General features: G+C 49.8%; 47 protein-coding genes. 21 read left to right on the plus strand and 26 right to left on the minus strand.

Translation table 11 applies throughout. The annotated features are described in order from the left end of the window. Positions 1–394: 394 nt before the first annotated feature. Complete coding sequence (locus tag H6F88_RS16705; RefSeq protein WP_242050585.1) at positions 395–1,024, plus strand: transposase; 630 nt, start codon at positions 395–397, stop codon at positions 1,022–1,024. Positions 1,025–1,046: 22 nt separating this feature from the next. Here H6F88_RS16705 and H6F88_RS16710 read toward each other — a convergent pair whose 3' ends face one another. Then, positions 1,047–2,147 carry a tocopherol cyclase family protein gene (locus tag H6F88_RS16710; RefSeq protein ID WP_190643885.1) on the minus strand — a complete coding sequence of 367 codons (1,101 nt, stop codon included), beginning with the start codon at positions 2,145–2,147 and terminating at the stop codon, positions 1,047–1,049. A 30-nt stretch (positions 2,148–2,177) separates the two neighbouring features. On the opposite strand from H6F88_RS16710, the gene H6F88_RS16715 reads away from it, so the two are divergent. Next, a complete protein-coding gene (locus tag H6F88_RS16715) occupies positions 2,178–3,212 on the plus strand; it encodes a 4-Cys prefix domain-containing protein (RefSeq protein ID WP_190643886.1) in 1,035 nt (344 codons plus the stop codon). 139 nt (positions 3,213–3,351) lie between these two features. Next, on the plus strand, positions 3,352–5,241 hold the full coding sequence (locus tag H6F88_RS16720) for a serine/threonine-protein kinase (protein WP_190643887.1): 1,890 nt from the start codon (positions 3,352–3,354) through the stop codon (positions 5,239–5,241). 46 nt (positions 5,242–5,287) lie between these two features. On the opposite strand, the gene H6F88_RS16725 is transcribed toward H6F88_RS16720, so the two are convergent. Continuing rightward, the gene (locus H6F88_RS16725) at positions 5,288–5,896 is read right to left on the minus strand and encodes a hypothetical protein (protein WP_190643888.1); all 609 of its coding nucleotides are present in this window, start codon (positions 5,894–5,896) and stop codon (positions 5,288–5,290) included. Positions 5,897–5,915: 19 nt separating this feature from the next. Next, the gene (locus H6F88_RS16730; protein ID WP_190643889.1) at positions 5,916–7,571 is read right to left on the minus strand and encodes an ATP-binding protein; all 1,656 of its coding nucleotides are present in this window, start codon (positions 7,569–7,571) and stop codon (positions 5,916–5,918) included. 300 nt (positions 7,572–7,871) lie between these two features. On the opposite strand from H6F88_RS16730, the gene H6F88_RS16735 reads away from it, so the two are divergent. Beyond that, a complete protein-coding gene (locus H6F88_RS16735) occupies positions 7,872–8,123 on the plus strand; it encodes a hypothetical protein (RefSeq protein ID WP_190643890.1) in 252 nt (83 codons plus the stop codon). An 11-nt stretch (positions 8,124–8,134) separates the two neighbouring features. Here H6F88_RS16735 and H6F88_RS16740 read toward each other — a convergent pair whose 3' ends face one another. Continuing rightward, positions 8,135–8,932 (minus strand): EI24 domain-containing protein, encoded by a 798-nt coding sequence (locus H6F88_RS16740; protein WP_190643891.1) that lies wholly within the window; start codon positions 8,930–8,932, stop codon positions 8,135–8,137. Positions 8,933–9,391: 459 nt separating this feature from the next. Here H6F88_RS16740 and H6F88_RS16745 point away from each other — a divergent pair, with 459 nt between their 5' ends. Next, on the plus strand, positions 9,392–9,610 hold the full coding sequence (locus tag H6F88_RS16745; RefSeq protein ID WP_190643892.1) for a hypothetical protein: 219 nt from the start codon (positions 9,392–9,394) through the stop codon (positions 9,608–9,610). Positions 9,611–9,676: 66 nt separating this feature from the next. Here the strand turns inward: H6F88_RS16745 and polA are convergent, their stop codons facing one another. After that, on the minus strand, positions 9,677–12,607 hold the full coding sequence (gene polA / locus H6F88_RS16750; RefSeq protein ID WP_190643893.1) for a DNA polymerase I: 2,931 nt from the start codon (positions 12,605–12,607) through the stop codon (positions 9,677–9,679). Positions 12,608–12,696: 89 nt separating this feature from the next. Continuing rightward, complete coding sequence (locus tag H6F88_RS16755) at positions 12,697–13,656, minus strand: cation diffusion facilitator family transporter (RefSeq protein WP_190643894.1); 960 nt, start codon at positions 13,654–13,656, stop codon at positions 12,697–12,699. A 120-nt stretch (positions 13,657–13,776) separates the two neighbouring features. Between H6F88_RS16755 and H6F88_RS16760 the strand changes: the two genes are divergently transcribed. Next, positions 13,777–14,646, plus strand: coding sequence for a Cof-type HAD-IIB family hydrolase (locus H6F88_RS16760; protein WP_190644115.1), 870 nt, complete (start codon positions 13,777–13,779; stop codon positions 14,644–14,646). Positions 14,647–14,666: 20 nt separating this feature from the next. On the opposite strand, the gene H6F88_RS16765 is transcribed toward H6F88_RS16760, so the two are convergent. The 11 genes from H6F88_RS16765 to H6F88_RS16815 all read right to left on the minus strand — a co-directional run bounded on the left by H6F88_RS16765 (position 14,667) and on the right by H6F88_RS16815 (position 23,823). Next, positions 14,667–15,353: an urease accessory UreF family protein gene (locus H6F88_RS16765; RefSeq protein WP_190643895.1), complete on the minus strand. Its 687-nt coding sequence runs from the start codon at positions 15,351–15,353 to the stop codon at positions 14,667–14,669. 5 nt (positions 15,354–15,358) lie between these two features. Further along, a complete protein-coding gene (locus H6F88_RS16770) occupies positions 15,359–15,871 on the minus strand; it encodes an urease accessory protein UreE (RefSeq protein ID WP_190643896.1) in 513 nt (170 codons plus the stop codon). Next, positions 15,868–16,773, minus strand: a complete 906-nt coding sequence (locus H6F88_RS16775) for an urease accessory protein UreD (RefSeq protein ID WP_190643897.1) — start codon at positions 16,771–16,773, stop codon at positions 15,868–15,870. Before H6F88_RS16775 ends, H6F88_RS16770 begins: the two co-directional genes overlap by 4 nt. A 52-nt stretch (positions 16,774–16,825) precedes the next feature. After that, positions 16,826–17,455, minus strand: a complete 630-nt coding sequence (gene ureG, locus H6F88_RS16780) for an urease accessory protein UreG (protein WP_190643898.1) — start codon at positions 17,453–17,455, stop codon at positions 16,826–16,828. A 22-nt stretch (positions 17,456–17,477) separates the two neighbouring features. Continuing rightward, complete coding sequence (gene ureC, locus H6F88_RS16785) at positions 17,478–19,187, minus strand: urease subunit alpha (RefSeq protein ID WP_190644116.1); 1,710 nt, start codon at positions 19,185–19,187, stop codon at positions 17,478–17,480. Further along, positions 19,174–19,596, minus strand: a complete 423-nt coding sequence (locus H6F88_RS16790) for an urease subunit beta (RefSeq protein WP_190643899.1) — start codon at positions 19,594–19,596, stop codon at positions 19,174–19,176. The genes ureC and H6F88_RS16790 overlap by 14 nt, the downstream gene beginning before the upstream one ends. A 7-nt stretch (positions 19,597–19,603) precedes the next feature. Further along, positions 19,604–19,918, minus strand: a complete 315-nt coding sequence (locus H6F88_RS16795; RefSeq protein WP_190643900.1) for an urease subunit gamma — start codon at positions 19,916–19,918, stop codon at positions 19,604–19,606. A gap of 85 nt (positions 19,919–20,003) precedes the next feature. Beyond that, the gene (locus H6F88_RS16800) at positions 20,004–20,873 is read right to left on the minus strand and encodes an Rpn family recombination-promoting nuclease/putative transposase (protein WP_190643901.1); all 870 of its coding nucleotides are present in this window, start codon (positions 20,871–20,873) and stop codon (positions 20,004–20,006) included. 19 nt (positions 20,874–20,892) lie between these two features. Then, on the minus strand, positions 20,893–22,824 hold the full coding sequence (locus H6F88_RS16805; protein WP_190643902.1) for an alpha-amylase family glycosyl hydrolase: 1,932 nt from the start codon (positions 22,822–22,824) through the stop codon (positions 20,893–20,895). Between the two features lie 128 nt (positions 22,825–22,952). Next, positions 22,953–23,492: a transposase gene (locus tag H6F88_RS16810; protein ID WP_190643903.1), complete on the minus strand. Its 540-nt coding sequence runs from the start codon at positions 23,490–23,492 to the stop codon at positions 22,953–22,955. A gap of 85 nt (positions 23,493–23,577) precedes the next feature. Then, a complete protein-coding gene (locus tag H6F88_RS16815) occupies positions 23,578–23,823 on the minus strand; it encodes a helix-turn-helix transcriptional regulator (RefSeq protein WP_190643904.1) in 246 nt (81 codons plus the stop codon). A 115-nt stretch (positions 23,824–23,938) separates the two neighbouring features. Here H6F88_RS16815 and H6F88_RS16820 point away from each other — a divergent pair, with 115 nt between their 5' ends. Further along, entirely contained in the window at positions 23,939–24,184 is a 246-nt protein-coding gene (locus tag H6F88_RS16820; protein WP_190643905.1) for a hypothetical protein, read from the plus strand. A gap of 55 nt (positions 24,185–24,239) precedes the next feature. Here the strand turns inward: H6F88_RS16820 and H6F88_RS16825 are convergent, their stop codons facing one another. After that, entirely contained in the window at positions 24,240–26,705 is a 2,466-nt protein-coding gene (locus H6F88_RS16825) for an NACHT domain-containing protein (protein ID WP_190643906.1), read from the minus strand. A 177-nt stretch (positions 26,706–26,882) separates the two neighbouring features. Between H6F88_RS16825 and H6F88_RS16830 the strand changes: the two genes are divergently transcribed. Further along, a complete protein-coding gene (locus H6F88_RS16830; RefSeq protein ID WP_190643907.1) occupies positions 26,883–27,083 on the plus strand; it encodes a hypothetical protein in 201 nt (66 codons plus the stop codon). Positions 27,084–27,293: 210 nt separating this feature from the next. After that, the gene (locus H6F88_RS16835) at positions 27,294–28,496 is read left to right on the plus strand and encodes an argininosuccinate synthase (RefSeq protein ID WP_190643908.1); all 1,203 of its coding nucleotides are present in this window, start codon (positions 27,294–27,296) and stop codon (positions 28,494–28,496) included. Between the two features lie 73 nt (positions 28,497–28,569). Here the strand turns inward: H6F88_RS16835 and H6F88_RS16840 are convergent, their stop codons facing one another. After that, positions 28,570–30,603 (minus strand): adenylate/guanylate cyclase domain-containing protein, encoded by a 2,034-nt coding sequence (locus tag H6F88_RS16840; protein ID WP_190643909.1) that lies wholly within the window; start codon positions 30,601–30,603, stop codon positions 28,570–28,572. Positions 30,604–30,832: 229 nt separating this feature from the next. Continuing rightward, positions 30,833–31,558, minus strand: coding sequence for a GntR family transcriptional regulator (locus tag H6F88_RS16845; protein ID WP_347277708.1), 726 nt, complete (start codon positions 31,556–31,558; stop codon positions 30,833–30,835). 194 nt (positions 31,559–31,752) lie between these two features. On the opposite strand from H6F88_RS16845, the gene psaC reads away from it, so the two are divergent. From psaC to H6F88_RS16865, 4 genes are all read left to right on the plus strand, one after another. Continuing rightward, positions 31,753–31,998, plus strand: a complete 246-nt coding sequence (psaC, locus tag H6F88_RS16850; RefSeq protein WP_012411495.1) for a photosystem I iron-sulfur center protein PsaC — start codon at positions 31,753–31,755, stop codon at positions 31,996–31,998. A gap of 241 nt (positions 31,999–32,239) precedes the next feature. After that, positions 32,240–34,141: a glutamine--fructose-6-phosphate transaminase (isomerizing) gene (gene glmS, locus H6F88_RS16855; protein WP_190643910.1), complete on the plus strand. Its 1,902-nt coding sequence runs from the start codon at positions 32,240–32,242 to the stop codon at positions 34,139–34,141. Between the two features lie 147 nt (positions 34,142–34,288). Then, on the plus strand, positions 34,289–35,137 hold the full coding sequence (locus H6F88_RS16860) for a TnsA endonuclease C-terminal domain-containing protein (RefSeq protein ID WP_242050586.1): 849 nt from the start codon (positions 34,289–34,291) through the stop codon (positions 35,135–35,137). A 27-nt stretch (positions 35,138–35,164) separates the two neighbouring features. Then, on the plus strand, positions 35,165–37,135 hold the full coding sequence (locus H6F88_RS16865; protein WP_190643911.1) for a tetratricopeptide repeat protein: 1,971 nt from the start codon (positions 35,165–35,167) through the stop codon (positions 37,133–37,135). Positions 37,136–37,371: 236 nt separating this feature from the next. Here the strand turns inward: H6F88_RS16865 and H6F88_RS16870 are convergent, their stop codons facing one another. Then, positions 37,372–38,781 carry a Uma2 family endonuclease gene (locus H6F88_RS16870; RefSeq protein ID WP_190643912.1) on the minus strand — a complete coding sequence of 470 codons (1,410 nt, stop codon included), beginning with the start codon at positions 38,779–38,781 and terminating at the stop codon, positions 37,372–37,374. A 214-nt stretch (positions 38,782–38,995) separates the two neighbouring features. On the opposite strand from H6F88_RS16870, the gene H6F88_RS16875 reads away from it, so the two are divergent. Then, positions 38,996–40,078, plus strand: a complete 1,083-nt coding sequence (locus tag H6F88_RS16875; protein WP_206756451.1) for a DUF2779 domain-containing protein — start codon at positions 38,996–38,998, stop codon at positions 40,076–40,078. Positions 40,079–40,251: 173 nt separating this feature from the next. Here H6F88_RS16875 and H6F88_RS16880 read toward each other — a convergent pair whose 3' ends face one another. The 4 genes from H6F88_RS16880 to ftsH all read right to left on the minus strand — a co-directional run bounded on the left by H6F88_RS16880 (position 40,252) and on the right by ftsH (position 45,259). Next, a complete protein-coding gene (locus tag H6F88_RS16880; RefSeq protein ID WP_190643914.1) occupies positions 40,252–40,788 on the minus strand; it encodes an NUDIX hydrolase in 537 nt (178 codons plus the stop codon). A gap of 21 nt (positions 40,789–40,809) precedes the next feature. Beyond that, entirely contained in the window at positions 40,810–42,012 is a 1,203-nt protein-coding gene (locus H6F88_RS16885) for a class I SAM-dependent methyltransferase (RefSeq protein WP_190643915.1), read from the minus strand. 35 nt (positions 42,013–42,047) lie between these two features. Next, entirely contained in the window at positions 42,048–43,328 is a 1,281-nt protein-coding gene (locus tag H6F88_RS16890) for a tetratricopeptide repeat protein (RefSeq protein WP_190643916.1), read from the minus strand. A gap of 110 nt (positions 43,329–43,438) precedes the next feature. Beyond that, positions 43,439–45,259, minus strand: a complete 1,821-nt coding sequence (gene ftsH, locus H6F88_RS16895) for an ATP-dependent zinc metalloprotease FtsH (RefSeq protein WP_277882196.1) — start codon at positions 45,257–45,259, stop codon at positions 43,439–43,441. A 412-nt stretch (positions 45,260–45,671) separates the two neighbouring features. Between ftsH and H6F88_RS16900 the strand changes: the two genes are divergently transcribed. The 5 genes from H6F88_RS16900 (at position 45,672) to ftsH2 (ending at position 53,913) form a co-directional block, all read left to right on the plus strand. After that, positions 45,672–46,238 carry an NADPH-dependent FMN reductase gene (locus H6F88_RS16900; RefSeq protein ID WP_190643918.1) on the plus strand — a complete coding sequence of 189 codons (567 nt, stop codon included), beginning with the start codon at positions 45,672–45,674 and terminating at the stop codon, positions 46,236–46,238. A gap of 263 nt (positions 46,239–46,501) precedes the next feature. Further along, complete coding sequence (gene gltX / locus H6F88_RS16905; protein ID WP_190644118.1) at positions 46,502–47,950, plus strand: glutamate--tRNA ligase; 1,449 nt, start codon at positions 46,502–46,504, stop codon at positions 47,948–47,950. Positions 47,951–48,305: 355 nt separating this feature from the next. Continuing rightward, positions 48,306–48,740, plus strand: coding sequence for a hypothetical protein (locus H6F88_RS16910; RefSeq protein WP_199333653.1), 435 nt, complete (start codon positions 48,306–48,308; stop codon positions 48,738–48,740). Positions 48,741–49,004: 264 nt separating this feature from the next. Next, positions 49,005–51,824 carry a HAMP domain-containing sensor histidine kinase gene (locus tag H6F88_RS32685; protein ID WP_199333654.1) on the plus strand — a complete coding sequence of 940 codons (2,820 nt, stop codon included), beginning with the start codon at positions 49,005–49,007 and terminating at the stop codon, positions 51,822–51,824. Positions 51,825–52,026: 202 nt separating this feature from the next. Then, a complete protein-coding gene (gene ftsH2, locus H6F88_RS16925) occupies positions 52,027–53,913 on the plus strand; it encodes an ATP-dependent zinc metalloprotease FtsH2 (protein WP_190643919.1) in 1,887 nt (628 codons plus the stop codon). 74 nt (positions 53,914–53,987) lie between these two features. Here the strand turns inward: ftsH2 and nagA are convergent, their stop codons facing one another. Next, a complete protein-coding gene (gene nagA / locus H6F88_RS16930) occupies positions 53,988–55,184 on the minus strand; it encodes an N-acetylglucosamine-6-phosphate deacetylase (protein WP_190643920.1) in 1,197 nt (398 codons plus the stop codon). 90 nt (positions 55,185–55,274) lie between these two features. Between nagA and purE the strand changes: the two genes are divergently transcribed. Both purE and H6F88_RS16940 read left to right on the plus strand, forming a co-directional pair. Beyond that, positions 55,275–55,793 carry a 5-(carboxyamino)imidazole ribonucleotide mutase gene (gene purE / locus H6F88_RS16935; protein ID WP_190643921.1) on the plus strand — a complete coding sequence of 173 codons (519 nt, stop codon included), beginning with the start codon at positions 55,275–55,277 and terminating at the stop codon, positions 55,791–55,793. A 9-nt stretch (positions 55,794–55,802) separates the two neighbouring features. Then, positions 55,803–57,590 (plus strand): M61 family metallopeptidase, encoded by a 1,788-nt coding sequence (locus tag H6F88_RS16940; protein WP_190643922.1) that lies wholly within the window; start codon positions 55,803–55,805, stop codon positions 57,588–57,590. Positions 57,591–57,671: the final 81 nt, after the last annotated feature.

The following is a 57,671-nucleotide window of genomic DNA, read 5'->3' on the forward strand; positions in this document are numbered from 1 at the left end:
TCATCGACATGACAGAACAGGGATTCTAGACTAAGCATGGGGCGGTTAGATGAGTTAAAAATTAGGTACTTTCAACTCTATCTATTTCGCCCCTCCTTATCCCGAACTCACGTTATTTAGAAAGCTCTAGTAGGTTGGGTGAAGCAGAGCGGAACCCAACACATTAAGCTTGGTGTTCTGAAGTTCATCATCGATGTTTTGGGAATCAGGCTTGATGTTCTGAGGTTCATCAGCAATGTTCTGAGAATTAAGCTTGATGCTTTGAGGTTCATCAGTGATGCTCTAAAGTTCACCCGTGATGTTCTGAGATTCATGGACGATACTCTGAGGTTCAAGAGGTGATGTGTAGCGGTTCAGCGTTGAATCTTGCAGCATCAAACGAGATGGGTTGAGGTTGGCTGGTGAATGTCTGACTATCAAACGCGATCGCCCTTCTGCATTTAGGAATTCTGCTACCGATCAACTACAGGGGCAGAATTTTGTGAAATACGACTCAGACAAACATCATCGGCGCTCGATCCGATTGAAGGGGTATGACTATTCATTGACTGGTGCATATTTCATCACCCTTTGTACACACCAGCGAGAATGTTTGTTTGGCGAAATTGTTGATGGTGAAATGCGGTTGAATGAATTGGGGCAAGTTGTGGCAGATGTGTATCTTTGGTTAGCAACGCAATATTCTTACGTTCATCTAGATGCATGGATTGTCATGCCCAATCACCTTCACGGTATTTTGGTGTTAACCGGTGATCCCCGTAGGGGCGTTTCGCGAAACGCCCCTACCGAAGACGCTACAAAACGTAAATCTTTGGGGCGTTTGATTGGGGCATTTAAGACTGTTTTTACGAAACGGATTAACTTGATTCAGTCCACATCTGGTTCCCTGGTTTGGCAACGCAACTATTACGAACACATCGTCCGCAATGAGAAATCTTTGCAGGACATTCGCCAATACATTCACCACAACCCTATTTCCTGGCAGCAAGACCAGTTGTATCCTGACCATCCTTCTAAGTGGTAAGGCGATCGCCCTCCACTCCTCACTATTCCACTTGCGATCGCCATACCCCTTCCCAGGGTCCACCAACTTCTAATCCACACAGGTAACTGGTTGCTTCTAAAAGAAGTTGTTTGCCGCTCAGCCGATTCTCCCAGAGCCGCAGCGTGAGTTCGCCTTTCATGGTGTCTCGGCAGGCGAAGATTAAACCTTGCTCAGTGGGGGCGCGGAGGGGGGTGCCAGGGTGGGTAGTGGTGCCAACTAGCTCGACTTCAAACTGGGCGTTTTGCGCCTGCATCTGCCAGTAGCCCCAGGGATGAATTTCCCAGTGAACCTCAGAGTTCCAGGGGACAAATTCGTAAAACTTGCCCTGGTAGTGAATGCCAACCATCGCGACAGATTCCATCCACCAAAGGACACCCCGTCGTCCACCACCAGCGGTCAGCGCCAGGTCGGGCTGGTTGTCAAAGGCGTTGCAGTTGAGCCAAAACCAGCGCTGCGGAAAGGCTCCGCCCCAATTTTTTTCGCTGTAGGCGGGTGCTTGAGTGAAGGAGTAGCGATCGCCATTCCAGTCAATCCACCCCGTAGCTAGACCATGCGCCATAAGGATTTGCCAGCCCGGTTCAAAAATTTGAAACTGTGAGAGCCAGCCTGCGGTTGACTGCTGGGGACGATTAGTATTACCCCAACCATAGACGGGCTGAATTTCGTACTGCCACTGCGCCGTTTGACCGGAACCCGGATCGGACAGCTTACCCTGGTGCCAGGTGGCAGTTCCCTGGTAGCCTTGCTGAATGTGTTGATCAAACAGGTCAGGGTGAAGCTCGGTAGGAGATTGGGTTAAATCTGTGGTACCCCAGTGTCCTAGACCGAGGGCATCTTTCCACGCCCAAAATCGCTCAACATCTGGGAACGTGCGACAAAGATACTGGTCGTCTGGTCCTAAAATTTGGGCTGCGCCACCGCTGTGAGGCTTCCCACCCGTGGGGTCTTCGATGGAATACATGAAAGCGAAGGTTTGACCGCATTCGGGCAGGGTGACGCGGTAATACCATCCCTCAAAGAAGCGGCGATCGCTCCCATCCCAGTGGTAGCCGCTGTGAGGCGTTTGCAAAGCGTAGGGAAAACCGCGAAGAAGACTTACCATTGAATCCAAGCTAACGATACTGCCCCCAGTATGAAATATTGCTCTAATCCTGACTGCCCCAATCCAGCAAATCCTGATGAAAATAGGTTCTGCCAAAATTGTGGAACGCGGCTACTGGCTGAAGAAGGAATTGACGGCTTGGGCGTAAATCAGTTGTCCCAGTCCTCAAACTCACCACCCAGTTGGCAATGTGTGAAGACGATTATGGGTCACAAGTCTTGGGTGCGGTCGGTGGCGATCGCCCCTGATGCTCAGTTCATTGCCAGCGGCAGCGGCGACAAAACAGTGAAGCTCTGGCACTTGGAAAGCGGCAAGCTGCTACATACGTTAAGCGGACATATTGCCTGGTTGCGGGCGGTCGCCATCAGCCCAGACAGCCGCATTGTTGCCAGTGCCAGCAACGACAAGACGATTAAACTCTGGGATGCTGCCAAAGGCGAATTGATCGAAACGCTCACCGGACATTCTGACTGGATTCGGGCGGTGCAGTTTATCAGCGGTAAGGTGCTGGTCAGCGGCGGACATGATCAGACGATTCGGCTCTGGCGAATTGGGGGACAGGCAGACGTGCGATCGCTAGCAGGGCATGAACACTGGGTTACTTCAGTGGCTTACCACGGAGAACGGCAGGTGCTAGCCAGCGGCAGTCAGGATACTACGGTGAAACTGTGGAGTCTGCCCAAAGGAAACCTGGTTGCAACGCTAACGGGACATGCAGAATCAGTGGAGGCGATCGCCCTCAGCCCTGATGGTCAACTGTTAGCCAGCGGCAGCCAAGATCAGACGGTGAAACTGTGGCAGGTGTCTAACGGCAAACTGATTTATACCCTCAGCGGTCACACTGATGGCGTTGATGCGGTTGCCTTTCAACCTCAGAGCAATGTTCTGGCGAGCAGCAGCAAAGATAAAACTATCCGGTTGTGGGATACAAAATCGGGAGAATTGCTTCATACCCTATCAGGACACAAAGGCTGGGTGTTTTCCCTTGCCTTTAGTGCAGAGGGGCAAACCTTGGTTAGCGGCGGTTGGGATCAGGCAGTCAAGATCTGGCAGTTGTCCTCCTGATTTCATTAGATTGGGGGTAATTCTGATCCAAATTCCGTTCTTCTCCGTTCTTCAATGTCGCAATGTGTAACTTTCTCGAAGCGGGAGTTCCACATCGTGTAGATGATCATGATGCTCGATTAAGCTGGGTTGCATTCGTATGAGCTACTGCCTCAATCCGGTCTGTGAAAAGCCCCAAAACTTGAGACAGGCACGGTTTTGCCAAAATTGCGGCTTAGGATTGCTGTTGTGCGATCGCTATCGAGCACTGCGACCGATTGGGCGAGGCGGTTTCGGCAGAACGTTTCTGGCAGTCGATGAACACATTCCCTCCAAACCTACCTGCGTCATCAAGCAATTCTTTCCCAAGGACCTGGGAGTGCTGGAGCTAGAAAAGGCGACAGAGCTATTTCACCAGGAAGCCGTGCGAATGGAGCAGCTTGACCAGCATCCGCAAATTCCTAAACTGCTGGCTCACTTTGACCAGTCGCCTTACCAATACTTGATTCAAACCTATGTGGATGGGCCCAACCTGGAGCAAGAGCTGGACTTGTCAGGAGCCTTTAGCGAAGAGCAGATTCGGGGAGTGTTGAATGACCTGTTGCCCGTGCTGCAATTTATTCACGATCGCCATGTCATCCATCGCGACATCAAACCTGCCAACGTCATTCGACGACGAAACGATGAGCAGTTGGTGCTGGTAGACTTTGGCGCAGCAAAGGTGGCAACGGGAACGGCACTCAATCGCACGGGCACTTCGATTGGCAGTGCGGGCTATGCGGCACCCGAACAGATTGTAGGAAGGGCTGTGTTTGCCAGCGACCTCTACAGCCTGGGCGTAACCTGCATTCACCTACTGACTGACGTGCCGCCCTTTGACCTGTATTCCTTCAGTGATGGAGTCTGGATCTGGCGTGACTATTTGCTGAGCCCGGTGAGCGACTCATTAGGCTACGTGCTGGATAGAATGCTCGACCCAGCTATCAGTCGGCGCTATGCTTCAGCGGCGATCGCCCTTCATGCCCTCAGCCCTCAACCGATTTCTCTAGCTCGCTCGACCGTACCGCTCACCCTCAGCCCGTTTCAGACAACCCCACGCACCGCAACGGCACCTCCAGTACCCACCTGGAAATGCCTGCACACGCTGCACGGGCACGTCAACTCGGTTGCAACTGTTGCGGTCAGTCCTGACGAGCAACTGATTGCCACCGGCTCCTTCGACAAAACCCTAAAACTGTGGGACTGGAACGGTGAACTCAGGCAAAACTTAAAGGGACACATTGCCCCTGTTTTGTCGGTCGCCTTTAGCCCCGACGGAGAAACCCTGGTCAGCGGCAGTGTAGACGACACGATCAAGCTGTGGAATCTGGACGGAGAACTGCTGTCTACCCTGACCGAACATGCGGACTCGGTGCTGTCGCTCTCAGTCGCGGTCAGTCCCGATGGGCAAGCACTGGTCAGCGGCAGCGATGACTGCACGGTGAAAATCTGGCAGTTGACCACAGGTAGACTCTTTCGCACGCTGCCCCATCCCAGAGCGGTGACGAGTGTGGCGATCAGTCCCGATGGTCAGATTCTTGCTAGCAGCAGCAACGACAACACGATTCGTCTGTGGAATTTTGGCACGGGAGAACTGCTGCATACGCTGGTCGGGCATACGCGAGACGTGAATTCGATTGCGATCGCCCCCAACGGCAACATCCTGATTAGCGGCGGCTGCGACAACACAGTAAGGCTCTGGGAAATGCGAACGGGGCAACTGCTCAACACCCTTACCGGACACCTCGACTGGATTCGTGCAGTCGCCATTAGCCCTGACGGAGAGCTAATCGCCAGCGGCGGCGGCGATCACACCGTAAAGATTTGGGAAACGGAAACGGGTCGGCTAAAGCGCACCCTCGTCGGACATACGCGAGATGTGAACGCGATCGCCTTCAGCCCCGACAGCCATCTGTTGATTAGTGGAAGCAGCGATCGCACCCTCAAAATCTGGCAGCGCCAAAAACCGATCGACCAAAAGCCCCCTAATTCTAAAGTTGATGAAGGTTAATTTTTCGTGCGTTTAGCGCACGAAAAATTAACCTTTAAAGTAGCCTCTACCGCAACCGAAACAACGTCTTTCGGTCATCCCGCTGCAGCAATTCAATCAGGCAGACTCCAGTCACCGCAGCCATCACAACCCAGGTGACAGTCAGACCCAAAACTTCTCCCAAAAACAGCCCTGTCCTCATTCGCAAGATTGCCCCAACCGTCCAGCCAGCCCCCAGACCGACTGACCAGCCCAGCATACTGGCAACAATCCACCGCCACGCATTAGGAACTTGCCCTCGCAGCACTAGCCACTGCAAGCTCCCAATCACGATTCCGACCTTCATTCCCTCGATCAATCCCCAGACTGCTCTGAGGAAGATATCAACCATGTTTCTGGGCGCAACCCAACCTAAAGCGCCAATTCCCAAAGCACCAATCAGGCTCCAACCCAGCACACAGGCAATGCTCCAGCCCCAAAAATAGGAAATTCGCTGACGCAACACCAAACATTGCGCGACGCCGACGATCGCCCCACCGACTGCGCCTTCTAAAGCGCCTAGTTCCGGTCGAGTACCAATCTCAATCCAGTGCAAACTAACCATAAAACCAAGCATTGTCACCAGCACCCATTGAAACCAAAAGCCGTAACCCACTTTTTTCAGCTTGGTAGGCATATTTGCTCCAGCACCATGATTAAGCAATATTGTCCTTCGCTTGCTTGGAATTTTTCCTAGTTGAATTAGCTGAATTAGTTGATTCGCGAGTAGACGATTTGCGCGGCGACTTGCGCTTAGCAGGCTGACTCTGAGTTATTGGTTCATCCTGAATAACTGGCTCATCCTTCACCGGGTCGGCAATCCTTGAAACATTTTTGAGAACCTGTTTCGCGTTCTGTTGACGCTTCGTTGATTTAGGAGTGAGCGATTTGCCGGACTGCTCTAATGCTTGAATGAGATGACTCATGCTCAGCGTTGTATCGTCCGAGGCAGCAAAGTTGAGCGCTGCATCATAGGCGATCGCCTCAATCTCCCCACCGGTTAGCTTCAACTGTGCCAGATGTTCCCAGTCGATCTGACGATCCAGGGGAACTTGGGTGGAGAGGAACTGCTGCCAAAGTTTAAGGCGATCGCCCTGACTGGGTAGCGAAAATTCCAGCACCCGATCTAAACGTCGCTGCCAAGACAACCGCACAGATTGCTGGAAAGGTGCTGTCAATAAAGTGATTGCTGGAGTCTGTTGCCGCTGATCCAGGAAACGGTGAATTTCAGCCTGCGGTAAGGATGACGAACGCCCCAGCCAGAGGTGAGCCGAGTGAATCAGCAGCACCTCCGGAGTTTCCGCCTCAATTTCCTCAAATAGTTGGCGGGAGTTAGTTGGATCGATTCGCGACAGGTCTACCTCCCATAGCGGCAAGTCCAAGGAATGGGCGATCGCCTCTGCTGCTGTGGTTTTGCCTGTTCCCGTTGCTCCTACCAACAGTGCCAGAGTGCCAGTGCGATCGCGATCAGCAGGCTTAATCAGGTTTGAATTCCTGGCATATTGCACCTGCTGACCCAGAAGCTGAAGCGTGTTGTGTAGCGGCTCCGGCAAAATCAAGTCTGTCCAAGTCGTGTTGACCTCACGACTGGAGAGTAAGGCAGGCAGAGGAGGGGCAATGAATTGACTGAGCAAGCAATCCAGCGCTTGCGTCGTTGGCTGCTCTGCCAGCAAATAGTCCACCAGCGGATCAGCCAGCTTTACCGGATAGTTGAGTACCGTATCGTTAGGAGCAGCCAGTAGTTTCAGCAAATTGTGCTGCAATAGTGGCGAAGCAGTGGTGAGGTGAATCCGGGCAGCCCGCCATTCCACATCGTTGCGGCAAAGCAGTCGCAGCACCAAGTCAACCGTCGGCAAGTCAGTTTTTGAGGCGATATCGTCCCCTTGTAAGTAACGATAAATTTTGGCGTAGCGGCGATTGATTTCGGGAGCTAGCCCCAGCAAAACCAGGTTTTTCTCGAACAAGGTGAGATTGAGGCGATCGCGCAACGACGGCAAGCCTAGAAAAATTCCCTGCTCTCGACTAACCTGAATCCGGTGTTCGAGCTGCTGCTGATAGCCCAGGCTAGACGTTTTGCCTGTGGACTGGGCTGGTGGGCGATGTTCGTCATAGGCAATGTTCTCCTTGAAGGACATGATCCCCTTCCACCAGTGGCTTGTTGCCCGATCGGCACGAGACTGAGAAAAGCGATCGACCTCCTTTGTTTCTTGCCGTTGCCGTGCTACCGCTAGCATCAGCACTCGGTCGAGCCACTGGAGTTCGGTCTTAAGGTAAGCCCAATTGTCAACAAATCGTTCTGCCTGTATTGGCATGGAAATACCCGCAGTTCGCTCTTCTATTGTGACCAGTTCCCCGGAAGATGGCGATCACACGTCTAAGATCGAGTCTCTAAAAGGCGTTCGGCATCACTGATCATTGGGAACACGCTCTGCCCTTTATGCAATTCCCTCTTCAGACATCGTGAATAGTTTTGCCCTACGTCTTTGGTACAATGTCAAGCAAGGTAAATATTTCTTAACCTTGAGACAATACAGAACAAACAAGCGCGATCGCCTTCACCTCAACTCGAAGGGATTGAACTAAGCCTTCACTGTTATAGAGGATCTAAATGTATGGAAAACCACTCTTCAGAACCGACCCTTTTCCTGGGAACTCTCAGAAGTGGACTTTGGCTATTTGGCGTTTCATGCTGGCTGTTCGGGGTCGTTGACCGCAGCATCGCCTCTTTTGCAGATGGCTATTTGTCTCCTTTAGATTCGGTACAGCTATTTACTGCCATTGCATTATTCATTAGCTGGCTCTTCCTAAAACCCACCTCGCTCAAGTTTCGCTTTCATAGCAAGTCCCTAGCACCCAACTCATAATCCCTAATCCCTTATCTCTCCCCCAGACCAGGCAGAACGCGATCGCAAAAAAATAGCGTTCCAGCCGTGACACAAAGCGGGATTGCCAGCAGGTTAATGAGGGGAATGCTGACCAGCCCTAAGCAAATTAGCCCAAAGCTGGCACTGGCAGGAAAATTTCGGGCTACAATGCCCAACTTGGTACGAAACCGAAATCGTCGGCGTTCCAAAGCTGGGTCTAAAAAGTCGAGACAGACGATTGTGGCTGCTAAGGCAATGCCGCCAACGGTAGCGATTACAGTTCCCACTCCCGGCGCAAAATTGAGTAGCAGGAGTGGTAGAGCGATCGCTGCTGTCAGAGCTAGTTTTTTGAGTTCAAAGGCGATCGCCCGCCAAATCTCTACAAAAATTCCTCCAACGCCCCCCGGCGGAATTACCGTTTTCCCAGTGCGTAGCTGCTCTAGCTCTTCAGACAATTTGCCGTACCACGGCGACCCCAGCAGCACACCGAACTGAAGCAGCACAAATCCGGTGAGCAAAAACAGCAGAATCGTTAGCAACACCCGCAAAACGACATCCAGGAAAGCCGCCCAGGCAGGTAGATTCTGAATTGCAGCATCAATTCCCTGGAAGCCAGCAAACAGCAGTCCGGCGTAGAGAGTGCCGCCTACAATCAGGTTTACCAGAATTGGCACCAGCACATAGCCCCGCAGCTTTGGCGTTTTTCCCAGGAGTGAGAGGGCACGAAAAGGATAAGTTGCGCCTGCAAATAGCCCACCTGGGGCTCTGATAATTGACAGCTCTGATCCTGGCTTAGATTTTTCCGTCATTGTGTCATGGGTCGTGTGATACAAAATCCGTCTTGTAAAGAAGCATTGTTGGGTGTACGGGCGAAGCATTCGGCAAAAGAATTGTGCTTCAGTGGTAGATTGTGACCGAATGCTTCGCCCCTGCCGATACCGCTATACAAACGGATTGGGTATGAGAGGGGACTTGCGATCGCCATTTACCTTCAACTTCGATCAAACAACCTACTGGACAACGTTTCTGTCGGCAAGGATATTTGAAAAGTCTAACTGTAACCCAAGAACGGGCAGGGGCGTAGTATTCGGCAAGGATGCTTGCTTGATTGCAGGGTATATCTGCCGAATGTCACACCCTTACAGAGAACAATCGCTACTTTTCAAACCAATTATTCGTTGGCTAGAGAAATGAGGCAACAGTCAATTCCGGATGAGAATTTGAGCCGTTGTATAAGGGAGCGGAAGCTTATATAGGTAACTTCTTTTATGCGCGTTCTCACCTTCGCTATGCTGTCTGGGCTAATGCTCATGGGGCTAACGGTCAATCAGGGGGTTATCTCGCGCTCAGCTGAGCTAAGTCCTGCTAGCTCAGAGGACTATGTTTTAGGGCAGGGCACACATCGCCGGGAAAGAACCTATCGGGGGAGCGGTCGCCGGGAAATTTTGGCATTTCCTACCACTTTGCATTCGGTAGAACAGGGATAGATTTTCAGATTTTCTACATTCACATACAAAACAAGGGGCTGAAGCCCCTTGTTTTTTAAAGTCTCGCTATTTTGCATCCATCCAGTTTTTTCCACTCCGGATTTCAACCCGGAGTGGCACAGTTAGCTCAACCGCTGACTCCATCGCAGATTTCACTTTGGGTTGGAGTTCTTCCCATTCGTCGGGTGGTACTTCAAACACCAGTTCGTCATGCACTTGCAGCAACAGCTTTGACTGGTAGCCTTTGAGCAATTCGTGCAGTTTCACCATTGCAATTTTGATGATGTCGGCGCTGGAGCCTTGAATTGGGGCGTTTGCTGCCGCTCGCAGCAGTCCAGCATCATATTGTCCTGGTGATTTAATTTTGCTCAGGTCGATTTCGTCAGGATCTTTATCACGCAAGCGAATGAGTTTATCGGTGGTGAAGTTGAAGTAGCGGCGACGACCTTTGATGGTGGTGACATAGCCGTTGGCGATCGCCTCTCGCTGCATTCTCAGCAAATACTCAAACACCAGAGGATAGCGTTCGTTGAAGCGATCGATAAAGCCCTGTGCCTCAATTCGGCTGACTCCTGCCTCTCGCGCAAACCGAGAAGCACCCATGCCATAAATCACGCCAAAGTTAATTACCTTCGCCATGCGGCGTTCTTCTGAGGTGATCGTCTCTTTCTCAAACAGCAGTCTGGCGGTCAGCGTGTGAATGTCCTGGTTGTTCCGATAGGTTTCTACCAGAACAGGTTCCTGGCTGAGGTGCGCGAGGATTCGCAGCTCAATCTGAGAATAGTCTGCTGCTACCAATAACCAGCCGGGTTCTGGCACAAACCCTGCCCGAATTTGCCGACTAAACGCTGTGCGAATCGGAATATTCTGCAAGTTTGGATTGGAGGAGGAGAGCCGTCCCGTTGAGGTAATCGCCTGGTTAAAGTCGGTGTGAATCCGCTGTGTTTCTGGATCTGCCAATAAGGGCAAGGCATCTACATAGGTAGACTTCAGTTTGATCAGGGTACGATGCTCCAGAATTGCATCCACGACGGGATGATCACCCTGAAGTTTTTCTAGAGTAGCCGCATCGGTGGAGTAACCTGTTTTGATTTTGCGTGACTTGCGGCGATCGAGCTTCAGTTTCTCAAACAGTAAGTCGCTCAACTGTTTGGGCGATCCCAGGTTAAATTTTTCGCCTGCTGACTCATACGCCTGCTGCTCAATTGTGTCCAGGTCTTTCTCCAGCCGTTTGGAGAATTCCTTAAGATAGTCTTTGTCGATGCGAACGCCGCAGTATTCCATCTCTGCCAGGACGGGCTCTAGCGGCACTTCGACTTCTCGAAATAAGCGATACAGATCTGGCAGTGGCTCCAGTTCTGCCCGCAGTTTGGGCATCAGGTGAAACGTGGTGTAGACATCCATGCCGCAATAAATAGCGACAGGAGGAATGTCCATATCCACCATCGTTTTGCCCTTGGGCACCAGATCGGTGTAACTCTGAGTGGCAAGGTTGAGGTAGCGCAGGACTAAATCGGTCAGGTTGTGGCTGGTGTCGGGATTTAGCACGTAGCTAGCTAGCATCGTGTCAAACTCAACGCCTGCTAAATGAATTCCCTGATTTCGCAGCACCAGGCGATCGAACTTGGCGTTTTGCAGCACCTTGGGGTAGTCGGCACTTTCCAAAATTGGACGCAGCGCTTCTAAGGCAGTGGCTTTGTCCAAGTTTTTGCCTGACTTGTGACCGACAGGAATGTAAGCCATGTCTGACAGACCTTCACCCCAACAGCAGCCAATGCCGACCAGATTGGCGATTCGGGCATCCACCGCATCGGTTTCGGTGTCCCAGGCAACGGGAACAGTGGAATCTTTGCAGGTTTTAAGCCGCTTGACGAGCGCTTCGAGTTTCTCAGGCGTGTCGATGATTTGAGGCTGAATGTCTACTGCTGCAACCTGCTGGCTGGCTTCAGTATCTTCTGGGCTGAAGAACCAGAGGTCTTCACTGTTGGTGTTGAAGTTAAGCGGGTTAGTTGAGGGTGGTTCGTCCGCAGCATCGTCTGTATCGTCGGTTGCTTCGTCGATCGCCTCGCCTCCAAACGTCTTCTGTATTTTGGGAATCTGCCGAATAAACTGGCGGAATTCTAGCTTTTCTAGGAGGGGGAGGAGGCGATCGCCATCAAACCCTCTTAGTTTGCAGTCTTCGATGTCCACCTCCACTGGCGCGTCGAGGTGAATTTGCGCCATGTACTGCGAATGTAGCGCCGACTCTCTGCCCTCTTCTAGCTTCTTTTTGACTGCGCCTTTGATCTGGTCGAGAGACGCGTAGATTTGCTCTAGAGAGCCATATTCGTTCAGCAGTTGAACCGCAGTCTTTGCGCCAATTCCCTTCACACCCGGAATGTTGTCAGACGAGTCGCCACATAGCGCTTTGTAATCAACGACCTGACTGGGCAAAATTCCTAGCTTTTCCTTCACTTGCTCCGCGCCGAATTCGTTTGCGCCCGTGTTAGCACGAGCAGCAAAGGCATTGCTCAGGTACAGCACCGTCGTCTTTTGGTCGGAATCAATCAGTTGAAACAAGTCTTGATCGCCGCTGAGAATTTTTACCCGATAGTTTACTGCATTGGCACGACGAGCTAGCGTTCCTAAAATGTCGTCTGCTTCATAGCCCGCAATGGCTAGCACCGGCAGATTGAAGGCATCGAGCAATTCCTGGAGGTTTTCCAGGTCAGGCATGAAGTCTTCGGGGGCATCGGGGCGACCCGCCTTGTAGGTTTCGTCTGTCTGGTGGCGGAAGGTGGCTTCTCCCCGGTCAAAGGCGATCGCCACGTACTGCGGCTTCTGGCTTTCCATCATGTCAAGCATGGATTTGAGGAAGCCGTAACAGACGCTTGTGGGAATGCCCGTTGAGGTACGCAGTCCGCCATCTCGCCCTCTGGCATGGGCGAAATAAGAGCGAAAGGCAAGGGAGTGCCCATCGATCAGGACAAACAAGGGGGAGGAGGAAGATTGCTGCATAGCCTTGATTTTAACGCCCCATTCGCTCAGGTAGAACGCCTGCTGTAGGGGCGAACGACCGTTCGCCCCTACAGGGAATGTCGCCTGGTTTAGTTCAAGTCGGGATCGCTGCGTCGGCTGCTGATATTTCTGAATCGAAGGGATTCTGCGCCAGAGTCGGGTTTGGAGCGATCGCCCTCAATATAAATCACCACTTTCACTGCTCCGTAGCGCTCCCGAATCGCTGCCTCTACCCGTTCAGCGATTGAGCGAGCGACAGACATAAACTCTGGGTGTAGCGCCAGGGACATTTCAACTAACACCTGACGACCCACCAGCCCTTTCGAGCGAATTTTTTCGCAGTGGGTAACGCCTTCGACCTGCCGGGCAATTTGTGACAAAACTTCGGGGGCGATCGCCACCTGCCGCACCAGCCAGGGCAACTGCCAGTTGAGCATTCGCCAATAGCTGCGGATGCTCATGAGCACAAGGGCGATCGCCAGCAGCGGGTCAAGCCAGACATAGCCGCGCCAAACGCCAACCAGTCCGACGCAAACCAAAACCGTCAACCAGGCATCTTTTAGCACATGATTAGCATTGATTTGTAGTGCCTGATTTTCTAATAGCCGAGCTTCGTAGCGCTGAAACCACACCATACACAGGTTGATGGCCACCACCACGACCAAAAGCTGAATCAGCGGCATGCTGATCTCTACCGGAAACTGCGATTCTAATCCTTGAGTGACCACGTCAAGCTGCTGCACCGACAAAACCAGCAAGCTAAACCCAGAAAATCCTAAAAACGACGCAAGCAGCAGCACCCCCGCTGTTTCTCGCCTATCGTGAGTCCAAATTTCTCGCCCTGACGTGCGATAGGAGGAGGCGATCGCGGACAGACTCAGCACGATACTAAAGCTATCGATCAACGTATGCAGCGATTCTGCAAGCAGACTGAGCGATCGCGTCGCCCAGCCAGCCCAAAGTTTCACTGCCAAAACTAGCAGTGTCAGCCACAGTGTCGCGAACAATACTTGATAGCTCGCCCTGCGTCGATTTCGTGCCTCACTCATAGCCCAAAGGCTAGCACGGAAGGGGTTCCCTGAATTAGGGGTCAAACCCCCAAAGTAGACAGGCGATTCTTTGTGCCTCTAACCGTTAAAGTGAGAATTGCTGAGTTGAACCAAACCATGATGCAGCAAGATAGGTTGGCGATCGCTTCTGAAAGCGCTTCTAGCAGTGAGATTGGTCAGATTCAGCTTTTGGTCTTAGACATCGACGGTACGATTGCTGGGGAATCTAATCAAATTCGCCCAGCGGTAAAACAGGCAATCCGCGCAGCTCAGGCGAAAGGGGTGCAGGTGGCGATCGCCACTGGCAGAATGTATCAGTCTGCTTTGCGGTTTTACGAAGAAGTTGGCTCTAGTCTGCCGCTACTAGCTTATCAGGGCGCATTCATCAAAAGCCCAGTCGATCAGAAGGTATATCGCCACTACCCGGTGTCGCGACAGACGGCTCACCAAATGCTCGACTACTTTGAGCAAACCGAGTTAAAGCGGTTTCTCTCGATTCACTTTTACATCGACGATCAGCTTTATGTAAGAGAAATCACTTCAGAAACTGAGGCGTATGCAGAGCGGTCGGGCGTAGTACCGATTCCAGTTGGCGATCTGCGGCAGGTGCTAGACCGCGAACCGACTAAGATTTTGGCGCTGAGCGACGACATTGAACTGATCGACCAATTGCTCACTTCCTTACGTCAGCGCTATACCCCTGCCGAGCTTTACTTCACGAAATCAGTTGCCACCTTTTTTGAAGTGGCAAACCCGCTGGTCAATAAAGGGGTCGCCGTGCGCTATCTGGCAGAAGAAATGCTGGGACTGCAACCTGAAAACGTGATGACGGTTGGCGATAATTTCAACGATGTTGAGATGCTGGACTATGCCGGAATCGGTGTGGCAATGGGCAATGCCCCCGCTGAGGTGCAGACCTACGGCAACTGGGTTGCGCCGAGCGTTGAAGCAGACGGGGCGGCAGTGGCAATCGAGAAGTTTATTCTTTAGTTCGACTTGATCCAATTTGATTACGTCGAGAATTGCTTGCTGACTAATCGCTGATGAGACATTTGGGCAATGTCGATTGCGGGTGTGCATGACCACATGTCCTCTAGAGAAAGAGCTGAGGCTTGAGTGGCGATCGCCTCTATCTCCAATGCCATCTTATAAAGAATGGACTGTGCGCCCAAGTGCCCTAAAACGCCCAGGCGGATTGCTGCACCGACTAAACCAGTCACGAAACTGTGGAGAAACGCAAAACTGGTGTCTCTCTCACTTAAGTGAACGGCACGACCCACCATTGCAAACACAATTGGATGTAAACCGGGAGTGTCGTGAGTATCAATATCCTCCTGGAATGCTACCAGTTGGGCATCGTTCCAGGTTGATTGCGCCACTAACAACAATGCTTGTCCACTCCGGCATTGAGCTTCACGGGTTGCCTGAATTAAAGTCTGAGCATATAACTGTTGGTCGGCTCGTCGAATTTCGCTGAGATCATTGGCGGCACTAGCACGATAGGCATGAATCAAAGCAATTAAATCTGAGCAACCCACTTTGTTATGCAATAGCAACTGAAGAAATGCTTCTACATCTTGAGCAGAGCGAATTTGGTCAGTTTGCACCATCGCTTCTAAACCGTGGGAAAGCGTAAAAGAGCCTGATGGGAAAAAGGAATCAGACAATTGCATCAGGGCTAGACGGGAATCAACCATAACTATTAGTGATGCGTATGTGGCGAGAATTGCAGCGGGGCATCGGGCGATCGCACCTCATAGTCAATACACAAACCTGGAATATTGATGTTTTTCACCGTTGCTTCCATTACGGCTGGATCAGCCACCATTTCTAGATAAATGCGATCGCCCTGCACCAAAATTGGCCAATGGTGATTGCCAAGAACATGACCCAAATAAATTAGGTCAATGGCATGACCCATTACATCACCGTTAAAGCCCAGTACCATGACCGTTTGGGTATGGAGGTGAATTAACAACAGTTGTCCGAGCTTGGTGATAAACACATCTCCTGTACTGAGGAACTGTTCGCGACTTTTGATAATGCCAAGCTCAACACCCGTTGTCGAGTGGGCATGAATCCGACCTTTGGCCCGATCGTCGGTCTGCAAATAGACTTCTAATAAAGCTTCTGCTTGTCGAGCCTGCGCTACTTGCTGCTGTAAAGCTGAGTTCGTTGCTTGATTACCCAAATAGGTTTCTGCCAGGATTGTCATTTTGGAATCTCTGGTAAAGCAGGTTGACTACTCAAATGCCGAATCTGGGTTAGAGCATGGCTGATGTAAGCTTTCAAGACTGGCACGTTAGATGCCATTGCTCTGACCAGTAAGCCGTTACAGTTTGGCAAAGCAGAACTGGCAGCAGTGAACGCCTGTTTTTGGGCAAACTGCTCTAAATCCAGAGCCAGAGATTGCAAATCAACTCCGGGCATAACCAGAATCAAATTAGCGAGAATGGGTTGAGGCGCAAAGATAGAACCGTAGGCTCCACATCTATCCTGTCCCTTTAACTGCATAGCATCGGTGAAGACCAACGCTCCAGCAGGAGTATAGACCTGCAACCGATTAAAATAACGCTGAAACTGGAAACATTCTCCTCGCGCTAACCGACCGGGAACTATGATTTCGCTCAGAAACAGACTTCCGGTGGGTGCCAGCGTCACCCGCATCGTTTGCTCCAAACTGGCATCACGATACAAAATGATTGGCTCTGGGAGAAACTCTAAACTGGCATCAGTACCAACCTCGACGTCATAGTGCAGGCGGGCAAACTGGGCGACCGGCATCTGATGCACCTTGGTAGCCGACTGGTCGGTGAGATACAGACTGGTGCGATCGCCTAACCGAACGCTAATTTGAAACTGATCACCCGCTAACAATCCAGGTGACGAATTCATGATGTAAAGATAGGCACGATGAGTATCTGTAGGATCAAGCCGCAACGAACGGGAGAGCCTGAACGGATAGGTAGCATACTGCCGATACACAAAAGATTGATTGAATTGATCCAATCCAATCTGCAAACTAAGATGTTTCTGCGATGACTGATCGGGTGCAGCGATTGCCGGATTAACACTTGCCGGATTAACACTTGCCGGGTCAATAAGTTGAGCAACCATACTTGTTTTTTTAATTCTTAATACCTGTTTAATCCCTGTTTCCGCTGAGTGACTAAGCCATTACTCGGACGGGTTGAAACAGCAATTGGTTAAAGATAAACTGCACCACCTGGTCCAATCCTTCACCTGTTTTACAGTTGGTATAGGCGATCGGCTTGCCGCGTCGTCGTTCTGAGGCTTCACGCTGAATTAAAGCCAAGTCAGCACCCACATAAGGGGCAATGTCAATCTTGTTGATCACCACTAAGTCTGCCTGCATAAAACCGGGCCCATTTTTGCGGGGAATGTCATCGCCTGCACCCACATCCAGCACAAAAATGTAGGCATCAATTAAGTCGTAGCTAAAGGTTGATGCCAGATTATCACCCCCACTTTCGACAAAAACGAGATCGAGTTCTGGGAACGATCGCTCCAGGTTGCGAATAGCCAGCAGATTCATCGTCGGATCTTCGCGAATGGCGGTATGGGGGCAGCTACCCGTTTCCACACCAATAATACGATCGCTGGGCAAAAAGCCTTTACGTTTAAGGCGATCGGCATCTTCTTGAGTCAGCAAATCATTAGTGACGACTGCCACTTCAATTCCCTGCTGCATTAGCAAAGGCACCAACCGTTCCAGTAAAGCTGTTTTACCACTGCCAACCGGGCCACCCACTCCTAAACGAGCCACTGATTTTTGCATCACTTTCTCCTTCAAGCTGGGTTTACCGGAAAATGTAGAGCCGACCGAGGGGCACCCGCGAGACGGGTTCACAAGTGGCAATTTCACCATTCACCCGCACCTGAAATGTGTCTGGATCAACCTCTATGTCGGGGCAGGCATTGTTGTGCAACATATCCGCTTTACTTAGCGATCGCGTCCCTTTTACAGGTAATAGCTGTTTGCGGAGCTTCAGCTTATCCGGCAAGCCCTGATCCAATGCAGTTTGGGTAACAAAGCAAAAAGAAGTGGATTGCTTAGCACTGCCAAAACTGCCCCACTGCGGACGGTAGAGAATCGGTTCGCAGGTCATTAGCGAAGCATTAGACTCGCCCATTGGCGACCAGGCAATAAACCCACCTTTGATGATAAGTTCCGGTTTGATGCCGAAAAAGCCCGGTTGCCACAGCACGAGGTCAGCGATTTTGCCCGGTTCAATTGAACCCACATGAGCATCAATCCCACAAGTTTTAGCTGGATTAATTGTGTACTTTGCCAGGTATCGCAAAATCCGCTGATTGTCGTTGCGATCGCTATCTTCGGGGAGTGCGCCTCGCTGGTCTTTCATCTTTGATGCCAACTGCCAGGTACGACAGATCACTTCACCAATTCGCCCCATCCCCTGACTGTCAGACCCCATCATGCTGATTGCGCCCATGTCATGCAAGATATCTTCAGCAGCGATCGTTTCAGCCCGAATCCGCGATTCGGCAAAGGCGACATCCTCCGGCACCTTTGGATTGAGGTGATGGCAGACCATAACCATATCCAGGTGTTCATCAAATGTGTTGACCGTGTAAGGATTTGTGGGATTGGTTGAAGATGGCAGACAGTGCGAGTAGCCAGCCACCTTGATGATGTCAGGGGCATGTCCACCCCCTGCACCCTCAGTGTGATACATGTGAATGGTGCGTCCCCTGATCGCCGCCATTGTGTCTTCCACATAGCCCGACTCATTTAACGTATCGGTGTGGATTTGCACCTGAAAGTCGTACTCATCGGCAACCGAAAGACAGGTATCAATTACGGCAGGCATCGCCCCCCAGTCTTCATGGATTTTGAGCCCGATCGCGCCCCCTTCAACCTGTTCAATTAAACTGGCAGGAAGGCTAGAACTACCTTTACCTAAGAAACCAAAGTTCATAGCAAAGCCTTCGGAGGCTTGCAGCATCAAGCCCATATTGTAGGCTCCCCCCGAACAGATACCCACCGTTACCGGCCCCAGTCCCCCACCGATCATCGTCGTGAGTCCGCCAGAAAGGGCTTCGGCACAGAGTCCAGCACTGTCAAAGTGAACGTGACAGTCAATGCCGCCTGGTGTGGCAATCAAACCTTCTGCCGATCGCACATCCGTATTGGCACTAATCACCAGATTGGGCTGCACGCCCTCCATCACGCCAGGGTTACCCGCTTTACCAATGCCGACAATTCGCCCATCTTTGATGCCAATGTCTGTCTTGACAATGCCCTGTATCGGGTCCATCAGCACCACATTCGTGATCACCAGATCTAGTGCGCCTTCAGCGGCTGTAATACCGGGAGCCAACCCCAAACCATCACGCAGGGTTTTGCCGCCGCCAAACACACATTCATCGCCGTAAACCGTCGTATCTCGCTCGACTTCAGCGATTAAAGACGTATCTCCTAACCGAATGCGATCGCCCACTGTAGGGCCAAATAACTCGGCATAACGCTCCCGGCTAATTTCCATGATCTTCCTCTGATGACACCGTGCTGTAACCTAGCGATCGCACTCGCTCTAGCGCGGTTTCTTTAGCATTGGGCACCTCCAACGCCTGATTCACCAAGTTATTGAGTCCATGCACATAGCGCGTCCCCCCGATCGCAACTAGAGCTACCGCTTTGGTATCGCCCGGTTCAAACCGAATTGCCGTGCCTGCCGGAATATCTAGCCGAAACCCATAAGCTTCAGCCCGATCAAATTGCAAGGCGCGATTCACTTCAAAAAAGTGGTAGTGAGAGCCGACCTGGATGGGGCGATCGCCCAGATTTGCTACCGTCAGCGTTATGGTGTCCCGTCCAGCGTTGATTTGTAGAGTTCCAGGAACACACAGCACCTCACCTGGAAAAGGATTTGAAGCATTTGCTGTCACATCTGCCATAGTCGTTTCAAGTTCCAGCGCTACGAATCGGATTGTGAATACTGATCAGCTTAGTGCCATCAGCAAAATGGGCTTCCACTTGAATCAGCGGAATCAGCTCGGTGACACCGGGCAGCACATCCTCAGTAGTCAGCAAAGTTGCACCCTCAGACATGAGCTGAGCCACTGATTTGTCTTCGCGCGCGCCTTCAATTAGAGCATCGGTAATGTAGGCGATCGCTTCAGGGACATTCAGCTTTATCCCTTTTTCCCTACGGCGACGGGCAATTTCTGCCGCTGTAAAAATCGTTAGCCGCTCCATTTCTCTGGGAGTTAAGTACATGTCAACTCTCCACACCGTTCTAAGGACATCCGCATTACACTGCTTCTTTCCGAACGAATGAGTAGCAGAAGTTACAAAAGCGGCATTACTCAGAATCTCTCTGAGTTCCTCTCACAATTTGTTCAAATTCCTCTAGTGAAGTTACGGCGATCGCTTGTCTTAATCGCTCTTTTAGGACCGTGATCTCCGTGTTGCGTGTCAATTCCTGAGGTAGTTCACGCGCCCTCTCACCAAATCGAGCGGTTAATACTTCTGCGATCGCTTCTAAAACTCCTTCTTCACGCCCTTCTTCACGCCCTTCTTCAAGTGCTTCTTGATAAACTCGCGTTTGCTTTAATTCACCTAGTCCTAGCATGGTTTCAATCTCCTCTCGACTCAGATGGCTGAACTTATACACAATGATAGTTTCAACTAGCTCAACAAATTCTTCACGAGTCATTCCCGTTACTTCTTCTTGCTGTGCCCGTGCAATCAGCCGTCTGGCTTGAGCAGGCGCAGTTTCCTCCGGTTCAACTACCAGTTTGGTAGTTTCTAAACCTAGTGAGAGTTCATGCTGAGTATCTAGCTCGTCCAGGTAAACTCGTCTCACCTGGGAACTATCTAATAGCACTGTGTACAGTTTTGATTCATCTGGCTCCGTACTGCGACTGGGATAGATTAAAACTGCTTCCCAGTCGTCAGTGTCAGGGTTTTGAGCCAGGTAGAGGAAAATTTCGGCAAAAACTCGATGGTAAAGCTGCGGGTCTTTCTGAAATTGCACCTCAATAAAATAGACCGGACGGTTGGTGGACTGATTGATAGGCAACAACACTCCATCAATCCGAAAAGCGGTCTGTTTTAGCTCAACGGAGCGAAATTCGTAGCCAGTTGCCTCTGCGGGCGATCGCTCGATCAGTTCAAACACTAATCCGGGTGCCGTTTGAAACATGCGATAGAAAAGGCTATCTGTTTTCATAGCTTTCTACCACGTTCAACTACGATTCGCGTCCTGAAGCCCAAGTATCACGCCACTTGACGGTGCCTTCACTGGCAATCACCCAATGACGAGTCACCAGATTTTCGCGCAGCGGCGCTTGTCCCTGCCGCCACAACGCATACTTGTAGTTGATTAGCTTTCCGGCACTCTCGTTAAAGGGAATTTCGCCAAACCAGGTGTTGGTGTTGATATATTCCAGTGGATAGGCTTTAGCGATATCCCAGTTGCCCAACTCTGGACAGTTACCTGTGACCACCACAATCTCACCAGGTTGAGTCTCTACTCCGTTGAGCTGTGCTCGCACAATCGTTTGAGCTTTGATCCGTTCTCCTACATGACTAATGACGATGACACCGCGTGCCGCAAGCTCTAATCCATGTATCTTGCCGTCTTTTGCTTCATACTTGCAGCGGGTTAAGACGCAGGTATGTTCACCATCGGGCAACTCGGTGTCAACCTCATCAAGTGTCACCGCTTCACCGCGATTGAGCACTACAAAACAGAAGGAATCCCGATAACGTCGCACATAACAGTAGACATCAGGAGTGAGATATTTTTGCCAGTGACCGCCTAGCGATATGGCAGGATTGAGTCGCCGCAGTCCAGAGAGCAGACGAATCGAGCGATACAGGTCGGTGTCAGTATCCCAGAACTGCATCATTGGGCGGTTGTAGGGATCGTTGCCGCCGTCGGTGTCGTCGTGCAGATATTGTTCGGTGCCGTAATAGATGCAGGGAATGCCACGGGCGGTCATGACGAGGGCGATCGCCACTCTTAACATCTCTGGATCAGGGTTGAGTGACTGAAACCGGGGCATGTCGTGGTTATCGATGAACGTAATCAGTTCATTGGCACCGCTGTAGCGATGATCCTGGTCAAAGATATCCTGAATGACATGAAAACCATCTTCTGCACCCTGCGCTAGCGCTGCCCGAATTGCTACACACAGCCCAAAGTCCAACATGGTCATGCCGGAGTGGTTAGCAAATTCGACGGAGCGATCGTCCGCTGGATGGCTATAAATCCACTCACCAAAGGTAAACACATCTGGTTTGTGCGCCTGAATATCAGCGTTAAATTCTTGCCAAAACCAGATTGGCATGTGTTTTACTGTATCGACCCGCAGCGCATCTACCCCTCGATCAAGCCACTGTTTAATCGCCGACTTGATGTAATTGCGGTAATCGGTATTGTTTTCGTTGAATGTAGCTAAGCCGGAAAGCTCACAGTTTTGTACCTGCCAATCGTCTTCCCAGTCAACCACTTCGCCGTAGTGGTGATACCAGTTATTTTTGTCGTCGTAGAAGTCAGCAATTTTCACCCCGTCGTCGTATAGTTCACCTTTAACGCCGCTGATGTCTGGACTGCTGTGGTTACAAACAATATCTAGCACCAGTTTCATATCGCGCTGATGCATCTCATCAACCAGCTTGTCAAAGGTGGTGTTTCGCTCATCTTGAGTTTTATTTAGAGAAGGCTCCTCGTCCTTGCCGATGAAACGAGGGTTGATGCGCTTAAAGTCTTTTGTCCAATAGCCGTGAATCGCGGCACTCTCAATGAACAAATCTTCAATCTGCTCAAACAACGGGGTTAACCAGATTGCCGTCACGCCCATCTGTTTGAGGTAATCGAGCTTGTCAATCACACCCTGCAAATCTCCACCCCAATATTTGCCCCATTCTTGGCGGTTCGGGTCGTATAGCTCTGGGTTAGGCCCCTCACTGTTGGCCGGATCACCGTCATAAAAGCGGTCTACGACAAGGAAGTAAATAGTCTCCTGGCGAAACTCAATGTCGCGGGTGTAGAGAAATTCCAGGTCAATCTCGACATCGGTTGTGCGCTGTTCCTCTACAAGCGCCTCTACTTTTTCTCCGGCATCTGCAACTTCGTATTGATTAGATGAGCCTTTGGCAGGAGGGGTAGTAACCATAGGGTGTTGGGAAGGGGTGAGAGTGAAGCTGGATTTATTAAAGCAAATCTTTACCCAGTGTAAAGTCTAACCCTGCTCAGTTCTATCCCAGACATTCAAACTTGTATGCTAGATATGGCGATCGCCTACTATCTAGAAGGATTGTCAGGACGCAACTGGTCTTGCTGCCAAGAAATGGGGTTGTGGTGAACGTATCGGCGGATGTCATGCAAAGATTTTTCGTTGCGGATGATGTGTTCGTAATAGTTGCGTTGCCAAACTACAGAACCGGATGTATCCCGGATCAAATTAATCCGTTTTGTGGAAACAGTCTTAAATGCCCCAACTAAACGCCCCAAGGATTTACGTGTTGTAGCGTCTTCGGTAGGGGCGTTTCGCGAAACGCCCCTACGGGGATCATCGGTCAACACCAGGATGCCGTGAAGGTGGTTGGGCATGACAATCCATGCATTTAAATGAACATAGGAATATTGCGTTGCCAACCAAAGATACACACCTGCCACAACTTGCCCTAGCTCATTCAACTGCATCTCACCGTCGACGATTTCGCCAAACAAACATTCCCGTTGATACGTACAAATGGTGATGAAATACATTCCTGCGGAGGTGTAATCATACCCCTTCAATCTGATCGATCGCCGATGATGGTTGTCCGGGTCGTATTTCACAAAATTCTGCCCCTGTAATCAATTGGTAGCAGAATTTCCGAATGCAGAGGGGCGATCGCACCCCAACAGCTTCTCCTAAATCAAGTTACGAAGGCTCATCGTCTTGAGCAATGCGCCCTAGATAGAGGACAATGAATTCTTTTGCAGCGGCTTCATTGAGGGTTTCCAAGGCAGTCACAATATCAGGGATCGATTCTGCTAACGGATCTCTGGTTTCGTTGAACCATTGATTAACAGTTGCACGATTAACACCCATAACAACTGCCAACCGATTTTGGCTGATGCCATAGGTTGTAAGGACTTGTCTTAGTGCTTTTCCCGCTCTTCCCATGCCCCTAATCGTGTCAGAGAGGCATAACCAAGTAAATGTTCTCAATTGAAAACAGAATTGAATAATGAAATGTTCTCAGTTGAAAACAATTGGTACGCTTTAAGCGTGGAAGAAAATGCCAGAAGAATTTCCCCTGAATGCTGATGAAAACCCGCTCGATGCCGTGTTGGACAGTCACTCCCGTTCCCAAAAGCGATCGAACCAGATGATTTTGATTGGTGCGCCTGCCTGGGTCAAAAAGATTATTCACCTGATGCACGTTGCCAGAATTGCAGAGGTGAGAGATTGGTCAAGGTTAATGCCAACCCGCAATCCCAACGAGGTAATTAGCCTGATGCAGCGACCTAGAGTAGAGGAATAGGAGACGATTGCACTCCTGATTCTGGCTATTGCAGTTTCAAAAGTGATGCTTCGAGTTAATTTGATTGACGGCGTTGCAGTTCATTCCAAGGTAACAAGAGCGTATCTTCAATTTCAGCCCGGACAGAACCGCTAACGGCTCCCTCAATTTTCATCAGGTCAACAAGAAACTTGTTGGCATCGTAGTAGCGTTGCAGTTGTTGCCGTTGGACCTCTGTAAACTGCCAATCATGACCAAGATTGCGATATTCAATCATTACCTGACGCAGTTGCTCAACCCACTGCTCTCCATTGGTTTGCCACCATCGCCAGAACTTAATAGGGTCTTTGGGGAGGGAGCCTCTGAGTTGCTCAATCTGAGTTGTTAATTCTGAACTGAATTTGCGGTCGCGGGCAAGGGCGCTAATAAAGGTGCGGTCGCGGGCGAGAGGGCGGGCAAGGTCGAGGTCAACGTGGAGGGTGCGGGGGTGGATGCGGTCGCGGGTGAGGGCGCGGACGAGAGCAACGTCGAGGGCGATGGCGCGGTCAAAGGCGCAGGCAAGGTCGAGGACACGGGCAAGGGTGCGGTCAAAGGCGCGGGCAAGGTCGGGGATATAGGCAAAGGTGCGGTCAAAGGCGCGAGCGATGGCACAGTCAAGAGCAAAATAAAAGGCTCGAATGGCAGCAGATCTATAAGGTGCTTGGATAGATTCTGCTTTCTGAAACACCCATGTTAAAAATTGAGTTATTTTTGATTCATGAACAATTGATTGATCAATTGCCTGTTTAATCAGCCGTAGTAAACGATCCGCAGGTTGTTGAGATTTCACCAATTGCTTCACGACCTCCTGCCATTGCTGATTTGCAATCTTCTCAGCCAATTGTTTAGGAGGAAGTCGAATCAGCCATTGAAACGTAAAATATTCCTGAAAGGTTAGATGGGAGAATGACCACAACTCATCTGCCCGTTCAATCAACAACCCGTGCTGCGCTTCGATAGTTTTTAATGCAGCAACTCCCTCTTGGCGGTTGACGAGGTGCAGCAGTTGAGTGATTTGATCTGCAATTTCATCCTGCTTGAACAACACAAAATTCTTTGGATTTTCAAACTTGTGAGCCGCAATTGTCATCAACAAGTTTTCTTTCTGCTCAATACTCAGTCGGCGATAGGTTTCATTTCCCAATTCCCAGTCATCAATTGGCTTCTCCTCATTCCATCGGTTCAGCATCAGTTTGATGCCCTTCTGGTAAAGCCAGTTTCTATCTGATGGAATTTCCCCCTCGTCCTGTAATACCAAACATGTGAGACTCAACAACACTGGAGTTAACGTCAGTTCCTGCAATGCTGAGCTATTATCAACAGCATTTTTAATCGTTTCCCATTGCTGTGTAGCTATCGTCTCAGATTTGCCATTTGCCTTAAACCAATTTTGGACAAACTGTTGTACTTGCTCTGGACTAAACTCTGCTACTTCCACTGAGGTAAATCCAACTGGAATCGGAGTTATTACCTGAGTACGGCAGGTCAAAGTAAATCGGTTCTTAGGATAATCCTCTGCTATCTCACGAAGTTGATCCTGCACATTGCGTCGTAGATTGCTTGTAGGCACTTCATCCAAACCATCCATCAATATCAGAAGCTTGCCTTGAGTTAAAAGAACTTGCAGCGGCAACGCATTTAATTGCTGTTGTAATGCTTCAATCTGCTTTTTCTGTTGCTGCTTTTCTTCCAAAGATAAAATGCTTCGTTGTAACTGTTTAATTTGCTCCTTCAAGGTTCTAATTTGATAACCTTCATCCAGCCCTAATTCTTCACCAATTGCATTCAACAACTGCCACTGCTCAGCCCGAATTTGGCGAAACTCAATTAAGACCGCAATCAAGTCCGGTTGAAAACGATCGCTGCACCAATCTACTGCTAGGTGTTTTAGGAAAGTAGTTTTTCCCGATCCCGGTTTACCCAGGATTACTAATTTGGGATTTTTATCAGCAAACTCAAAGCCCTCGATACGTTGAATCCGATCGCCCATCCCCAGACGATCGTTCCGCAAATCGAAGGTCTCCAACAATTTCAACTGCGATACCTGATAGGTATGAGGTGGTCGCTTCAATATCCACACATCCACATAAAGCTGGTCAACGCTAATCTCCTCACCGCTCAGCAAGCGCATCCGGCTATGTTGGTTCAAGATTTTCTGTCGGCAATGCTCCCGAACCTGGTGGGTCAAGTTATCTAGAGGTTGTAGGAACGGTGAAGGGCGATCGCTGCTGTCAGTTGCCCGTTGCTTTTGCCAAATTTCTTCCCGCCTTCTCAGCTCATCCTTTAATCGGTTCTCCTTAACAGGTCCACTCCCGGAAATGCCAAACTTCCTGTATATCCCTGTCAAACACGTATTAACCGCCGATTCTTGTACATAAAGACTCTCAGCAATTTCTAAGCGCGTCTTCCCCTTCCCAAACAAAGCCAGAAAAACTTCAGTCTCACGATCGGTGAGTTGTTTTTCTTTTACCAATTCAGTCAAAAACGGCACCGAAAAAGCCATGCTGTCGTTGGTAAAGCAATTGGAGTTACAGCAATTCTATCTTCTGCCAATTAGATAAGTCAGGATAAGTCAGCCCATGTCAGGACAAGTCAGCGAATCCCTGACTTAACTCAGGGAAATAGGTCAGGCAAGAGTAATCCAGAGTAGTGACAGTTCAGCAAGCAACCCCAAATGTTTATGAAAAAGCCACTTCTTACCCTCGCTACTGTCATTACGGCTACCGCTGCAGGCATCAGCCTTTCCCTTGCCACCCTACCTAACCCCACAGATATTCAAAAGCAACTGAGCAATACAACAAACATGATTGCGATCGCCGGAACAACAGCAATTTTTGGGTTGCTTGACGATGAGGATAAAGACAACAGTACTAATCGTTGATCTTCTCGCTAGCTAAGTTTATTGATGAGGGAGGGCGATCGCTCTCCCTCCACCAACCTTGAACCACTCAATCCAAGAAGCAATTCCCTCAGCAAGCGGGTAGTAAGCTCTGTAACTGACAAGCAGTTCGCAAAAAATCTGTGCATCCCTAACAGGAATTGGGTTGAATTGGTTGCATAATATTGACTTTAGTTGTTAGGGCAAAAAGTCATGGGTCGCGCCAAAAAGGTTGTATTGGCTTATTCCGGTGGGGTAGACACCTCCGTCTGCATTCCCTACCTGAAGCAAGAATGGGGAGTTGAAGAGGTGATCACGCTGGCTGCTGATTTGGGGCAGGGAGACGAACTAGAGCCAATTCGCGAAAAGGCGCTAAAGTCGGGTGCCACGCAGTCTTTAATCGCAGATGCGACAGAGCGGTTTATTCAAGACTATGCGTTTCCGGCAATTCAGGCAAATGCGCTGTACGAAAACCGCTATCCCCTCTCAACCGCACTGGCGCGTCCGCTAATTGCCAAACTGCTGGTAGAAGCAGCGGCAGAGTATGGTGCCGATGCAGTAGCGCATGGCTGCACGGGCAAGGGCAATGACCAAGTGCGGTTTGATGTGTCGATCGCCGCTCTAAACCCAGACCTTAAAGTGCTGGCACCCGCCCGTGAATGGGGCATGAGCCGGGAGGAGACGATCGCCTACGGAGAGCAATTTGGCATTCCTTCTCCAGTGAAAAAGTCTTCGCCCTACAGCATCGATCGCAACTTGCTGGGACGCAGCATTGAAGCCGGACCGCTAGAAGATCCCTGGAATGAGCCGCTGGAAGAGGTGTTTTTGTTAACGAAGGCGATCGCTGACACTCCTGATGAGCCAGAGTATGCCGAAATCAGCTTTGAGAAAGGGCTTCCTGTTGCGCTCAACGGTCAAATGCTGTCTCCGGTAGACCTGATCAGCCAGTTGAATGACCTGGCAGGCAAGCACGGCGTCGGTCGCATCGACATGATCGAAAACCGTTTGGTCGGCATCAAATCACGAGAAATCTACGAAGCTCCGGCTTTGCTCGTGCTGATTCAAGCCCATCGGGATTTAGAAAGCTTGACCCTGACTGCTGATGTGAGTCACTACAAGCGCGGGATTGAGGAAACCTATTCTCAACTGGTCTATAACGGACTGTGGTATAGCCCGCTGAAAGCAGCCCTGGATGCCTTTGTGCAGCAAACCCAGGAACAGGTTTCGGGTACGGTGCGAGTCAAACTGTTTAAGGGAACGGCGAGTCCGGTTGGGCGCAAGTCTGCCAATTCGCTGTATACGCCTGACCTGGCAACCTATGGGTCTGACGACAAATTTGACCATAAGGCTGCTGAGGGATTCATCTACGTTTGGGGTCTGCCCACTCGCGTCTGGTCACAGAAGATTAGAGGCTAGAGATTATTCCTCTAAACGTTCAGTACACGGTAGGGGCGAACGGACGTTCGCCCTTACAGGTAACTCAAACTACCTACAGTTGACTCGTAATTTCATAGACAACCGTTGGCTCCTGCCGCCCTCGAAGCTGTAAGGTTTGCACCGGGCTACCCACAAAGCGGTGGTGGACGTAATCAAAGGTGGTACTGCTGACAAGTAGCGTATGAGGTTTAGTAGACTTTAGTTCTTTGTTTAAACGTTCCAGTCGGGCAGCAATGTTGACCGTATCACCAATTACGGAATAGTTGAGCCGTTGCGGACTGCCGACACTGCCCGCAACGACCATGCCCGTGTGAATGCCGATACCATGCTGAATGGTGGGCAAGCCGGACTGCTGTAGCCTTTGGTTGAGTCGGGTGAGCTGTTCTTGCATGGCGATCGCCGCTGTCACTGCATTTATTGCATCCTGCCGGATTTCTGCCACTGAGGTATGCGGCAGCGGAATGCCAAACACTGCCATGATTGCGTCACCGATGTATTTGTCTACCACACCGTCATATTTAAGGATGCAGTTAGTCATGGTGCCAAGGTAGAGGTTGAGCCAGTTCAGCACCTCACGCGGCGACATGCTTTCGGAAATGGTGGTGAAGTTGCGGATGTCCATAAACAGCACGGTTGCCATGAGTTCCTGGGCTTCAAGCTGACCGTGCTGAAAGATGCTAGCTCGATTGCGCCAAATCAGCGCAGCCGTTTGGGGAGAAACGTGGCGCACGAACAGGCTCATAATCTGCTGTTTCTCAAGCTGGTCACGAACCTGAATGCCCGCTCCCGCTAGCAAAAAGCAGCCGACCGGAGCCGCGATCGGAATCCACAAATTTTGGCTGGTGAATAGGATCGTGGCGATCGCCACCCAGCTAATCGGCACCAGCAGCGTCATTGCCGTTCGCCGCTTGAACCCTAGCGAAGCCAAAACCAAACTGGAACCAACGCCCACCGTAAGAATCAGCAGTCCCTCTACGGGTCGGGGCAATCGCTGCAAAAATCGCTGTTTTAGCAAGTTGTCAATCACCGCCGCGTGGAGCTGCAGGCTGGAGGCAGGCGGATTTTGGTCAAAGGGCGTTTGCAGTGAACTCAGCCCCGTTGCGGTTGGTCCAACCAGAACGATTTTGCCAGCTAGCGCCTCTGGAGGCACTCTTCCCGCAACAACATCCCGAAATGAGTAGGTTGCCGAACGTAGATCTTCCCGTGAACCGGGCCAATTGATCCAGGCGTTTTGCTGCTCTAGTTTGGGCAAGGATTGAATGAGTGGAATAGGGCGATCGCTCTTGCTGTTATAAGCCCGAACCACATCTACCCCAAACGCGGGGAACCCTTGTACGTAAAGTGATACCTGACGAGAGATGCCATCTGGCTCAATCGGATTGTAGATATGACCCACTCCCGCCACCTGATCAAAAGTTGGCACCAGCGGCACCAGTTCTGTAGATGCATCCCAGCCAACTGCCAGCACGACAGAGCCGTTTTCTACCATTGCTTGTGCCAGTGCTGCATCTTCGGGCGTTGGCTCGGCAAATAGGATGTTGAACCCGACTACCGCGGGCGGAGAGGCTTTTAGGGATTGCAAAAGTTGGGTGTAGCGATCGCGTGACCAGGGAAACGAACCATATTCCTGCAAGCTCTCATCATCGATCGCCACCAGAACAATCTCTGAAGCCCACCCCTCATGGGGCAATAGCTGCCGTACTTTGAACAGCGTATTGTAGCCGACCCGCTCTAGGGGTTGCCATACGCCAACTTGCCACAAAATTAGCGAAATTGCTGCTGCCCCTGCGCCCGGTAGCCAGGATGGATTGGTTGCCAGATGTTGGCGAAAAACCAAACTCTGGACTTTGAGATAGCCGCGCCAGTCCTCAGGAGTATTGGTCTTGAGATAGCCGACAACCTTAACTCGCTGATTTCTAAAGCGATGAACCCAGTCTTCAGAATCATCTGCCTTGATAGATCGCCAAACTTTGGCGCTTCTAACCTGCAAATGCTGCAACCGTTCCCTGTACGGATAAGCTTTTAAGCGCTGCCAGAAATCAGCCCCTTGTCGTCTGAGGTAGCGGCCCCACCGTTGTCTTGTCATGCTTTCCTACTGTAAATTGGGCGATCGCTATTGGTCTAAATCGCCCGCTGACCCAGTAGTGCAACCTGATCAATTAATGAACAAAAACCCTTCCACAGATTCATGCTGTTCCTATTCAATCCCGGAAGTTTGGCGATCGCTGTGATCCACGCCAGTGACAGTAGCAATAACAGAACGGGTAGGTTGGGTGAAGCAAAGCGAAACCCAACCCACTAGCTCACACATTCTCCTAACGCTTAGTCAAGACGACAGAGTAGCAGAGGCGATCGCCCCGTGAAATCGTCTCTCCACAAATAATCGGCTGATCCTGACTGGTGTAGGTGGTGTAACGGTTGACCAGCAGCGGCGCACCCAGGGGGATGTCCAGATGTTCACTAATTTCGTGGGTAGCGTGGGTGCATTCCAGCGTCGTTTCAACCCGCTCGATCGACACACCGCTTTGGTCTAGGGTGGGGTAAATCAGACTAGATTGCAGTTCCTTGGCAAAGGCTTTGGCAATCTCCAGCGGAATGTAAGTAACGTCTACCGCAACTGGAGTTTGGTCAGTCAAGATCACTTTCTTTTGACAAAAAATTTCTTGCACCGTCTCAGGCAGCTTCAGCTTTTGCCGCACCTCATCAGGAGCCTGCAACACTTCAAAAGACAGGCTGCGAATGGATGCAGTTACGCCCTGCCGCGCCATGTCTTCGTCAAAGAAGATGAGCGGATTAGCAAGCGATCGCGTCACCTTCTGCTGCGCCTTAACGAATACGCCCTTGCCCCGTTGCGAAATCACTAAGCCCTGATTGACCAAATTGGCGATCGCCCGCCTCACCGTAATCCGGCTCACCCCAAACTGCTCCATTAGCTGATGTTCACTCGGCAACTGCTCTCCCGGTGAATACTGCTTAGCGAAAATTTGCGATCGCAGCTTCTCTGAAATTGCTAAATGCAGCGGAATTTGGTCTTGAGTCACAGAGGTGGAGGGGTTAGCCCCAGATATTACATTCTTTGAAGTTTTGCACGTTTTCTCAGAGTTGGGCAAAAGCGCTGCTGTAAACTAGTCTCGTCCACGAAGCACTTATTCATCGGTCTGCTGTGCAGGTTCAACAGCAACATCGCCGATAACATCACGACCGTTAACATCATGTAGTTTGGAGCCTTTATTCAATGTCTCATACCGTCAAGATTTATGACACCTGCATTGGATGCACCCAGTGCGTCCGGGCTTGCCCTACAGACGTTCTGGAAATGGTTCCCTGGGATGGCTGTAAGGCTGCTCAAATCGCTTCATCACCCCGCACAGAAGACTGTGTAGGCTGCAAGCGATGTGAAACGGCTTGCCCTACTGACTTCCTCAGCATTCGGGTTTATCTGGGCGCTGAAACCACCCGTAGCATGGGCTTGGCTTACTAGGCACACTGACTAACTCTAATATTCCTGGGTTGACGGATATACCAGGATCTAACGCCTAAAGGGAGCGATTTGCTCCCTATTTTTTTACGAATTTTCCACTAGCAAGACCTGCCCCTTCCTAGGTTGCGATCGCCATTCAGCAAATTGTTAAGACACTAATATTGAACACAATGTACTAGGATCATTTGCGGCAGATCTGCCGCTCGTTGCTCAGGAAATCATTGCTCAGGAGTAGAGTCAAATGTGCGGAATCGTAGGATATGTCGGCACCCAGGCAGCCAGTGAAATTTTGCTGGAGGGGCTACGCAAATTAGAATATCGGGGCTACGATTCTGCTGGAATTGCCACCGTATGGGAAGGACAGGTTCACTGTGTACGGGCGAAAGGCAAACTGCAAAATTTGCAGGAAAAGCTAGAAGGACTAGAAAATCCAGCTCAGGTAGGCATCGGACACACCCGCTGGGCAACACACGGCAAGCCAGAGGAATATAACGCACATCCCCACACCGACGCAGCCGGAAAAATTGCCGTTGTTCAAAATGGCATCATCGAAAACTATCGGGAACTACGTGAAGAACTGAAGGCAAAGGGATACAAATTTCTCTCTGACACCGATACAGAGGTCATTCCTCACCTAATTGCCGAGTTCATGGCAAATCCGGCCGAAGCTGAGAAGTCGCTGAACTACCAGTCGCCGTTTCTGGAGGCAACTCGACAGGCTGTCAACCAGTTAAGGGGAGCTTTTGCGCTGGCGGTCGTGTGTGCCGACTACCCAGATGAACTGATTGCAGTACGGCAGCAGGCTCCCTTGGCATTGGGATTTGGGCAGGGTGAGTTTTTCTGCGCCTCAGACACGCCTGCTCTGGTAGCTCATACTCGCGCCGTGCTGACGATGGACAATGGCGAATTAGCCAAACTCACCCCGATGGGCGTTGAGGTCTATAGCTTTGCGGGCGATCGCCTGAGAAAACAACCCCGCACCCTCAACTGGAACCCAATCATTGTTGAAAAGCAAGGCTTCCGTCACTTCATGGTGAAGGAAATCTACGAACAGCCCGGTGTTGTGCGTTCTTGCTTAGAAGCTTACATTAAGAGCGATTGGCCTGCCGACCAGGACAAGAACCCAATCAACCTGGGCTTTCCTGAGTCGTTTTACAGCAACCTCGATCAAATCCAAATCGTTTCCTGCGGCACAAGCTGGCACGCTAGCCTGGTCGGAAAATATCTGCTAGAGCAACTGGCAGGCATTCCCACCGTAGTGCAGTACGCCTCAGAATTTCGCTATTCGCCGCCACCGCTGTTGCCCAATGTTCTAACCATTGGAGTTACTCAGTCCGGAGAAACGGCTGATACCCTATCAGCGCTGCACATGGAAAAGCAGCGTCGCCTGGAACGAGAGACACCGTATCACCCTCGCTTTTTGGGAATCACCAACCGCACCGACAGTTCTCTAGCGCACCTGGTGGACTACTTAATTGATACCCACGCCGGAATTGAGATTGGCGTTGCAGCGACTAAAACCTTTACCGCTCAACTGGTTGCTTTCTATTGCCTCGCGCTAGATCTGTCCTATCGCCGCAAAACGCTTTCTCCAGAGCGAATGGAGGAAATCCTCACCGGGCTACGACAACTCCCCTCTCAAGTTGAGGTAATTCTAGAAAGCCAGGAACGCTACATCGAAGAACTGGCACACGATTTTGCGGAAACCAAGGACTTTATCTTCCTGGGACGCGGTATCAATTTCCCGATCGCTCTCGAAGGTGCCCTGAAACTCAAGGAAATCAGCTACATCCACGCCGAAGGCTATCCCGCTGGCGAAATGAAGCACGGCCCGATCGCCCTCCTAGATGCGAAAGTGCCAGTGGTGGCGATCGCCGTCCCCGGTAGCGTCTACGAAAAAACCCTCTCTAACGCCCAAGAAGCGAAAGCCAGAGACGCGCGGCTAATTGGTGTAACTCCGATGAACGATCCTGAAGCCGCCGAGGTCTTTGACAACTTATTGCCCGTACCACCCGTGGATGAGTTATTATCCCCCATTCTCACGGTAATTCCGCTCCAGTTTCTCGCTTATCACATTGCTGCCCGTCGAGGCTTAGATGTTGACCAGCCACGCAACCTGGCTAAATCAGTGACCGTGGAATAGCAATGCACGAAGTCCCAAAAAGACTTGTAGACACATAAAAAAGTTAGACAGCAAGTAAAAAAGTCAAACACTAACTAAAAAAGTTAGACAGTGAAAGAAAAAGCTGTATAATCCTGGGCATACTTATGTACTACCCAGGATTTTCTTATGCCACGGAAAAGAGGGGAATGGAATCAGGAAAAGTTTGATCGGCTCCTTAAGGAAAAACGCGGAGAAGGGGTTCGTGACAAATACACTCCTTGGATTACGGTGCGAGATTTTCCTTCAAAAGGCAGGGTTTCCAGAGATAGAGGTTGGAAAACGAATCGCTTACATCATCTCTTCTCAGACCATGAAACTCGATTGTTTTACATTCTTGAGTGGTCAGACGTTGTAATTGACATTAGAGAACAGTTTCCCTTGCTGGATCTTGAACTGGCTCAGAGAATATCTGCCGATATCGGTGTGAAATATCCTATAGACACTACAAGTAAATTCCCTAGGATTTTAACAACCGATTTCATGGTGACTGTAAAACAAGATGGGAAAACATACGATATTGCATTAACGGTGAAACCTTCATCTGAACTCAAGAACAAAAGAGTTATTGAGAAGTTTGAGATAGAACGAAACTATTACATGGCAACGGGAATTGAATGGGGATTAGTAACAGAGAAGCATATTCCAAAGTTCTTTGCTAAAAATATTGAATGGGTTCACGGGGCTTATAGGCTTGAAGAAACCCCACAAAAGAAAATTCAGGATTTACAAGCAATAGCAGATATTCTAAAACAACGGCTTAAAAAGTCCAATTTAAGAATTAATCAAGTAACAAATGCCTTAGACATTGAATTAGATTTGGAAGAAGGGATTTCACTCTACCTTTTTAGACATCTTGTTGCACGCAAGGAAATCGTTATTGATATGAGTTTGCCGCAACAATGTCCAGATATGTTGACTACAGATATTAAAGAGATCAAAGTCTGTAATGGCTTAGAGGCATCGAAAATAGCATGAAAAATCTTATCTATGTTAATGATTTAATTGAGTGGTACTAAGATAAAAAGGCTTCCTGAAACTATAAAAGATAGTGATACGGCTCGTAGCAAAGGAGAAAAGGAAAAAGCTGCTATTGTTATTTGGGGTTGGTATAGCAAGTCAGCAGAGGCGAGGGTCAGTACCAATTTTGAGGTACTGAAGCCACCTAAAGGGTTTCCGGAGCTTGGTCAGGAAGCGAAAGGGCAAATTCGGACATTTGCTGTTGCAGAGCTAGATCATTTCATATTACAGAATCGGCTTTCAGCAGAAATGGCATATTTGACGCTGTTTACTGTGGGCATGATGCGATACACCGCAGGAGACTGGGATAGCGCAATTGTTCTGTTGAATGAGGCATTAAAGCAGGCAGAAAGACAACGCGAAAGTGTATTGGTGCTCGATCGAAGTATAGTTCTTAAGCACCTTGCAGATGCTTGCAACCATAAAAGATATTTTGAATGTGCAGTTACTCACTATACTCAAGCAATCGAAATTATTTCTGACAGTACTCTTACCTCTCTCGAAAAAGGTATATTTTCTCCGCAATATTTGTCTGCTGAAACTACAAATACTCATCCCCTCGTTTTACTCAGCTCTAGTTCTGTTAGAACTGCCCAGAACTGGAGAAGCTTGGAAGTTAATTCAAGCGGCGGTCGTTTCCATAACGCTGAAAGCTCAACATTCGATCTCAATTCCTATTTGGCGAAAGTTTATAACAATAGAGGAATTGCTTATGCACAACGGGATAATCTTGACCAAGCAGTTAGCGATTATGAGCAGGCACTTCAGCTTAACCGTAATTTATCAGAAGCTTATAACAACCTAGGAATTGCCTTTGCCAAACAGGACAACTATGAACGCACTATTGAAAACTACAATCAAGCAATTGAATTAGCACCGAATGATGCTCTTGCCTATAACAATCGGGGAAATGTCTATTTTAATCAGGCTGATTATGAACAAGCAATTCAAGATTACACACAAGCCATTTCACTCAATTCAAACTACGCTGAAGCGTATTACAACCGGGGCAATGCCTATCTGGCGGTAGGAGATTATAAACAGGCAATTGTTGACTACAACAAAGCAATTGAGCTTAACCCCAATTTAGCATTGGCTTACAATGAACGGGGAATTGCATATGCTGGGCAAGGCAATTATCAGCAAGCGATTGATGACCTTAACAAGTTGATTGAACTTAATCCGAACGACGCCTTGGCTTACTATAATCGAGGAACCTTGTATGCTCACATTAGCTACTATCAGCAGGCGATTGATAACTACAACAAAGCAATCGAACTCAATCCTAACAATGCTTTGGCTTACAGGACTCGTGGGCTTGCTTACTTCTCCTTAGGTAACCACCAGCAGGCGATTGACAACTACAACAAAGCAATTGAACTCAATCCTAACGATGCTTTGGCTTATTACCATCGAGGAATTGCTTACGCTAAACTAGATAACCATCAGCAGGCGATTGATAACTACAATAAAGCAATAGAACTCAGTCCTAACGATGCTTTGGCTTACAATAACCGGGGAGTGGCTTACTTATCTCAAAGCAATCATCAGCAGGCATTGGCTGACTTCAACAGAGCGATTGAACTCGATCCAGAGTATACTGAGACTTACAATAACCGGGGAGTGGCTTACTTATCTCAAGGCAATCATCAGCAGGCATTGGCTGATATCAACAAAGCGATTGAACTCGATTCAGAGTATGCTGAGGCTTACTATAACCGGGGGGCTATCTACACCGAGTTGGGCAGCTACCAGCAAGCCATCGTTGACTACAGTCAGGCAATAGACCTCAATCCGAATTATGCAGATGCCTACTACCGCCGAGGACGTGTTTATACTGAACTAGGCAATGAAAATGAAGCTATTAGTAACTTTAGGAAAGTATTACAATCAACTGAAGATCCAGCAATGCAACAATTGGCTGAACAGCAGCTTTGGGATCTTGGAAAGCGTTAGTCAGTAGGCAAAATTGGACATACATAATTTGTCTAGGAGATGCTTTTGTATCAGTAACAACAATCCAAGTACCTCGTTTGTAGCTAATTTGCGGCTTGCCATCAAAGAACTCAAACTTAGCCAGCAGACACCAGCTAATGTATCCGTCAAATTGGAGAAGGACCAGGAAGTGAGAACTCATTAGACAAAAGACCTTTGAAGCCAATCACTTCTAATCGTGTGTTAAGCGATTAAACTCAAATGGCGATCGCCCCTTCGATTTCCTCTTTCTCCTCTGCCGTCAAGTAGTCCTTCTCTACATTGATTAGTTGAATTTTTGGTTCTTCACTCACGGCTGAAAGTGCTTTGTAAATGTCTAAGTCCGATCGCCTATCCATTTCCCAAACTACCAACTTAATCTCCGACCAATAGTTCAACGGTTGAGGATGGACTAGATCTCCAATGACTCCCACTCGCTGGATACCAAACTGTTCTCGGAGAACGGATGCTGCTTGTCGTGCCAACTGCCACCACTCAGCTTTCCGCTGTTCATCTTGCTGCGCTAACAGCACTCGTTGTCGAAGTGCTTGCACCCAGGCTTGAGGTGGAAGTACCTTCACCGCGCTCGCCAGCCCAAACGTCATCAATAACAACCCAAGCACCCGCTTTGTGCCTCGTTTGTAGCTAATCTGCGGCTTGCCATCAAAGAACTCAAACTTTGCTGGCGGACACCAGCTAATGTATTCGTCAAATTGGATTGATGTAGGCTCCAACTGAAGATGGGGAGCAAAGGGAAGGCTGCCCCACTGGGCACTCTCGATCACCTTAATTCGCCGGAAGGGCTGCGGTTCTGTTTCGAGGACGAATAGCTTCGGCTGCGACCGTCCCCCATACCAGTTCTCTTCATTCCATAGAGGACTGGAGTGAAATGCTAAACCTGGAATACGGCTCGGTCGATACCAGCCATCCTCATCTGGCACCTGTAGCTCATACTGTCCCTCAAGCAGGCGCAAAAACTCAATCTGCTGTCGCTGAGGATCGATAATCCAATATTCAGGTACACCAGATGTTGCATAGTAATCTCGCTTAGCAATACGATCGCAATACTCATGCCCTGATAGTAGAACTTCAACCACTAATTCAGCAGGTCTATTAAGATACCAGGCGTGAAGCTGATTCGGGGTTTTCGACTTAAAGAACATCAGGTCAGGTGTAAATCCGTTCTCCCCCAATCGCATGACAAAGTCTCGACCGAACGCTCGCCCACCTAAGTCCTCGGCGACATCATGCAAGCAAATTGAGAGATATTGCCGCACACCATGATGGGGATGATAGGGGTAGTTGGCAACTCCCTCACCGGGAATTAAATTTTCTGGTTGGTACTTGATATCAGCACATGCTGTTTCCAAATCCTGAAGAACAGATAAGTGATCGCCTTCAGTAAAGAAAGGTAGATTGAATCCTACCTTCAGCGCCTCAATCCACAAATCTATGGGAGCGAGGGCGATCGCGGCATCTGCCCTCCAGCCTTGTAAAACTTGTCTTAGCAGCAAGCGGCTGCCGACGATCGTATTGCCCACAATTAGATGACCCTCGACTAGTTCCAGCTTGCCTTCGGGTCGGTGGTTAGAAAAGGATTCAAATAGCTCTTTAGCGGTGGGGTACAAGGAGCGATCGCCTCCTGAAACTAGGCTTGTTTTTTAGCTGCAAATTCAAAATTTTCTAAATTTGGCAGCTATGTCCTTTTGAAGGAGTATACCAAATCCCTTTATTGGCAAGGTCTTTGAAAATTGTTTAACTTTTTTATCTCAAAATTAGCTTCAATATAGTTCTTCCTTCAACAGAAAGAATGAAAATTGTTTAACTTTATTTTTTGGCAGGTTGAATAGCGAACGAAAAATAGAGGCTTTTAGGCTGCAAGATTGTTTAACTTTTTTATCCCTTTACATCAATACTCAGACCTGCTGCTTTCCCAACCTAATAGATCTCTTTGTAATCGAAGATATCACTGAAGAAGTCGATCGGCTTTTGCCTGAAGTTCCCAAACAACTTGAGCAATTCAGGGCGACCTTGACTGAAAACCTAGAACCAACATTGGCGATCGGCAAACATTGTACTAGCCCCAACCCTTGCCCTTTCACGCAAGCTTGCTGGCAGCACGTCCCTGAATTCTCTATCTTCACCATCCCTCGCTTGGACTGGAAGAAGAAAGATATGCTGCTTGCTCAAGGAGTGTTAGCGATCGCAGACCTTCCACTTAACTATGCCCTTTCAGACAACCAGCGCACCTACGTCGATAGTGTTCTCACCAACCAGCCCGTAATTGACAAAGCAGCGATCGCTACCAACCTTGCCGAACTTGAGTACCCTATCCACTTCTTCGACTTTGAAGCACAAAACCCAGCTATTCCGAGATTTGATGGATTAAAACCCTATGAGCAGTTTTCTTTCCAATACAGTTGTCATGTTCTCCAATCTGATGGCTCTATAGAGCATCATGAATACCTACACACTGATCAGTCTGATCCCAGACCATCCCTTGTTGCAGCCTTAACGACAGACATTGCTTCTATAGGCTCCATTGTTGTTTACCACAAATCCTTTGAAGCGAGTTTGCTTCGAAAACTCGGCGGAGACTTCCCTGAGCACACTTCGAAATTGGCAGCGATCGCTAATCGTCTTTGGGATCTAGAAGATATCTTCAAGTATCATTACAAGCATCCTAGTTTCCGAGGTTCTACCTCAATCAAAAACGTCCTTCCGATTCTCGTTTCTAATCTCAGCTACAAGTCGCAGACCATCCAACGAGGCGATCAAGCCCAAGCAGTGTGGGAAGAAATGCTGATCTGCTTGGATGAGGCAAAAAGGACTCAAATGATTAACGATTTGAAAGCCTACTGTCAACTGGACACATTAGCAATGGTCGAGATTTATAAGTTTCTACTTAAGATGTTAGAAAATTGAAAGCCAACGGGAGCATAACCGTTACCACTTTGTTTTCATAGACTCTGATTGGTGTACAACTTTATTTACTGAAGAAAAGCCCTCTTTATAAAGATAGTGTACAACTTTAATTATTATTGGTTTTTAACCTTGCTCAATACTAAGGAGTTTTTGAGCAATCTGAGTGTACAACTTTATTTTAATTGTACAACTGCAGCAACGGTGCCAGAGACACTGATCTCACCTTGACTCAACTTCTCTTGAACTGCATCAATTGGAATCAGCAAAACCTCGATCTCCTCGGTGTGGTCGAGGTTTTGAGCAGAAACCAGTTCAACGTTATCAGCCAGAAATAGGTGGATTTTGTTTGTTTCCTTCACTGGATTGTCGTAGAGTGTGGCTAATTTGGTTAAGTGAGTGGCACGATATCCTGTTTCCTCCTGAAGTTCGCGTAGGGCAGCAGATTCAGCGATCTCCTTTTGTGGATCGAAGGTGCCCGCCGGAAGCTCAATCAACACTTTTCCTGCACCGTGACGGTATTGACGAACAAAGACAATTTCTCGCTTTGCAGTCACCGGAAACACCAGTGCTACATCAGGTCTAACGCTGAGAAAGTAGTCATCGACGATCGCCCCATTAGACAACTCCACTACATCCTGCCGCACCTTATACCACCGATGATCAAACACCAGTTCAGAATGCAGTAATTTCCAGGGCATTAACTCTTTCATAGGTTGTTGACAAATAAAGAATTACATTGAGGGCATTCTCAAACCTCTGAGCGATCGCCCTCTCTCTTCCTCACTTAATCCTTTACTTTGAATCAACACCCCAAAGTTGCCTAAACCCATTGGGTTCATTAATGAATGCAGCGATTCTCGTCGCTGAAGGGTAGCTTGCAGGCTTAGGTCGGAAGTGGGGTTAGAGAGGGCAGAGAGGCGATCGCCTAACCCCAACGCCATCAAAAATAAACCCTGCTGGGTAAAGCCAGCGGTTTGTAATCCAGAAAGTTCACCTTGACGCTCTAGTGCTGTGAAGTCAACATGGGCAGTCAAATCTTGCCGTCCGATGTGAATGTAAGGATTGGAATGATGCGCGTGTTGGTAGTAACATTGCAAGGTTCCTTGAGCACGAGCAGGGCTGTAGTAGCGACTGGCAGGGTATCCATAGTCGATAGTGAGTAAATAGCCGCGATCAAGGTGAGTGGCGATCGCCCCTATCCAATCTAGTGCTGCCAAATTCACCTCGGTGCGGTAACCGTTAGGGTAAATCTCAGACGGCAACTTTACCCCTACCCAGTCAAAGTAGCTTTCCAGCTTTGGTGTTGAAAGCTCTCCAATGACTTCGGTAAAGTTACCATCTTGATCAAGCGTGACATACACTTCTCGAAGCTGACCTGCCTCAATCACCAGTTGGTGAACTGGAAAAGCATCGACCAATTCATTGGAAAAACAGCAGCCAACCACTGATTCAGAAGATAGTTCCTCTAACGTTTGCCAGGATAAATTGCCCCAAGATTGGCTGAGTTTAGCTAGTCGCTGCTGCTGTTCTGCAACTAAAGCAGATGATTTCTCTACAATCACATAGCGTAATGCTTCAAAGCACTCAAAATGATGTCGATGCAGATACCGCAATACATCCTGTACAATTAGTCCTTGCCCTGCACCCATTTCAACTAAAGTGAAAGGCTTGGGATGCTGCAAAATTTGCCACATCTCGGCAAATTGCTCAGCTAACAGTTCACTAAAGTCTGCGCCTAGATGTGGTGAAGTCACAAAGTCACCTTCTGCACCAATCTTTATCTGATCGGTGCTGTAGTAGCCGTACTGTGGATGGTACAGCACCCATTCCATGTACTCTACAAAGGTGATGCGTTGCTCAGAAGTTTCCGTAATCTTCTGGGCAATCAGGTCACGAAGCGCCAAATTACTGTCGTTTGTTTCTAGTGCCGTCATGTTTAATATTCGTGTCGGCTTTTATTGTGACACTTTCAAATAATCTGGCTCAACTGCCTAGCTCGAATCAGTTGCTTGAACTTCACCGCTTCTCGGATTGGGTTAAAGTCAGGTTCGGTAGCGATGTCGTTAAAATACTCAGGCTGCAGTTCAATTGATTTCTGCAAACAGTCGATCGCCAATTCCACTTTTCCCCATTGGGCATAGCATCTGGCTTTGTGGTTCCAGACGTTGGGATAGTCAGGGTTGATGGCGATCGCCTGATCGTAGGAAGCGATCGCCTCTTCATAGCGCCCCATTTCCTTTAGTGCGCTGCCGTGATTATCCCAAGTGCGAAAGGCATTAGGTTCGAGCTCCAGAGTGTGTTCATAGCAGGCAAGCGCTTCTTCATAGCGCTCAAAGGTTCTTAGCGTATAGCCTTTGCTATACCAGGCACGAGGAGAATTGGGGGCAAGCTCTAGCGCTTGGTTGTGGGAGGCGATCGCCTCTTCAAACCGCTCCAAACGCCTTAGCGTGATTGCCCGATTGATCCAAACTGTCGGATTGTTGGGCTGAAGCTGAATCGCTTTGTCGTAGGATTTCAGCGCATCCTCATAGCGACCTTCAAAGTAAAATGCTTCTCCTTCGGTGGCGTGATCATCTGCCGTCAGCAGCAACTCTGGAGCAGCAGATTTCAGCGTATTCAATTGTTCTGTCAATTCTTGAATACGGCGCTTCACCTCTGGCGCAACGGTATCTTGCTGCGCCGGAGACGGGGTTAAGTTATCGATCGCCTGAACAATTTGCTCTTTAAACAGGCTCTGCAAGTTTGAAATCTGCTCAATAAACCCAGTCTTCAATGTCTCAATTTCGTGATTGAATTGCTTAGCCTGTTCCGCCAATTCTGAGGTCACTTCTTCGGTCAGTTGTCGCTCTACTTCTTCGCGCAGTTGCTTACGCGTTTCCGACACGATCTGGTTGATCACGCTGCGACGCAACAGCAACAGTCCGATTGCCGCAAAAATGGGTAACAGCGTCAGCACGGTCAGCAGAATGTTGATTAAATCTGTGCTGCTATCAAAGGTACGATCGACTTCTGACTGAATGAGTCGCTGTATCTCGCCACTGTTTTCTAGATTCTCCTCGATCGCCTCTCGAATTCGCTCTGCTTCCCGAAGTTCCTCTAGCTCCTGTCGTTCTTGATCAGACAGAGATGCAGGTGGCGATTCAGTTTGCGCTACTGCTCTAGCAGTCAGTGGTGAATTTTGCCAGGTTGCAGCACCGTTTAGTGCCAAGCAGACACAAAAGACCCAGACAACTCCCCGATAGTGACTCATGCCGCTCAGTGAAGAAGGATGTGTCTAAGTTAGCAAGTAAAAAATGCGTAGGGGCGGTTCGCGAACCGCCCCTACACAGAATCGATTGTATAGCCAACCTTTTAGGATTCCTAAGACTGAGAGGCGATCGCTACAGGTTGGTCTACGTATTCGGAAACAATTTGCCTGAACTGGTCACCCTCAACCGTTTCCTGGTCTAGGAGCGTATCGACCAGGCGATCGATCAAGGCGCGATTTTCTCTGATGATTTGGCGGGCTTCTTCATAGCAGTTGAAGACAATTGATCGCACCTGACGGTCAATTTTGGTAGCCATTTCCTCGGAATATTCCGTGTTGCGAGTCATCAGATCTCGTCCCAGAAATACTTCGCTGCTGCCGCTTTCCAGCGCAACGGGGCCGAGGTCAGACATACCATAGAGCGTTACCATCGACCGGGCATAGTTTGCCACGGCACGGATATCGCTTGACGCGCCGGCCGTCACTTCATCGTGACCAAAAACTTCTTCTTCAACGGCTCGACCGCCGAGCGCAACCGTAATCCGATCAAGGAAATTAGCGCGGCTGTGCAGTCCGTCATCAATGCTTTCCTGATTGAGCAGCGGTTTGGCAAAGCCACCAATGCCGCCAGAACGAGGAATGATCGTCACCTTGTCGAGCGGGTCAGTGTTCTTTAACAAAGTCATGAGCAGGGCGTGACCCACCTCATGATAGGCAACCAGGCGTTTTTTCTTGCTGTCGAGCAAGGGCATCAGGCTCATGCCAATCGTGATTCGGTCGATCGCATCGTCGACTTCAAGATTGCCAATCGTCTCCTTCCGTCGCCGTGCGGTGAGAATGGCGGCTTCATTGAGCAGGTTTGCCAAGTCAGCGCCAGAAAAACCGGGAGTTTTACGGGCGATCGCCTCTAGAGAAATTTCCTCATTCAGCTTTTTATTCCGGGCATGAACTTGCAAAATGCCGAGTCGCCCTCTATAGGTGGGCAAGTCAACCGTCACCTGACGATCAAAGCGACCGGGACGCAGCAAGGCAGAGTCAAGGACATCAGGACGGTTGGTTGCGGCAATGATGATGATGCCGGTGTTTCCTTCAAACCCATCCATCTCGGTGAGCAACTGGTTGAGGGTTTGCTCCCGCTCATCGTTACCACCCCCGATTCCAGCACCCCGCTGCCGTCCAACTGCGTCAATCTCATCAATGAAGATGATGCAAGGGGCGTTTTCCTTTGCTTTCTTGAACAGGTCACGCACTCGTGAAGCACCAACCCCAACAAACATCTCGACGAATTCTGAACCTGAGATGCTGAAGAAGGGTACTCCTGCTTCCCCAGCGATCGCCTTTGCTAGGAGAGTTTTACCAGTTCCGGGAGGACCAATCAGCAGCACACCTTTAGGAATTTTTGCGCCGACAGCGGTAAAGCGTTCTGGCTTTTTCAAGAACGTGACGACTTCCTGAAGTTCTTCTTTGGCTTCTTCGATGCCTGCCACGTCGTCGAACATCACGCCGGTTTTGGCTTCCATTTGGAAGCGAGCTTTGGACTTACCAAAGTTCATCGCCTGACCGGAAGCGTTGCTAGAGCGCCGCAGGATCATTAGCAAACCCATAATCAGCAAGAACGCCAGCAAGGCATGGATCATCAGCGACGTAACAATGTTGCTACCGGCCGTGGGCTGGACATCAATTGCGACACCCTGATCTCGAGCAGCCTCGATCAGTTCGGTGTTGCGATCGCCCGCAAACAGAGCCACTTCTTGGGGTACGGCATCAGCAGATTCGCCTTCTAGCTCAACTCGGGCAACTCCCCTTGCAGAATCAATCTCTAACCGCTTGACCTGTCTGTTTTCGATGCGCTCAAGCAAATCACTATAGCTGAGGGATTCTTGTCTTGTCTGTGCCAACGCTGGAGTACTGGGCAACACGACCTGTAGCATCATCCAAACGGCAGTCATAGCGCCCGTTACTGCGGCACCTTTGGCAGGCGATCGCCCCCCATTCTTCTGAATTCGTACAGGGTTTCCTTTAGAACCTTCAGCAGAGGCTCGATTGCTCCCATCGAAAGATCGCTGCATTGACACCTTATTCCTAGAATGACTCATACTAAACTGCCTTTCCCGGCTACCTTAGCCTGACTTCTGACTACAACTGCCTAAGTTGAACGAGATCTCCTCAGTTCAAATATGCCTAACAGGGTTGAGTAGATGCTTCTACCCCTAGTCTAACCTCACAGCCCAACTCTACCCACCCGTATGTACATCAGTCCTAGCCCTAAAGCGTACTCGTAATGAATACGATTTAAGCTATACTTAAAATTAATTAAAAATTGCAAATTTAAGAGGGATCTAACTCATGGTTAAGATCGTTGGTATCGCTGGAAGTTTGAGATCCGACTCCTATAGTCAACAAGCCTTGAAAGTAGCAGCAGAGCGCGTTAGGGCACTGGGTGCTGAGGTTGAAGTTTTAGATTTGCGGCAGCTAAATCTACCCTTCTGTGACGGGGGCGGCGAGTACCCGGATTACCCTGACGTTGAGCGGCTCCGTAAAGCAGTGCTGGAAGCAGATGGGATTATCCTAGTCACGCCTGAATATCATGGCAGCCTCAGCGGTGTGCTAAAAAATGCACTCGACCTGATGGGCTTTGAGCATTTCTCTGGAAAGGTTACGGGATTAATGAGTGTTTTGGGTGGACAGTCTAACAGCAACGCCCTCAACGATATGCGAACCATTACTCGGTGGGTTCATGCCTGGACAATTCCTGAACAGGTCGCCATTGGGCAAGCCTGGAAAGCCTTTGATGAGGAGGGCAACCTGCAAGATGAAAACCTTTCCAAGCGATTGGATGCTTTTGCTCAAAGCCTGGTCGAAAACACTCAAAAGCTGAGGGGCGTCCCTCAACGAGAAATGTCCGTTGCTTGAGGCATTGCTGCTAACGTGATACCGATTTGATTAAAGATACGGCAGATTTTGGTATGGGCTTGGCAATGCCAAGCCCCTTCACAAGCCCCTTCATAATGCCAAGCTTCTCCTAAGACTTGAGGACGTTCACAGACTTCGTTTAAATTCGGTGTAACTTAGCCTGATGTAAATTGGTGGGTGGATGTAAGTCATCAATTACGGGTTGCTGTAAGTTGCAATTTAATTTGATCGCTTAATCGGGTTGTTTCAACTGAGAGAGTTTAATCGTGATTCGCGTTCGCCTTGCTCCTAGCCCAACGGGAAATCTGCACATTGGTACTGCAAGAACGGCTGTGTTTAATTGGCTGTTTGCGCGGCATCATGACGGTCAGTTTATTTTGCGAGTTGAAGACACTGACCTGGAGCGATCGCGCCCTGAATACACGCAAAATATTCTGGATGGCTTAACCTGGTTAGGCTTGACCTGGGATGAGGGACCATTCTTTCAAACTGAGCGGCTAGACCTATATCGTCAAGCGATTAAAACCTTGTTAGATAAAGGCTTAGCGTATCACTGCTACTGCAGCGAGGCAGAGCTAGAGTCTATGCGGGCAGAGCAGGAAGCCAGAAATGAAGCACCTCGATATGACAATCGCCATCGCAACCTGACTCCTGAGCAACAGGCAGCATTTCAGGCAGAGGGACGGTTGCCTGTGATCCGTTTCAAAATTGAAGACAGTCGGGAAATTAGCTGGACAGATTTGGTGCGTGGCAAAGTCACCTGGCGCGGCAACGACCTGGGTGGCGATATGGTGATTGCACGACGTGCACCTGTCGGTGAAATTGGTCAGCCGCTCTATAACTTTGTTGTCGTGGTAGACGACATCGATATGAAAATCACCCACATCATTCGGGGCGAAGATCATGTCGCAAACACCGCCAAGCAAATTTTGCTATATGAAGCACTAGATGCTGCAATGCCAGAGTTTGCCCACACGCCGCTGATTCTCAGTCCGGCGGGCAAAAAGCTGTCTAAGCGGGATGGCGTAACCTCGATTTCTGATTTCCAGAAAATGGGCTACCTGCCGGAAGCCTTGGCAAACTACATGACGCTGCTAGGCTGGTCGCCACCTGATGCTACCCAGGAGCGTTTCACCTTAACGGAAGCGGCAAAGCAGTTTGGCTTTGAGCGGGTCAACAAAGCAGGTGCAAAGTTTGATTGGGATAAGCTGAACTGGCTCAACAGTCAGTATTTGCACGAGATGCCTGCAGACAGGCTGACCGATTTGCTAATTCCTTACTGGCAAGAAGCAGGCTATAAGCTTGATGCAGAAGGCGATCGCCCCTGGCTAGAGCAGGTTTCTGCGCTGATTGGGGCAAGTCTAGCCCGATTAGATGAAGCGGTGCCCATGACCCGCTATTTGTTTGAACCAGACATGCAGTTTTCTGAGGCTGCCGTTACACAACTGCGGCAAGAGGGTACTGCAACCGCACTGCAGGCTGTTTTGACCGCTTTATCGGAGTCTATTGAGCTAGGAGAAGCCTCTGCTCAGGAGATCATCAAACAGGTGGTCAAGACAGAAAATTTGAAGAAAGGACTAGTGATGCGATCGCTCCGGGCCGCCTTGACGACCGACATGCAGGGTCCCGATCTGATTCAGTCCTGGCTACTGCTACATCAACACAATCTAGATCAGCTTCGGCTAAAGAGCGCTTTGGCTTTGACCGTCTAGAAATTTGACTGTTTAGAACTGTCTAGAAAAGTATTTGGCAGTAGCGACTGACTGCGGTAAGGGGGCAAACGTTCGTTTGCCCCCTACTTTCACTCCGTAAAAGTTCTGTGGTAAAAGTTGGCCAAGCAGTTCTATTTGGAACTTGCCTAACCTAGTTAACGTCCAGAGAGGTCTATGACAGTTCTGAGGCTCAAAGATTTGTCAAATCAGACTGATATTTGACCAATAGTGCCGTCATACAACACTTAATCCCTAACTTTTTATCATTACTAGAATGAAAATCTATGGGCTGAACCCAAGATCCAGGCTATCTACTACAGTTTTAACAACTGGCATTTTGGTCACTGGGCTATCAGTGGATGTTCCTGTTTACGCTCAGCAGATTCAGTCTCCCGTTATCTCAATTTTTGAAAACGTCACCCTAAGCCCTGACTTTTCTCCCGATCCCACTACGATTCGCGGAATTAGCGGGGGGCCGTTAACGGCCAGCAACATTGCAGGTAGAACTGAAACTGCGACTGGTCCTTGCGCTGGTTTTGTGGATGAGCAGCCCGATCACACGATTCAACTGACTGAGTTTTTCAGCTATCTCAGCATCCAGGTTGAAAGCCCTGAAGATACTACTCTAGTTGTGCGCGGACCAGGCGGAAGCTGGTGCAATGATGATTACCAGAGCAATAACCCTGGAATTGCTGGACAGTGGCTTTCAGGCGACTATGAGGTATGGGTTGGCTCCTACAATCGCGACAGCTATCACCCTTATGTCATTCGCATCAGCGACAGTCAGTAAAATCAACAGTCAACATAACTGACAGTCAGTAAAACCGACAGTCGGTAGATAAGAAGTGCGGCTGGGGACAGTCGGGGACAAAATACCCCTGTTTATCCCCCTAACGGGTGAATCAGCAGGGGGAGGTGATTGTTTTCTGTTGCCCAGTAGCATTAGATGTTGGAAGTAGCTCTTGTGTAAGCACCGACTTGGGTGCGGATCGCCTGCTTTGATTCATGTTTTCTATTCAAGTAAGCAGTTTTATGTTACGAGGAATTGCCTCCTATGGCATCCCAGTTGAGAAGTTGGGTATCGACGGGTAGAGCGGCGATCGCCTTGCTCGTTCAGGAGGGGTTGCCTCGGGTCAAGCAACCTAGACCTGCCTCTGAATTGACAGGCTACGAAGTATGGCGAAACCGCTTTATGTTGAGTCGGCTACGCCTGGGGCTATGGCTAGCAGTTCCTTGTCTGTTAACGTTCATTGCTCTAGATTTTTATAGTTTTGTAGTCAACCCAGAAGCATTTAAAGCAAGTCATCTCGTCCCTTACCGCTTGGTGCTGACGCTGGAAGGGGCAATGCTGCTGTCACTGTTGTCCTGCGTTGTCTTTTCCAACACTCAAGCAGGGCGTCGCCATCCAGGTGTTTTGTTTCTGTGCCTGTCCTGGTCGATCACACTGGTTGGACAAATTGTGGCCACGCTTAACGGCGTTGCTAACCCAGATCTGATCGCCTGGAACTTGGCATTTCTGATCCAGGCGACGTTAATTCCAGTGCGCTGGTTTTTGCATTTGGTTGCCCAGCTAGGGGTGCTGATTTATTTTTTTGGAGTCAATTCCGCACTGGGAATCACCATTGATGGCAAACCTGTTTACGCCTGCTTGGTGGTGTGGGTGTATGTGTTTTGGTTTTGCCTAATCTGCAATCTGGCAGTTTATTTATACGAGCAGCTTCAGAAAGCTGAATTCCATGCTCAACGAGAGCTACGTTTTTTCCTGCACGCGGTGTCGCATGACCTGCGAAATCCGGTAACCGGAATGTTGTTGCTGTTGCGATCGCTGCTCGATCAGTTGGGTGAGCAGGTTGCAGTCAGCCGTCAAACTTTAGAAAGAATGCTGGAGGGGAGCGATCGCCAGCTTAAGCTGATCAATTCCCTATTGGAAGCTCATACCCACCACAAACCCTGCATTTGCAAGAAAGAGCCTTTACAACTCAGTGACCTGGTAGAAGCTGTGCTAGCAGATTTTGAGCCGCTGTTAGCCCGAAGACAGGTCACTATTATGAATCGGCTGCCTCAAGATTTATCGCCTGTCAGCGCAGATGCAACTCAGCTTCGGCGAGTCTTCAACAACTTAATTGCCAATGCGATCGAACATAACCCACCTGGAGTAACCCTGACGCTCAATGCTAAACCAAAGAACAGTTTGGCGGGGTCAGACACAGTTTACTGTTGGGTTCATGATAACGGCATCGGAATGCTTCAGCGAGGCGATCGCCTGTTTGCCGACTTGCAGCTTAGAAGGCGCTCTGACTCATTGGGCTTAGGGCTACCGCTCTGCCGTCAAATTATCGAAGCACACGGCGGACACATTGGAATTCACAGTTCTCCTCAGCAAGGCACAACCGTCTGGTTCACCTTGCCTCTAGTCAAATCAGCCGCAATCGCTGACCCTGAATTGGATAATACTAGGTCAATGCGCTCGCCCTTCACCTTGGCTCAGCGAGTTAAGTCGATGGGTCAGGACGCGCAACAAAGAGTTGGGCAATCGCTAACGGCTCTATTGGGCAATATCCAGCCCTCCTCCGAGTCTGCGAATTATGAGTCCTGGCAAGAAAATTTGCTCCTTGGTCGCCTGCGACTGAGCCTTTGGCTAACGCTGACTTATATCCTGACGGTTGCTGCTGGCTATGGGCACATGGCGGTCTTCCTGCCCTCTGAATTTGCTGAGTTTCCTGCCGCCCATCGAGCGCTGATTTTTCCAGTTTTTGTGTTCATGGGGCTGAGCCTGTGTCTCTTGCTGGCACTCCACTCCACTAAGTTTGGGCAGCAATACCCCAATCTGATTTTTCTAGGATTTTCCTGGTCGGTGACGTTAGTTCCGCAAATCATTGGGACACTCTACGGCTCAGTTTACATAGACATTTTGAGCCTCTGTGTGATTTTGCTGGTGCAAGCGGCTCTAATCCCCGTGCGCTGGTGGTTGCATGTTGTTTCCCAGGTTGGAGCACTGGGATATTACATCGGCGTAAACCTGGCGCTAGGATCAACTACCGTAGGTGGGGAACCGATCTACCATGCCAGCATCTTTCTTTACCTGTTCTGGTTCTGCTTTATCTGCGATCTAGCAGTTTTTCTATACGAGCGACTGCAGCGCAACGAGTTTGAATCGCGCAGACAGCTACAGGCGTTTTTACATACCATCACCCATGACCTGCGAACTCCCGTAATGGGTGCTTCGATGCTATTGAAGAACTTACTCAACCAAGCAGGGGAAGAGATACCGGTCAACCGCTTGATTTTGGAACGAATGTGGCAGGGAAGCGATCGCCAGCTTAACTTGCTGAGTTCCCTGGTTGAAGCGCACGACACCGAAATGCGCTGCCTCGTCTTGCACTGTCGGCCGCTTCACCTAGAACCCTTCGTGCAGTCCGTCCTGGTGAATTTAGAGCCACTGCTCAACAAAAATCAGGTGACCCTCAAAAACTTAATTTCGCCTGATTTACCGCCCGTCAGCGCTGACTCCGACCAGCTTTGGCGCTTATTCACCAATCTGATTACCAACGCGGTTAAACACAATCCTCCTGGGATTGAGCTAGTTCTTAAGGCTGACGTAGAAGCCGGAATGCTGCGCTGCACGATTCAAGATAGTGGGCTAGGAATTCAATCTGAGCAGTGTCCCTTTGTGTTTGAACTGTATGCCCGGAGAGGGCGATCGCGTTATGTCCCCGGTCTAGGGTTAGGACTGTACGTTTGTCGGCAAATCATCACCGCTCACGGGGGCAAAATTGGGGTCAACAGCAGTCTTGGACAGGGCAGCGCCTTTTGGTTTACTCTACCAATCTCCAAACGGGCGAATCCCATTGGTTGCTCTAATTCCTCTAATTAGGTTAAATTTAGTTAAGATTCGCTCTCAGAAATATTCGATATGTTTAACTGCTGGCTTTCAAAGCTGCATTCCATCGCAAGCTGAGTTAGCGATTAGACTGAGGTTAGCGATATCGTATTTGTTCAAAAACTCTATCCAGGCAGCAATCCTCTGTCTGCAACGGATTTGACTACTTTATTTGTATATAGAGGCTAATCAAGTTATGAAACTTTCCTGGAGAGTCATTCTTCTCTGGACGCTACCAGCCCTCGTCATTGGATTTTTCTTTTGGCAAGGTGCTTTCTCCCCTGTTGCAGCGGATATGAGTCGAAACACCGCCAGCACCCGCATGACCTATGGTCGTTTCCTGGAGTATTTGGCAGCCGATCGCGTCACCAGTGTTGACCTGTATGAAGGCGGCCGGACAGCGATTGTGGAAGCAGTCGACCCCGAACTTGACAACCGAGTACAGCGGCTACGCGTTGATCTTCCTGGAAATGCGCCTGACCTCGTAGCTCGTTTGAGAAGTGAAGGCATCAGCTTTGACTCTCATCCACCCCGCAACGACGGTGCAATTTGGGGCTTGCTAGGCAATCTGATCTTCCCAGTATTGCTGATCGGTGGTCTATTTTTCTTATTCCGTCGTTCTAGCAACGTTCCGGGAGGCCCGGGTCAGGCAATGAACTTTGGTAAGTCCAAAGCTCGCTTCCAAATGGAAGCCAAAACCGGCGTGATGTTCGACGACGTGGCAGGCATCGAAGAAGCCAAAGAAGAACTTCAGGAAGTCGTCACGTTCTTGAAAAAGCCAGAACGCTTTACCGCTGTCGGCGCAAAAATTCCTAAAGGTGTGCTGCTGATTGGTCCTCCCGGAACTGGTAAAACTCTCCTAGCAAAGGCGATCGCTGGGGAAGCAGGAGTACCCTTCTTCAGCATCTCAGGTTCAGAATTCGTCGAGATGTTTGTTGGGGTTGGTGCTTCACGAGTGCGTGACCTGTTCAAGAAAGCAAAGGAAAACGCCCCTTGCATCATCTTCATTGATGAGATTGACGCAGTTGGACGACAACGGGGTGCTGGAATCGGGGGTGGTAATGATGAGCGGGAGCAGACCCTCAACCAGTTGCTCACCGAGATGGACGGGTTTGAAGGAAACACCGGCATCATCATCATTGCCGCAACCAACCGTCCTGATGTCCTTGACTCTGCTTTGCTGCGTCCCGGTCGCTTTGACCGTCAGGTTTCCGTCGATCCGCCGGACATCAAGGGTCGTCTGGAAGTGCTGGAAGTCCACGCACGCAACAAGAAGATTGCTCAGGAAGTTTCTCTGGAGGCGATCGCCCGTCGCACCCCCGGATTCACCGGAGCCGACCTTGCTAACTTGTTGAACGAGGCAGCAATCTTAACTGCCCGTCGCCGCAAAGAAGCAATCACCATGCTGGAAATCGACGATGCAGTAGACCGCGTTGTCGCAGGCATGGAAGGTACGCCGTTGGTAGACAGTAAGAGCAAGCGACTGATTGCTTATCACGAGTTAGGACATGCGATCGTTGGCACCTTGCTGAAAGCACACGATCCGGTGCAGAAAGTAACGCTGATTCCTCGCGGTCAAGCTCAGGGTTTGACCTGGTTCACACCTAATGAAGAGCAGGGCTTGATTTCTCGCTCTCAGCTGATGGCTCGAATCACTGGAGCACTGGGTGGAAGAGCCGCCGAGCATGTAATCTTTGGCGATGCTGAAGTTACCACAGGTGCAGGCAACGACTTGCAGCAGGTGACCAATATGGCGCGACAAATGGTGACTCGCTTCGGTATGTCTGACCTTGGCCCGCTTTCCTTGGAAAGCCAGCAGGGAGAAGTCTTCCTCGGACGTGACTGGATGTCTCGCTCAGAATATTCTGATGAGATCGCCGCCCGGATTGACGCTCAAGTTCGCACCATCGTCGAGCATTGCTATGACGATTCCCGCCGGATCATCCGCGACAACCGCGCCGTAATCGATCGCCTGGTAGACCTGCTGATCGAAAAGGAAACCATTGACGGTGAAGAATTCCGCCAAATCGTCGCGGAATACGCTGAGGTTCCTGAGAAAGAGCAATACGTGCCACAGCTCTAATTTTCACCTCGAAAAGTCCGCTTTAAAGCAAAGAGGGGGGCACCGTTGGTGCCCCCCTCTTTGCTTTGTGGGGATTAGAAACTCATTCGCTCCCAGACTAATTCTTCGGGTTGCTTCAGGTGCCAGCGCAGCAGATCAGCGGACTGACCTGCGATTAATGGTGGTAATGTTGGCAGACCGATCGCCCGTCGAGGGGCTGTCGTTGCCAGGGCGATCGCCTCTCCCACTTCACAAACGCCCCACTTCACCAAATTCTGCACTCCTACCAGCAAGGGCAGCGTTGTACCTGCTAATGTGCCGTTTTTTAACCGTGCTGTGCCGTCTTGCACCTCAATTTCGCGGTTGTCCCAGGGATAAGTGCCGTCAGGCAAACCCAGCGGTGCAAGCGCATCGCTAACCAGAAAGATGCCCAAATCGTGGGGAATGGGCGATCGCGTCCCTCGTCCAACCCGCAGCAGCAAATCGACCATGAGTGGAGAAACGTGCTGGCTGTCTGCAATCAAGCCGCAGTAGACGGTCGGATGCAGCAATGCTGCCCCCAACAGTCCTGGTTCACGGTGATGTAATCCAGGCATGGCGTTAAAGGCATGAGTCACCATAGAGGCTCCCTGGTCAAACGCAGCCTGAGCCTGAACCGCGGTTGCCTGAGAATGCCCCAAGCTAACCGTCATTCCCAAAGATTTGAGGAAAGGAATCACCGTCTCAGTAGGGTCAAGTTCTGGAGCCAGCGTGATCACTTTCACAAGGGATGCATAATCACCCAACACTCGCTTGACCTGATCTAGCTGCAACGGCAGCAAATATTCCTTGGGATGGGCACCCCGCTTCTCTAGATTAAGAAACGGGCCCTCTAAGTGAACCCCTAAAATTCGGGCAGATTGTGGATCGGGCTGGGACTGTTCTAGAAAAGTAGCGATAGTGTGGAGCGATCGCCCAATATTCTCAATCGAGGTCGTCACCAGGGTTGGCAGGAACCCATCCACGCCTTGTGTCCAGAGGAAACGGCAGATTTCTGCAAGCTGGTCGAGATGATTCAAATTTAGGTCAGGGAATGCCAACCCCAACGCGCCATTAATTTGTAAATCAATGCCACCTTGCGAAATCCAGTCTCCTTTTACATCTAGCACCCGCAGATCAGACGGCGGGAACTGCTTAACACCCGTAGCCATCGGTGCAGCAGTGCTAATCTTGCTCTGACGAATGCAAATTCGGTAAAGCTCTTGGTAGCCAACCAATCGAGCATTGATAATATCCAGAGAATAGTCAGGCATGGGAGATTAGCTGTAGGGACTAGTTCTTGAAACCTCTTTCAGATCCTCGCACACCCCCTGTCTTATTCCCATCCCCCACCCCCTCATCCTATGACCCCATCCCCTATTGGTATCATCATGGGCAGCGACTCCGACCTGCCAACCATGCAAGCAGCGATCGCCATCTGCGAAGAATTTGAGATTCCTTGTGAAGTGGCGATCGTTTCTGCCCATCGCACCCCAGAACGCATGGTGGACTACGCAAAACAGGCACATCTGCGTGGACTCAAAGTGATCATCGCTGGAGCAGGTGGTGCCGCCCACTTACCAGGAATGGTTGCCGCTCTAACTCCATTACCCGTGATTGGCGTACCCGTTGCCAGTCGCCATCTTCAGGGCGTAGATTCGCTCTACTCGATTGTGCAAATGCCTGCCGGAATTCCCGTGGCAACCGTGGCGATCGGCAATGCCAAAAACGCCGGACTGCTAGCCGTGCAAATCCTCGCTAGCCACCAACCCGAACTGCTAGAAAAAGTGCAGCGCTATCGCCAGGATTTGAACAACCTGGTTCTGGACAAACAAGCTAGGTTAGATGAGATAGGCTATCGACAATATCTTGCAGAATCCTGAAGACGCGACATGACAGAAGCTACTCAAATCCGCCCTGCTGCCAAGCCCGCCGCTGACCTGACAATTCACTATCAGGTAGCGATGCCGCAGCCTGAAACTCACCTGTTTCAAATCACGCTCCAGATCAAAGGCTGGCAGACAGACGTGCTGGATTTGAAGATGCCCGTCTGGACACCGGGATCATATCTGGTGCGAGAATATGCCAGACACCTTCAGGATTTCACTGCTGAGACAACCGACTCAGCTAAACCGTTAGCTTGGCAAAAGCAGAGCAAAAACCACTGGCAGGTCGAAACGGCAGGCACATCAGAAATTATCGTGCGCTATCGAATCTTTGCGAATGAGCTATCCGTGCGGACGAACCACTTGGACGCAACGCACGGTTACTTTAATCCAGCGGCGACCTGCTTTTATTTGCCAGGATTTGAGCATAAACCGATTCAAGTCACGATCATTTCACCCAACCCAGACTGGCAGGTTTCCACACCCCTACCGGCAGCGTCAGGAACAAACACCTTTGTCGCGGCTGACTTTGACACCCTGGTAGACAGCCCGTTTGAAGTCGGCAAACAGCAGGTGTGTGAGTTTGAGGCGTTGGGAAAACCCCACGCGCTAGCCATTTGGGGACAAGGAAACGCAAAGCCAGAGCAAATCATCGAAGACACCCGCAAGATCATTCAGGTTGAGGCAGATCTGTTTGAAGGATTACCTTACGATCGCTACCTCTTCCTGCTGCACCTTTCCGCTCAAGGCTTTGGCGGATTGGAACACAAAGACTCCTGCTCACTCAACTATCCACGTTTGGGCTTCCGATCGCCAGAACGGTATAACCGCTTTATGCAGCTTGTCGCCCACGAATTCTTTCACCTGTGGAACGTCAAGCGAATTCGCCCGAAAGCGCTAGAAGTCTTTGACTACGAAGCAGAAAACTACACACCTTCCCTCTGGTTTAGCGAAGGCACCACCAGCTACTACGATCGCCTCATACCGCTGCGAGCTGGCATTTACGATATCTCCTTCTTCATCAAAGAACTGAGCAAAGGCATTACCCGCTTCTTGCAAACTCCGGGTCGCCAAGTGCAACCCCTGGGTGAATCGAGCTTTGATGCCTGGATTAAGCTCTACCGCCGCGATGCCAATAGCGATAACGTGCAAATTTCCTATTACCTCAAAGGTGAGATGGTGTCGCTGCTGCTAGATTTGCTGATTCGAGCCAAGCATGGGAATGGGCGATCGCTCGACCAAGTGATGCGCCAAATGTGGAATCAGTTCGGCAAATCCGAGACCGGCTTCACTCCCGAACAGCTTCAATCTGTGATCGAATCAGTCGCCGAAACCGATCTGTCAGACTTCTTCCATCGCTTCCTCAACACCACCGAAGAGCTACCGTTCAACCAATATCTAGAACCCTTTGGACTCCAGCTTCAAGCCGAAGGCGAAGACGAACAGCCCTCCTTCCTGGGAATCACCGTAAAGACAGAAGCCGGACGGGAACTGATCAAATTCGTCGAAGCTGGCTCCCCAGCCCATCAGGTAGGTATTGACCCCGGTGACGAACTGTTAGCGATCGATGGACTGCGGGTCACAGCAGAGCAACTGAGCGATCGCCTCAAAGACTATCAGCCCAACCAGGTAATTCACCTCACCTTCTTCCACCAGGACGAACTGCTCACACACCCCATTCAGCTTGCAGCCCCTCGCCCCTCGCGCTATCAAATTAAGGCGATCGAAAATCCCTCAAAAACACAGCAGAACAACTTCTCCGGCTGGCTCGGCGCATCCCTCAAAGAAATTTGAGCCACGATTTGCACTGCCCAGCACTTAAAAAAACCCTGCCCCCCACCAATGCGAAGCGCGCCACGCCACCCATCCACCACC

This window comes from Oculatella sp. FACHB-28 (genome assembly GCF_014696015.1).
Taxonomy (GTDB): Bacteria; Cyanobacteriota; Cyanobacteriia; order Elainellales; family Elainellaceae; genus JAAUTN01.

Coding starts and splice junctions, on each gene's coding strand:
- H6F88_RS16775 (WP_190643897.1), bottom strand. CDS start 16,773: ATGGTTGCTCAACTTATTGACCCGGCAAGTGTTAATCCGGCAAGTGTT.
- H6F88_RS16730 (WP_190643889.1), bottom strand. CDS start 7,571: ATGCCAATACAGGCAGAACGATTTGTTGACAATTGGGCTTACCTTAAG.
- H6F88_RS16770 (WP_190643896.1), bottom strand. CDS start 15,871: ATGACAATCCTGGCAGAAACCTATTTGGGTAATCAAGCAACGAACTCA.
- ftsH (WP_277882196.1), bottom strand. CDS start 45,259: ATGATGCTACAGGTCGTGTTGCCCAGTACTCCAGCGTTGGCACAGACA.
- H6F88_RS16765 (WP_190643895.1), bottom strand. CDS start 15,353: ATGGTTGATTCCCGTCTAGCCCTGATGCAATTGTCTGATTCCTTTTTC.
- H6F88_RS16825 (WP_190643906.1), bottom strand. CDS start 26,705: ATGGCTTTTTCGGTGCCGTTTTTGACTGAATTGGTAAAAGAAAAACAA.
- H6F88_RS16755 (WP_190643894.1), bottom strand. CDS start 13,656: ATGAGTGAGGCACGAAATCGACGCAGGGCGAGCTATCAAGTATTGTTC.
- H6F88_RS16740 (WP_190643891.1), bottom strand. CDS start 8,932: ATGACGGAAAAATCTAAGCCAGGATCAGAGCTGTCAATTATCAGAGCC.
- H6F88_RS16720 (WP_190643887.1), top strand. CDS start 3,352: ATGAGCTACTGCCTCAATCCGGTCTGTGAAAAGCCCCAAAACTTGAGA.
- H6F88_RS32685 (WP_199333654.1), top strand. CDS start 49,005: ATGGCATCCCAGTTGAGAAGTTGGGTATCGACGGGTAGAGCGGCGATC.
- H6F88_RS16835 (WP_190643908.1), top strand. CDS start 27,294: ATGGGTCGCGCCAAAAAGGTTGTATTGGCTTATTCCGGTGGGGTAGAC.
- glmS (WP_190643910.1), top strand. CDS start 32,240: ATGTGCGGAATCGTAGGATATGTCGGCACCCAGGCAGCCAGTGAAATT.
- H6F88_RS16795 (WP_190643900.1), bottom strand. CDS start 19,918: ATGTACTTAACTCCCAGAGAAATGGAGCGGCTAACGATTTTTACAGCG.
- H6F88_RS16715 (WP_190643886.1), top strand. CDS start 2,178: ATGAAATATTGCTCTAATCCTGACTGCCCCAATCCAGCAAATCCTGAT.
- H6F88_RS16815 (WP_190643904.1), bottom strand. CDS start 23,823: ATGGGAAGAGCGGGAAAAGCACTAAGACAAGTCCTTACAACCTATGGC.
- H6F88_RS16745 (WP_190643892.1), top strand. CDS start 9,392: ATGCGCGTTCTCACCTTCGCTATGCTGTCTGGGCTAATGCTCATGGGG.
- H6F88_RS16830 (WP_190643907.1), top strand. CDS start 26,883: ATGAAAAAGCCACTTCTTACCCTCGCTACTGTCATTACGGCTACCGCT.
- H6F88_RS16800 (WP_190643901.1), bottom strand. CDS start 20,873: ATGAAAACAGATAGCCTTTTCTATCGCATGTTTCAAACGGCACCCGGA.
- H6F88_RS16890 (WP_190643916.1), bottom strand. CDS start 43,328: ATGAGTCACTATCGGGGAGTTGTCTGGGTCTTTTGTGTCTGCTTGGCA.
- polA (WP_190643893.1), bottom strand. CDS start 12,607: ATGCAGCAATCTTCCTCCTCCCCCTTGTTTGTCCTGATCGATGGGCAC.
- H6F88_RS16885 (WP_190643915.1), bottom strand. CDS start 42,012: ATGACGGCACTAGAAACAAACGACAGTAATTTGGCGCTTCGTGACCTG.
- H6F88_RS16900 (WP_190643918.1), top strand. CDS start 45,672: ATGGTTAAGATCGTTGGTATCGCTGGAAGTTTGAGATCCGACTCCTAT.
- H6F88_RS16710 (WP_190643885.1), bottom strand. CDS start 2,147: ATGGTAAGTCTTCTTCGCGGTTTTCCCTACGCTTTGCAAACGCCTCAC.
- H6F88_RS16860 (WP_242050586.1), top strand. CDS start 34,289: ATGCCACGGAAAAGAGGGGAATGGAATCAGGAAAAGTTTGATCGGCTC.
- ureG (WP_190643898.1), bottom strand. CDS start 17,455: ATGCAAAAATCAGTGGCTCGTTTAGGAGTGGGTGGCCCGGTTGGCAGT.
- H6F88_RS16820 (WP_190643905.1), top strand. CDS start 23,939: ATGCCAGAAGAATTTCCCCTGAATGCTGATGAAAACCCGCTCGATGCC.
- psaC (WP_012411495.1), top strand. CDS start 31,753: ATGTCTCATACCGTCAAGATTTATGACACCTGCATTGGATGCACCCAG.
- ftsH2 (WP_190643919.1), top strand. CDS start 52,027: ATGAAACTTTCCTGGAGAGTCATTCTTCTCTGGACGCTACCAGCCCTC.
- H6F88_RS16790 (WP_190643899.1), bottom strand. CDS start 19,596: ATGGCAGATGTGACAGCAAATGCTTCAAATCCTTTTCCAGGTGAGGTG.
- purE (WP_190643921.1), top strand. CDS start 55,275: ATGACCCCATCCCCTATTGGTATCATCATGGGCAGCGACTCCGACCTG.
- H6F88_RS16840 (WP_190643909.1), bottom strand. CDS start 30,603: ATGACAAGACAACGGTGGGGCCGCTACCTCAGACGACAAGGGGCTGAT.
- H6F88_RS16805 (WP_190643902.1), bottom strand. CDS start 22,824: ATGGTTACTACCCCTCCTGCCAAAGGCTCATCTAATCAATACGAAGTT.
- H6F88_RS16940 (WP_190643922.1), top strand. CDS start 55,803: ATGACAGAAGCTACTCAAATCCGCCCTGCTGCCAAGCCCGCCGCTGAC.
- H6F88_RS16725 (WP_190643888.1), bottom strand. CDS start 5,896: ATGCCTACCAAGCTGAAAAAAGTGGGTTACGGCTTTTGGTTTCAATGG.
- H6F88_RS16880 (WP_190643914.1), bottom strand. CDS start 40,788: ATGAAAGAGTTAATGCCCTGGAAATTACTGCATTCTGAACTGGTGTTT.
- H6F88_RS16735 (WP_190643890.1), top strand. CDS start 7,872: ATGGAAAACCACTCTTCAGAACCGACCCTTTTCCTGGGAACTCTCAGA.
- H6F88_RS16760 (WP_190644115.1), top strand. CDS start 13,777: ATGCAGCAAGATAGGTTGGCGATCGCTTCTGAAAGCGCTTCTAGCAGT.
- nagA (WP_190643920.1), bottom strand. CDS start 55,184: ATGCCTGACTATTCTCTGGATATTATCAATGCTCGATTGGTTGGCTAC.